The organism is Superficieibacter sp. (assembly GCF_032071645.1).
In the GTDB taxonomy this organism is placed as follows: Bacteria; Pseudomonadota; Gammaproteobacteria; order Enterobacterales; family Enterobacteriaceae; genus Superficieibacter.
Genome location: NZ_DAMAPU010000011.1, coordinates 57,065 through 98,173, shown reverse-complemented (window position 1 = coordinate 98,173; position 41,109 = coordinate 57,065). Strand labels below are relative to the sequence as shown.

39 protein-coding genes (1 of these 39 running past the window's edge) are annotated in these 41,109 nt (G+C 54.2%); 28 read left to right on the top strand and 11 right to left on the bottom strand.

Annotated elements, in window-relative coordinates:
- Window positions 1–192: 192 nt before the first annotated feature.
- Together RT197_RS17315 and mdtD are read left to right on the top strand one after the other, a co-directional pair.
- On the top strand, window positions 193–909 hold the full coding sequence (locus RT197_RS17315; protein ID WP_312952385.1) for a FadR/GntR family transcriptional regulator: 717 nt from the start codon (window positions 193–195) through the stop codon (window positions 907–909).
- Window positions 906–2,297 (top strand): multidrug transporter subunit MdtD, encoded by a 1,392-nt coding sequence (mdtD, locus tag RT197_RS17310; protein ID WP_312952384.1) that lies wholly within the window; start codon window positions 906–908, stop codon window positions 2,295–2,297. Before RT197_RS17315 ends, mdtD begins: the two co-directional genes overlap by 4 nt.
- On the opposite strand, the gene rbsR is transcribed toward mdtD, so the two are convergent.
- The 7 genes from rbsR to kup all read right to left on the bottom strand — a co-directional run bounded on the left by rbsR (window position 2,294) and on the right by kup (window position 10,165).
- Window positions 2,294–3,292 carry a ribose operon transcriptional repressor RbsR gene (gene rbsR / locus RT197_RS17305; RefSeq protein WP_312952383.1) on the bottom strand — a complete coding sequence of 333 codons (999 nt, stop codon included), beginning with the start codon at window positions 3,290–3,292 and terminating at the stop codon, window positions 2,294–2,296. The two genes, mdtD and rbsR, sit on opposite strands and share 4 nt — an antisense overlap.
- A 3-nt stretch (window positions 3,293–3,295) precedes the next feature.
- Window positions 3,296–4,225 carry a ribokinase gene (gene rbsK / locus RT197_RS17300; protein ID WP_312952382.1) on the bottom strand — a complete coding sequence of 310 codons (930 nt, stop codon included), beginning with the start codon at window positions 4,223–4,225 and terminating at the stop codon, window positions 3,296–3,298.
- Between the two features lie 74 nt (window positions 4,226–4,299).
- Entirely contained in the window at window positions 4,300–5,190 is an 891-nt protein-coding gene (rbsB, locus tag RT197_RS17295) for a ribose ABC transporter substrate-binding protein RbsB (RefSeq protein WP_312952381.1), read from the bottom strand.
- Window positions 5,191–5,216: 26 nt separating this feature from the next.
- A complete protein-coding gene (rbsC, locus tag RT197_RS17290) occupies window positions 5,217–6,182 on the bottom strand; it encodes a ribose ABC transporter permease (RefSeq protein ID WP_312952380.1) in 966 nt (321 codons plus the stop codon).
- Between the two features lie 4 nt (window positions 6,183–6,186).
- Window positions 6,187–7,692: a ribose ABC transporter ATP-binding protein RbsA gene (gene rbsA, locus RT197_RS17285; protein ID WP_312952379.1), complete on the bottom strand. Its 1,506-nt coding sequence runs from the start codon at window positions 7,690–7,692 to the stop codon at window positions 6,187–6,189.
- Between the two features lie 7 nt (window positions 7,693–7,699).
- Window positions 7,700–8,119 (bottom strand): D-ribose pyranase, encoded by a 420-nt coding sequence (gene rbsD, locus RT197_RS17280; protein WP_312952378.1) that lies wholly within the window; start codon window positions 8,117–8,119, stop codon window positions 7,700–7,702.
- 177 nt (window positions 8,120–8,296) lie between these two features.
- On the bottom strand, window positions 8,297–10,165 hold the full coding sequence (kup, locus tag RT197_RS17275; protein WP_312952377.1) for a low affinity potassium transporter Kup: 1,869 nt from the start codon (window positions 10,163–10,165) through the stop codon (window positions 8,297–8,299).
- 219 nt (window positions 10,166–10,384) lie between these two features.
- Between kup and ravA the strand changes: the two genes are divergently transcribed.
- Window positions 10,385–11,881: an ATPase RavA gene (gene ravA / locus RT197_RS17270; RefSeq protein ID WP_312952376.1), complete on the top strand. Its 1,497-nt coding sequence runs from the start codon at window positions 10,385–10,387 to the stop codon at window positions 11,879–11,881.
- The gene (viaA, locus tag RT197_RS17265; protein ID WP_312952375.1) at window positions 11,875–13,326 is read left to right on the top strand and encodes an ATPase RavA stimulator ViaA; all 1,452 of its coding nucleotides are present in this window, start codon (window positions 11,875–11,877) and stop codon (window positions 13,324–13,326) included. The genes ravA and viaA overlap by 7 nt, the downstream gene beginning before the upstream one ends.
- Before the next feature lies 1 nt (window position 13,327).
- Here the strand turns inward: viaA and asnA are convergent, their stop codons facing one another.
- Window positions 13,328–14,320, bottom strand: coding sequence for an aspartate--ammonia ligase (gene asnA / locus RT197_RS17260; protein WP_312952374.1), 993 nt, complete (start codon window positions 14,318–14,320; stop codon window positions 13,328–13,330).
- 150 nt (window positions 14,321–14,470) lie between these two features.
- On the opposite strand from asnA, the gene asnC reads away from it, so the two are divergent.
- From asnC to phoU, 21 genes are all read left to right on the top strand, one after another.
- Window positions 14,471–14,929, top strand: a complete 459-nt coding sequence (gene asnC / locus RT197_RS17255) for a transcriptional regulator AsnC (protein ID WP_194207698.1) — start codon at window positions 14,471–14,473, stop codon at window positions 14,927–14,929.
- An 88-nt stretch (window positions 14,930–15,017) separates the two neighbouring features.
- The gene (gene mioC / locus RT197_RS17250) at window positions 15,018–15,467 is read left to right on the top strand and encodes an FMN-binding protein MioC (RefSeq protein ID WP_312952373.1); all 450 of its coding nucleotides are present in this window, start codon (window positions 15,018–15,020) and stop codon (window positions 15,465–15,467) included.
- 373 nt (window positions 15,468–15,840) lie between these two features.
- Entirely contained in the window at window positions 15,841–17,730 is a 1,890-nt protein-coding gene (gene mnmG, locus RT197_RS17245) for a tRNA uridine-5-carboxymethylaminomethyl(34) synthesis enzyme MnmG (RefSeq protein ID WP_312952372.1), read from the top strand.
- A 61-nt stretch (window positions 17,731–17,791) separates the two neighbouring features.
- Entirely contained in the window at window positions 17,792–18,415 is a 624-nt protein-coding gene (gene rsmG / locus RT197_RS17240; RefSeq protein WP_312952371.1) for a 16S rRNA (guanine(527)-N(7))-methyltransferase RsmG, read from the top strand.
- Window positions 18,416–19,030: 615 nt separating this feature from the next.
- Entirely contained in the window at window positions 19,031–19,411 is a 381-nt protein-coding gene (gene atpI, locus RT197_RS17235) for a F0F1 ATP synthase subunit I (protein ID WP_312952370.1), read from the top strand.
- 8 nt (window positions 19,412–19,419) lie between these two features.
- Window positions 19,420–20,238: a F0F1 ATP synthase subunit A gene (atpB, locus tag RT197_RS17230; RefSeq protein ID WP_312952369.1), complete on the top strand. Its 819-nt coding sequence runs from the start codon at window positions 19,420–19,422 to the stop codon at window positions 20,236–20,238.
- A gap of 47 nt (window positions 20,239–20,285) precedes the next feature.
- On the top strand, window positions 20,286–20,525 hold the full coding sequence (atpE, locus tag RT197_RS17225; RefSeq protein WP_049839447.1) for a F0F1 ATP synthase subunit C: 240 nt from the start codon (window positions 20,286–20,288) through the stop codon (window positions 20,523–20,525).
- Between the two features lie 58 nt (window positions 20,526–20,583).
- Window positions 20,584–21,054, top strand: a complete 471-nt coding sequence (gene atpF / locus RT197_RS17220) for a F0F1 ATP synthase subunit B (RefSeq protein ID WP_312952368.1) — start codon at window positions 20,584–20,586, stop codon at window positions 21,052–21,054.
- Between the two features lie 14 nt (window positions 21,055–21,068).
- Window positions 21,069–21,602, top strand: a complete 534-nt coding sequence (atpH, locus tag RT197_RS17215) for a F0F1 ATP synthase subunit delta (RefSeq protein WP_312952367.1) — start codon at window positions 21,069–21,071, stop codon at window positions 21,600–21,602.
- A 12-nt stretch (window positions 21,603–21,614) separates the two neighbouring features.
- Window positions 21,615–23,156: a F0F1 ATP synthase subunit alpha gene (gene atpA, locus RT197_RS17210; RefSeq protein WP_312952366.1), complete on the top strand. Its 1,542-nt coding sequence runs from the start codon at window positions 21,615–21,617 to the stop codon at window positions 23,154–23,156.
- A gap of 50 nt (window positions 23,157–23,206) precedes the next feature.
- On the top strand, window positions 23,207–24,070 hold the full coding sequence (gene atpG / locus RT197_RS17205; protein WP_312952365.1) for a F0F1 ATP synthase subunit gamma: 864 nt from the start codon (window positions 23,207–23,209) through the stop codon (window positions 24,068–24,070).
- Between the two features lie 26 nt (window positions 24,071–24,096).
- Window positions 24,097–25,479 (top strand): F0F1 ATP synthase subunit beta, encoded by a 1,383-nt coding sequence (gene atpD, locus RT197_RS17200; RefSeq protein WP_312952364.1) that lies wholly within the window; start codon window positions 24,097–24,099, stop codon window positions 25,477–25,479.
- A 20-nt stretch (window positions 25,480–25,499) separates the two neighbouring features.
- Entirely contained in the window at window positions 25,500–25,919 is a 420-nt protein-coding gene (locus tag RT197_RS17195; RefSeq protein ID WP_312952363.1) for a F0F1 ATP synthase subunit epsilon, read from the top strand.
- Between the two features lie 296 nt (window positions 25,920–26,215).
- The gene (locus RT197_RS17190; protein ID WP_312952362.1) at window positions 26,216–26,914 is read left to right on the top strand and encodes a Bax inhibitor-1 family protein; all 699 of its coding nucleotides are present in this window, start codon (window positions 26,216–26,218) and stop codon (window positions 26,912–26,914) included.
- 270 nt (window positions 26,915–27,184) lie between these two features.
- Window positions 27,185–28,555 (top strand): bifunctional UDP-N-acetylglucosamine diphosphorylase/glucosamine-1-phosphate N-acetyltransferase GlmU, encoded by a 1,371-nt coding sequence (glmU, locus tag RT197_RS17185; protein WP_312952361.1) that lies wholly within the window; start codon window positions 27,185–27,187, stop codon window positions 28,553–28,555.
- A gap of 176 nt (window positions 28,556–28,731) precedes the next feature.
- On the top strand, window positions 28,732–30,561 hold the full coding sequence (gene glmS / locus RT197_RS17180; RefSeq protein ID WP_312952360.1) for a glutamine--fructose-6-phosphate transaminase (isomerizing): 1,830 nt from the start codon (window positions 28,732–28,734) through the stop codon (window positions 30,559–30,561).
- A gap of 307 nt (window positions 30,562–30,868) precedes the next feature.
- The gene (pstS, locus tag RT197_RS17175) at window positions 30,869–31,909 is read left to right on the top strand and encodes a phosphate ABC transporter substrate-binding protein PstS (RefSeq protein WP_312952359.1); all 1,041 of its coding nucleotides are present in this window, start codon (window positions 30,869–30,871) and stop codon (window positions 31,907–31,909) included.
- Window positions 31,910–32,063: 154 nt separating this feature from the next.
- Window positions 32,064–33,023 (top strand): phosphate ABC transporter permease PstC, encoded by a 960-nt coding sequence (gene pstC, locus RT197_RS17170; RefSeq protein ID WP_312952358.1) that lies wholly within the window; start codon window positions 32,064–32,066, stop codon window positions 33,021–33,023.
- The gene (gene pstA, locus RT197_RS17165; RefSeq protein WP_312952357.1) at window positions 33,023–33,913 is read left to right on the top strand and encodes a phosphate ABC transporter permease PstA; all 891 of its coding nucleotides are present in this window, start codon (window positions 33,023–33,025) and stop codon (window positions 33,911–33,913) included. The genes pstC and pstA overlap by 1 nt, the downstream gene beginning before the upstream one ends.
- A 71-nt stretch (window positions 33,914–33,984) precedes the next feature.
- Window positions 33,985–34,758 carry a phosphate ABC transporter ATP-binding protein PstB gene (pstB, locus tag RT197_RS17160; protein ID WP_312952356.1) on the top strand — a complete coding sequence of 258 codons (774 nt, stop codon included), beginning with the start codon at window positions 33,985–33,987 and terminating at the stop codon, window positions 34,756–34,758.
- 14 nt (window positions 34,759–34,772) lie between these two features.
- The gene (phoU, locus tag RT197_RS17155; RefSeq protein ID WP_312952355.1) at window positions 34,773–35,498 is read left to right on the top strand and encodes a phosphate signaling complex protein PhoU; all 726 of its coding nucleotides are present in this window, start codon (window positions 34,773–34,775) and stop codon (window positions 35,496–35,498) included.
- Between the two features lie 100 nt (window positions 35,499–35,598).
- On the opposite strand, the gene RT197_RS17150 is transcribed toward phoU, so the two are convergent.
- Both RT197_RS17150 and cbrC read right to left on the bottom strand, forming a co-directional pair.
- The gene (locus RT197_RS17150; RefSeq protein WP_312952354.1) at window positions 35,599–36,516 is read right to left on the bottom strand and encodes an ADP-ribosylglycohydrolase family protein; all 918 of its coding nucleotides are present in this window, start codon (window positions 36,514–36,516) and stop codon (window positions 35,599–35,601) included.
- Between the two features lie 29 nt (window positions 36,517–36,545).
- Entirely contained in the window at window positions 36,546–37,127 is a 582-nt protein-coding gene (gene cbrC, locus RT197_RS17145; RefSeq protein ID WP_312952353.1) for a PF03691 family colicin E2 tolerance protein CbrC, read from the bottom strand.
- Window positions 37,128–37,274: 147 nt separating this feature from the next.
- Here cbrC and RT197_RS17140 point away from each other — a divergent pair, with 147 nt between their 5' ends.
- Window positions 37,275–38,441, top strand: a complete 1,167-nt coding sequence (locus RT197_RS17140) for an esterase (protein ID WP_312952352.1) — start codon at window positions 37,275–37,277, stop codon at window positions 38,439–38,441.
- A gap of 29 nt (window positions 38,442–38,470) precedes the next feature.
- On the opposite strand, the gene RT197_RS17135 is transcribed toward RT197_RS17140, so the two are convergent.
- Entirely contained in the window at window positions 38,471–39,649 is a 1,179-nt protein-coding gene (locus RT197_RS17135) for an aminotransferase class I/II-fold pyridoxal phosphate-dependent enzyme (RefSeq protein WP_312952351.1), read from the bottom strand.
- Window positions 39,650–39,891: 242 nt separating this feature from the next.
- Here RT197_RS17135 and RT197_RS17130 point away from each other — a divergent pair, with 242 nt between their 5' ends.
- Both RT197_RS17130 and RT197_RS17125 read left to right on the top strand, forming a co-directional pair.
- On the top strand, window positions 39,892–40,704 hold the full coding sequence (locus tag RT197_RS17130) for a MetQ/NlpA family ABC transporter substrate-binding protein (RefSeq protein WP_312952350.1): 813 nt from the start codon (window positions 39,892–39,894) through the stop codon (window positions 40,702–40,704).
- 8 nt (window positions 40,705–40,712) lie between these two features.
- Window positions 40,713–41,109, top strand: partial view of an ATP-binding cassette domain-containing protein gene (locus RT197_RS17125; protein ID WP_312952387.1) — the 5' end (the start) only. 617 nt of this gene lie beyond the right edge of the window; 397 of the gene's 1,014 nt are visible here — the first part of the coding sequence; its start codon is at window positions 40,713–40,715; its stop codon lies beyond the right edge, outside the window.

The window sequence follows — 41,109 nt, the reverse complement described above, 5'->3', positions numbered from 1 at the left end:
GTCAGTGGAGGCGCATTATAGGGAGTTATTCCGGCGTGACAAGCATAAATTTAAATTAATTTACTGAACGGGTCTTTTTTCACCAATCCGCTGCCTAATGCGCCAGATAATACTTCAAATGCTGTTTTTACCACCGTATTTGCCCACAAATGGCATACTGAAAAGCAGAGTGAATATTAAGGAACAGCTTTAATGAAGCTAAGCCCGCAGCAGTTGGCTGCTCAGAAGAACCTTTCATATGTGCTGGCGGAGAAGCTGGCGCAGAAAATTTTCAGGGGTGAATATGCCCCTGAAAGTATTTTGCCTGGCGAGATAGAGCTGGGCGAGCAGTACGGTGTGAGCCGGACAGCGGTCAGGGAAGCGGTGAAGACTTTAACTGCAAAAGGGATGGTATTACCCCGCCCCCGCATTGGCACCCGCATCATGCCGCAGAGCGACTGGAACTTCCTGGATAAGGAATTGCTTTCCTGGTGGATGACAGCCGAGAACTTTCAGGACGTAGTGCAGCATTTCCTCGTTATGCGTAGCAGCCTTGAACCTCAGGCTTGCCTGCTGGCGGCAACACTGGGTAGCGCGGAGCAAAAAGCGCAGCTTAATACGCTTATGGAGGAGATGGTCCATCTGAAGCAGCATTTTCAGCGTTCGCGCTGGATTGAAGTGGATATGGCCTGGCACGAACACATCTATAAGATGAGTAACAATCCCTTCCTGACCTCTTTCGCTACCTTGTTCCAGTCGGTCTACCATATTTACTTCACCTCTATTACCCAAAACGAAGTGATTAAGCTGGATTTACACCAGGCCATTGTTGACGCGATCCAGGACAGCGACGGCGATCGGGCGCAGGCGTCTTGCCGGGCATTACTGAGCGCCCCAACCAGCCAGCAAAGAACACAGGAGACAGAATGACCAGCAAAAAAGGGATTAGTATGGCCGGTTTGCCGTGGATCGCGGCAATGGCTTTTTTCATGCAGGCGCTGGACGCAACAATACTTAATACCGCTCTTCCGGCCATCGCACTAAGTCTCGACCGCTCTCCTCTCGCCATGCAATCCGCCATTATCAGTTATACCCTGACGGTCGCCATGCTGATCCCGGTCAGTGGCTGGCTGGCAGATCGCTTCGGTACTCGTCGGGTGTTTATGACCGCCGTCACCCTGTTTACGCTTGGTTCCCTGGCCTGCGCGCTCTCCAGTTCGTTAACGGCGCTGGTCATTTTTCGCGTCATTCAGGGTATCGGCGGCGCGATGATGATGCCGGTCGCACGTCTGGCATTGCTTCGTGCTTATCCGCGCAGTGAACTTCTGCCAGTGCTGAACTTCGTCACCATGCCCGGTCTGGTCGGGCCGATTCTGGGGCCGCTGCTCGGCGGCGTGCTGGTCACCTGGGCAAGCTGGCATTGGATTTTCCTGATTAATATTCCGATTGGTGTTGCCGGTCTGCTGTACGCCCAGAAATATATGCCGAATTTTACTACGCCCCGGCGCAGCTTCGACATGAGCGGATTTCTGCTTTTTGGGCTGGGACTGGTGCTTTTCTCCAGCGGCATGGAACTGTTTGGTGAGAAGATCGTGGCGTCGTGGATTGCGCTGCTGATCATTGCCGTCAGCATCATTTTGTTGCTGAGCTATATTCGGCATGCCCGCCGCCATCCGAATCCCCTTATCGCTCTGCCGATGTTTAAAACGCGGACGTTCTCGGTCGGCATCGCCGGTAATCTGGCGACGCGGCTTGGCACCGGCTGCGTGCCGTTCCTGATGCCGCTGATGTTGCAGGTTGGCTTCGGCTATCCCGCCTTAATTGCAGGCTGCATGATGGCTCCTACCGCTCTCGGCTCCATCCTCGCGAAATCGATGGTGACGCAGGTGTTACGCAGGCTCGGCTACCGCCGCACGCTGGTCGGCATTACCGTATTTATCGGGCTAATGATTGCCCAGTTCTCGCTGCAATCCCCGGCGTATCCGATTTGGCTGATGCTGCTGCCCCTCTTTATATTAGGGATGGCGATGTCGACCCAGTTCACGGCGATGAATACCATTACGCTTGCCGATCTGACGGATGAAAATGCCAGCAGTGGAAACAGTATGCTGGCCGTAACGCAGCAACTTTCAATAAGCCTGGGCGTGGCGATCAGCGCCGCTGTGCTGCGCTTTTATGAAGGTTTTGACAGCGCCAATACCGTGGAACAGTTCCACTATACATTTATTACGATGGGGGCGATTACGCTGGTTTCGGCGGCGGTATTTATGCTGCTGCGCCCCAGAGACGGGCGCAACTTAATAAAAGAACGCCATTAGGTTCGGGTAGAGCCGCGCACCACCAGCTCCGGGGTGAGCTGAACGCGCTGCTGTTTCTGGTCGGGCTGCGCCATGCGGTGGATCAGTACATCGATTGCCAGTTCGCCCAGCTCATCTTTCGGCTGATGAACGGTGGTCAGCGGCGGCGTCATATAGCGCGCCAGTTCGATGTCATCATAGCCGACGATGGCCATATCTTCCGGGATGCGTTTTCCGGCCTGATAAAGCGCCTGATACGCGCCCACTGCCATCGCGTCGTTTCCGGCGAATACCGCATCGGGCGGTGCCGGGTGAGCCAGCAACTGTTTCATAGCGGCAAAACCGCCGCCGAATTCAAAGTCGCCGGTAATTTCATACCCGGCAGGGATCTCCAGACCGGCACGATGCATCGCCGCTCTGTATCCTTCAAGGCGCAAACGGGCGGGGGTTTTATCCAGCGGCCCGGTAAGGCAGCCAATACGCGTATAGCCCTGGTCGATCAAATGCTGGGTCGCTAAATCCCCGCCCAGCAGCGAGTTATCCTGAATCAGGTCGCTGTCGCCATCAAAGGGTGCCCAGTCCATCATAACGGTAGGAACGGAAGGATAACGCTGAACGATTTCCGGCGAGGGCTGGTGCGTTTCGGTACACAGCAACAGCAGGCCATCCACCCGTTTCTGCATCAGCGTTTCCAGATTCTGATTCATGCGCTGCTCATTGCCTTCGGTATTACATAACACCAGGCTATACCCGCGTTCGAAACAGCTGCGCTCAACGCCGCGCACCAGTTCGGAATAAAAAGGGTTGGTACTGGCGGTGATGAGCATACCGATAGTGCGGGTCTGATTCAGTTTGAGACTGCGCGCCAGCGCGGAGGGGGCATAGTTCAGCGTTTTAATAGCCGCATCCACTTTGTCAGTGATGGCCTCGCTGACAAAGCGATCTTTATTGATGACGTGAGAAACCGTTGAGGTGGAAACGCCCGCAAGGCGGGCAACATCCTTCATGGTAGCCAATCTTCACTCCTGCTGACGTAAAAACAGGTCAATCTCTTCGCGCCACGGCACCGAGGGCTGCGCGCCTTTTCGGGTGACCGCTATCGCCGCCGCCGCATGAGCAAAACGAATGGCGTCCGCCAGCGGTTTTTCTTCCAGCAGCGCAGTGATTAACGCGCCGTTAAAGGTATCGCCTGCGGCGATGGTATCCACGGCCTGAACTTTAAAGCCCGGCACGCGCTGGCCTTTTCCGTTAGTGCTGGCCCATACGCCACGGCTGCCTAAAGTAATAATAACCGTTTTAATGCCTTTCGCGTGCAGCGCCTGCGCCGCACTAGCCGCGTCAGCGTCGCTTTCAACTTTAATTCCCGTCAGCTTTTCGGCTTCGGTTTCATTGGGCGTGATGATATCCACCAGCGCCAGCAGTTCGTCCGACAACGCCCGCGCAGGTGCCGGGTTGAGGACTACGGTCGTCTGGTGCTGATGAGCAATTTTTGCTGCCGCCAGCACGCTTTCAAGCGGTGATTCGAGCTGCATCAACAGTGCCGATGCCTGGGCAATACGTTCCTGCTGCGCCGCCACCAGCGCCGGAGAGAGCGCTGCGTTAGCCCCCGCATGAATACCGATGACATTCTCGCCTTCGCCGTTAACGAAAATCAGCGCCACGCCCGTGGATTCGCCATTAATAGTACTGATCGGCTCCACGTGGATATTATCGCTAACCAACTGCGTGCGGATGCGCTCGCCAGTGTCATCATCGCCGGTACAGGCAATAAACGCGATATTCGCTCCGCTGCGCCCGGCGGCTACCGCCTGATTAGCGCCTTTGCCGCCAAACGCGATTTGATAATGGTTGCCGGTAACGGTTTCGCCAGGCGTGGGGAAGGCGTCGAGATTGAGAATGTGATCGGCATTGATACTGCCGAGAACGACGAGAGTGCCTGCGGTTTTCATGTTCAGCTTGTCCTTAAAGTGCGCCACCGCTGGCGGTGGCGCGTGCCCTGCTTTTCTTTTTGGTTTAAAAGCGATTACTGCTTGATGACCAGTTTCAGGTCAACCGGGTATTTCGCCTGCACTTTTTCGCCTTTCAGCACTTTGTCAGCCGTTTCTACACCCTTCGCGCCAATCTGCTCCGGTAACTGGGCAATAGTTGCCGCCAGTTTGCCATCGTTTACCGCTTTTTCGCCATCCGGCGTGCCGTCAAATCCAACGACCATCACATCAGATTTACCCGCAGTTTGCAGCGCACGCAGTGCGCCCAGCGCCATTTCGTCGTTCTGAGCAAAGACGGCCTGCACGTCAGGATGCGCGGTCAGCAGGTTCTGCATGACGTTCAGGCCTTTAGTGCGGTCGAAATCAGCAGGCTGGCTGGCGAGAACGTTAAATTTATGAGCAGCAACCGCCTGCTGGAAACCTTCACCACGCTCGCGGGCGGCAGACGTCCCGGCGATGCCCTGTAATTCAATCACTTTGGCGCTTTCGCCCGCTTTCTTAGCGATATAGTCACCGGCGATTTTCCCGCCCAGCACGTTATCAGACGCGATATGACTGACCACTTCGCCCGATGCCGCCACACGGTCAAGGGTGATTACCGGGATTTTCGCCTTGTTAGCCATTTTGACTGCGTTGCCCACCGCATCGGAATCGGTCGGGTTGATCAGCAGAATTTTGGTGCCGCGCACCGTTAAATCCTGAACGTTCGCCAGCTCTTTCGCCGGGTTATTCTGTGAATCCAGAACCACCAGGTTATACCCCAGTTTATCCGCTTCTTTTTGCGCACCGTCTTTCAGAGAGACGAAGAACGGGTTATTAAGCGTGGAAACCACCAGCGCAATAGTGTCTTTTGCCATTGCGTTCGCGCTGACCGTTGCACTCAGTGCGACAGCCGAAACCAGAGTAGCCAGTTTTTTCATGTTCATATTTAAGATGTCCTGTAGTGTCGTTATTACTGCTTTTTGTTGTCTACCAGCACCGCCAGCAAAATCACCACCGCTTTAACGATCATCTGGTAATAGGAGGAAACACCTAACAAATTCAAGCCATTATTCAGGAAGCCAAGGATTAATGCACCAATCAGCGTCCCCATTATGCGACCCTTACCCCCTGCCAGGCTGGTACCGCCCAGCACCACCGCTGCAATAGCGTCCAGCTCGTAGCCAGTGCCTGCGGTTGGTTGCGCGGAAGAAAGGCGCGCCACTTCAATAATACCCGCCAGCGAAGCCAGCAGGCCACTTAGCGAATAGACAATAATTTTGATTTTATTAACGCTGATCCCGGACAGCCGCGTCGCCGCTTCGTTACCGCCCAGCGCATAGATATAGCGCCCCAGACGGGTGTGATGCAGCATGTACCATGCGGCGAGGAACACAACCCCCATGATCCACACCGGCGTCGGAATGCCCAGCGGACGGCCAATCCCGAACCAGCCAAAGACATCGGCATTCTCGGTAAAGCCCGTATTGACCGGGCTGCCGTTGGTGTAAACCATCGTCACCCCGCGCAGCAGCAGCATCATCACCAGCGTAGCGATGAACGCCTGCACGCGGCCTTTTGCCACAATCACGCCCGTTACCGCGCCGATTGCCGCACCCAAAGCCAGTGCTGCCGCCACGGCGACCAGCGCGTTGACTTCAATCCCGACAATGGATGCCGCCACCGCACCGGTCAGCGCCAGCAGAGAACCGACGGACAGGTCGATCCCGGAGGTCAAAATCACCAGCGTCATCCCCACCGCCATAATGGCGTTTACGGAAGTTTGCTGAAGAATGTTGAACAGGTTATTAACGGTAAAAAAGTTCGGACTCATGGTAGAGACAATCGCGATCAGCACCAGCAGGGCAATCAGCGATTTTTGCTCCAGCAGCCACGCTTTGGTGAAATAACGGCGACCAGCAACAGCCTGGGTAGTCATTGTTTTACTCCTGATTCACGCGATTAAGCTTGCCCACAGCGGCAGCCATTAACACTTCCTGGGTGGCCTGCTCGCGAGTGAACTCACCGCCGGTATGCCCTTCATGCATCACAATGATGCGATCGCTCATCCCCAGCACTTCCGGCATCTCGGAGGAGACCAGAATGATGCTCAGACCGTCGGCCTTGAACTGGTTAATAAGCTGATAAATCTCTTTCTTCGCTCCCACGTCCACGCCGCGCGTTGGCTCATCGAGGATCAGCACTTTCGGGCGGGTCATCAGGCCGCGCGCAATCGCCACCTTCTGCTGATTACCGCCAGAAAGCAGGCCGATGGCCTGTTCCATCGACGGCGTTTTGACGTTAAACAGGCGGATAAAATCACCCACCGCCTGCTGTTCATCTTTATGTTTCAGGGTGCCGCCCGCGTGGCTAAAGTAGCGCAGCGCCGTCAGCGACATATTCTCTTTCACCGACATGCCGAGCACTAATCCGTCGCGTTTGCGATCCTCGGAAATGTATACGATGCCGTTCGCCAGCCCGTCCTGCGGGGTGCGGGTCACGACCTCGCGTCCGTCCAGCGTAACCTGACCATCGGTGCGCGGCAGCGCGCCGTACAGCACCTTCATCAGTTCGGTACGCCCCGCGCCCATCAGTCCGGCAACGCCCAGGATTTCGCCTCTGCGCAGGGTAAACGACACTCCGTTTACGCCCGGACCGCACAGGTTATCGACCTTCAGGCGCACGTCGCCCGGCGTTTTATCAAGGCGCGGATACTGATCTTCCAGCTTGCGCCCGACCATCATTTCAATCAGCGTATCTTCACTCAGAGTGGTAACTTCCCGCTCGGCAATAAACTGCCCGTCGCGGAATACCGTTACGTCGTCGCAAATCTCGAAAATCTCTTTCATGCGATGAGAGATATAAACGATGCCGCGTCCCTGCGCTTTCAGTTCGCGGATGACGCGGAACAGGGAGTCGGTTTCGGTATCGGTCAGCGCGTCGGTCGGCTCATCCATAATGATGACTTTCGACTCGAAGCTCAGCACTTTGGCAATTTCCACCATTTGCTGATCGCCAATCGACAGATCGCCCACCAGACGGTCGCTTTTAAAGCGCAGATTGAGTTTCGCCAGCAGCTTATCCGCTTCGGCGTACATGGTTTTCCAGTCGATTTTGCCGAAGCGGTTGACGAATTCGCGGCCCAGGAAAATATTCTCGGCAATGGTTAGCTGCGGGATCAGATTCAACTCCTGATGAATAATCCCGATACCTGCTTCCTGTGACGATTTCGGCCCGGTAAAAGCCGTTTCCTGCCCCAGCCACAGCAGCGAACCTGCATCGCGGGTGTAGATCCCGGTCAGCACTTTCATCATCGTCGATTTGCCCGCGCCGTTTTCGCCGACCAGCGCCATCACGCGACCGGCGTACACGTTCAGCGCCGCGCCGGAGAGGGCTTTCACGCCGGGAAACGCTTTATCGATGCCTTTGAGTTGCAGTAATGCGTCCATGAGGGCCTCAGAAGGTGACGCCAGCACAGAGAATGATATTCGCATACGGGGAACACTCCCCGCTGCGAATGACCGCCTGACTGTCTGCGGTTTGTTTTTTAAAGTGCTCATGCGACGTGTAATGCACGTCAATGGTGTTTCCCTGGTGTTGTTGCAGTTGCCCGATATGGCTGAGCAACGTTTCGTGGAGCTGCGGATTATGTTCTTTAATCTCTGTCGCGAGGATCACCGCTTCAACCTGCATTTCACTGGTGACCACCTCCAGTACCTGCATAAACCCCGGAACGCCCTGGGTTAATGCCATATCAATGCGCGTGGTGCTGGCCGGAACAGGCAAGCCTGCATCACAGACCACCAGCGTATCGGTATGTCCCAGCCGGGAGATGACCGCGGAAATTGCAGAATTGAGAACCGTGCCTTTCTTCATTTTTATGCTCCACTAGCGAAACGTTTCGCTGATAAGGAGTTTAGCGCGGGAGATGAGCAGAAAACCATCATGACGTTGCAGAAATGTGATCGGCGTCGAAACGTTTCGCTACGTGAAATGTGAAGGAATTTTTCGCGTACCGGGCAGCGCTTAGTCTGCGCCGCCCGGCCTGATATTTTAGATCTCGACCTGGGTTCCCAGTTCAATCACCCGGTTTGGCGGGATCTCAAACTGATCCGGCGCGCGCAGGGCGTTACGCTGAAGCAGCAGGTACAGCTTGCCGCGCAGCCGCAGGTAAAGCGGACGCTTACCGATAATCAGCGACTCGTGCGACATAAAGAATGACGTTTCCATCATTCGGCAGCTTAAGCCTTCCAGACCACAGCGGTGGAACACCTCTTCCACGTTCGGCGTTTCACGCCAGCCGTAGCTTGCCACCACCCGCCAGAAGGTCGGCGAAAGCTGCTCGATCTGTACGCGACGCACATTATGGACATACGGCGCATCTTCCGTGCGCAGGGTCAACAGGATCACCCGCTCATGCAGCACTTTGTTATGTTTAAGATTATGCATCAGCGCAAAGGGGATGACGTTCAGCGCGCGGGACATATATACCGCCGTCCCCGGCACGCGAACCGGCGGCGATTTCTCCAGCGAGGCGATCATCGCCTCCAGAGAATTGCCGTGCTCGTGCATCCGACGCAGCAGGCGGAAGCGCTCGCTTTTCCAGGTGGTCATGATGGTGAACATGACCAGACCGAGGCTTAACGGTAGCCAGCCGCCGGAAACCAGCTTATCCAGATTCGCCGAGAACAGCGGGATATCAATGCACAGGAAGGCAATCAGGATGAACGCCACCAGGAACTTATTCCAGTGCCAGTTTTTACGCGCTACGGTGGTGGAAAGGAACGTGGTCAGTACCATTGTGCCGGTCACCGCAATACCGTACGCCGCCGCCAGATTACTGGAGTGTTCGAAACTGACAATCACAATCACTACCGAGGCGTAAAGCAGCCAGTTAATGAACGGGATGTAGATCTGCCCGGACTCCATTTCTGAAGTATGGATAATGCGCATCGGCGACAAATACCCCAGCCGCACAGCCTGACGGGTCAGGGAAAAGACCCCGGAAATCACCGCCTGTGACGCAATTACCGTCGCCAGCGCCGCGACAATCAACAACGGGATCAGCGCCCAGTCGGGGGCCAGCAAGAAGAACGGGTTTTTAATCGCTTCCGGGTGACGCAGCAGCAGCGCGCCCTGGCCGAAATAGTTCAGCACCAGCGAAGGCAGAACCACCGAGAACCAGGCCAGCCGAATGGGTAACTTCCCAAAGTGTCCCATATCCGCATATAGCGCTTCCACGCCGGTAATCGACAGTACGACCGCGCCAAGCGCCACGAAAGAGATCGTTTTGTATTCGACGAAGAAATGCACCGCCCACATCGGGTTGAGCGCGTGCAGCACATCCGGGTTAGCGATGATACTGCGCAGTCCCAGCACCGCCAGGATCAGGAACCAGATGAGCATTATCGGCGCAAAGAGTTTGCCGACCATCCCGGTGCCGTGCTTCTGAATAACAAACAGCAAGGTCAGCACGATAATCGACAGCGGCACCACCCAGCTATCGAGCTGCGGGGCGACAATCTCCAGACCTTCAATCGCCGACATCACCGATATTGCTGGCGTGATGACCACCTCACCGTAGAAAAAACTGCCGCCAATCAGCCCCATAATCACCAGGATCGAGGTGGTCCTGGCCGAGGTATTGCGCCCCGCCAGCGACATCAGCGTCAGTATTCCCCCTTCACCGGCATTATCAGCGCGCATGACGAAGGTCAGATACTTAATTGAAACCACACAAATCAGAAGCCAGAAAATCAGCGACAGAAAGCCAAACACGGCGTCTCGTTCCACGCCAAAACCGAACTGGCCAGACAGACATTCACGAAGCGTATAAAGCGGGCTGGTACCAATATCACCGTAGACAACCCCAATGGCTGCAAGCGTAATCGCAGACAATGATTGCTTTTTATCAGTGCTCATAGACAGATCTTTCGTTGGAATAAGGAGTGTGTGCTTAATCCCTTAGCCCACAAAAAGCGCACAGTATGCATGATAAATGGCAAAATCGTACCCCTAAGTGAAGTCAGATTAACCTGGCTCAAAGAAAATGAGTCAGATCTTCAGTCTATTACCGGCCTGCTGTTAAAACGCTATACTCGCTTTTTACCGCCTGAAAATGGCAGAAGGACGTAATTTATTATGGCTCAAGCACATCTATTAGCAGAAAGAATTTCCCGTCTGAGCAGCGCGCTGGAAAAAGGACTCTTCGAGCGCAGCCACGCCATCCGGCTGTGCCTGCTGGCAGCGTTAAGCGGCGAAAGCGTCTTTCTGCTGGGGCCGCCGGGGATTGCCAAAAGCCTGATTGCGCGGCGCTTAAAATACGCTTTTCAGCACGCGCGGGCATTTGAATATCTGATGACCCGTTTCTCCACGCCGGAAGAAGTGTTTGGTCCGCTCTCGATTCAGGCGCTAAAAGATGAAGGCCGCTATGAACGTCTTACCGCAGGCTATCTGCCGGAAGCGGAAATCGTCTTCCTTGATGAAATCTGGAAAGCAGGCCCGGCGATCCTCAACACCCTGCTGACCGCCATCAACGAGCGTCAGTTCCGTAACGGCGCACACGAAGAAAAAATTCCGATGCGTCTGCTGGTGGCGGCGTCTAATGAACTCCCGGAAGCGGACAGCAGCCTCGAAGCGCTTTATGACCGTATGCTCATCCGCCTGTGGCTGGACAAAGTCCAGGATAAAGGTAACTTTCGCTCGATGCTGACCAGCCAGCAGAATGAAAACGATAACCCGGTGGCCGCCAGTCTCCAGGTGACGGATGAAGAATTCACGCAATGGCAAACGGATATCGGCAAAGTAACACTCCCGGACAGCGTATTTGAGTTGATTTTTATGCTGCGCCAGCAGCTTGATAACCTGCCCGCCGCGCCGTATGTTTCCGACCGACGCTGGAAAAAAGCGATCCGCCTGTTGCAGGCCAGCGCGTTTTTCAGCGGTCGCGACGCCATCGCGCCCATTGATACAATCCTACTGAAAGACTGTCTCTGGTATGACGCGGAGAGTAAAAATCTGCTTCAGCAGCAGCTCGAAATATTGATGACCGGGCACGCCTGGCAACAGCAGCCGCTACTGAACCGACTGGGTGCCATCACCCAGCGGCGTGTTCAGATCCAGCAGCAGCAAAGCGATAAAACTGCGCTGAAAGTGCAGCGTCAGGGCGGTATGTTCAGCCGTAAACCGCATTACGAACTGCCACCGGAAATGACCGATCCGGTGATCACCCTTCTGCTCCAGCAACCGCTGAAGCTGCATGATATGGACGTGGTCCACCTGACCTTTGAACGCCCGGCGCTGGTCAACTGGCTGGAAAAGGGCGGTGAAATTCGCGCCAAACTCAACGGCATCGGCTTTGCGCAAGTGGTGAATCTCGATGTCGATCCCGGCCAGTATCTGATGGTGCGCGACGTCAGCCTTCAGGGAACGCGCCTGGCGCTGCCCGGCCTTTCATCAGAAAACATGCCGGATGAAATCAAGCAGCAGCTCGAGGCTCTGGATGACGAGTGGCACCAGCAGCACGCCCGCTTTAGCGAGCAGCAAAAATGCCTGTTTATCTCCGCCGACTGGCTGGGGCGTATTGAAGCCAGCCTGCAGGACGTGGGCGAGCAAATCAAACAGGCGAAACAATGCTGAATCTGGATACGCTGAATGCCCTGCTGGCGATTAGCGAAGACGGATTAATCGAAGAAGTGGTACTTGCACTGATGGCCTCGCCGGTGCTGGCTCTCTTCTTCGAAAAGTTTCCACGTCTGAAAAATGCCGTTACCGACGACATCCCGCGCTGGCGGGAATCGTTAAAAAGCCGCCTCAAAGAAACCCGCGTTTCGCCGGAACTCAGCGAAGAGGTGATGTGCTATCAGCAAAGCCAGCTTCTTTCTACCTCCCGCTTTATCGTGCAACTGCCACAAATTCTGGCGCTGCTGGATAAGGTCAAATCACCGTGGGCGGAACAGGCCAAAAAGCTGGTGGATGCAAATCCTTCATTTACCCCGGCGCTGCACACCCTGTTTTTGCAGCGCTGGCGGCTAAGCCTGATTGTTCAGGTCACGACGCTGAATCAGCAACTGCTGGAAGAAGAGCATGACAAACTGCTCAATGAAGTACAGGAGCGGATGACTTTCAGCGGTCAGCTTGAGCCGGTGCTGGTAGAAAACGACAACGCCGCCGGACGACTTTGGGACATGAGCAGCGGCAAACTTCAGCGCGGCGATTACCAGCTCATCGTTAAATACGGTGATTTTCTCAGCCAGCAGCCGGAGCTTATGCAACTGGCAGAGCAACTGGGCCGCTCGCGCGAGGCAAAATCGGTGCCGAAAAAAGACGCGCCGATGGAAACCTTCCGCACGCTGGTGCGCGAGCCGTCAACCGTCCCGGAGCAGGTCGATGGCATTATGCAGAGTGATGACATCCTGCGTCTGCTGCCGCCGGAACTGGCGACACTGGGCATTTCCGAACTGGAGTATGAGTTTTACCGGCGGCTGGTGGAAAAACAACTTCTGACCTACCGCCTGCACGGGGAAGCCTGGCGGGAGAAAGTTACCGAACGCCCGGTAACGCATCAGGATTTTGATGAACAGCCGCGCGGCCCCTTTATCGTCTGCGTGGATACGTCCGGCTCAATGGGCGGCTTCAATGAACAATGCGCGAAGGCTTTTTGCCTGGCGCTTATGCGCATTGCCCTCGCCGATAACCGCCGCTGCTTTATCATGCTGTTCTCCAGCGAAGTGGTGCGCTACGAGCTTTCCGGCGCGTCGGGTATTGAGCAGGCGATCCGCTTTTTAAGCCAGCGCTTTCGCGGCGGCACCGATCTGGCGAGCTGTTTTCGCGCGATTGTTGAGCGGATGCAGGATCATGAATGGTCAGATGCTGACGCGGTGGTGATCTCGGATTTTATCGCCCAGCGGCTGCCGGACGAGGTGGTAAAGAAGGTGAGTGAACTCCAGCGAGTACATCAGCACCGGTTTCATGCGGTGGCGATGTCCTCTCACGGCAAACCCGGTATCATGCGCATTTTCGATCATATCTGGCGCTTTGATACCGGGATGCGCAGCCGCCTGCTGCGACGCTGGCGGCGTTAAATTACAGCAGCGCGGCAACGCTCTCGCGCACCTGCGCGGGCCACACGCCGCACTGCACCTGGCCGATATGCGGAAGCTGGAGCAGCAGCATCGTCAGACGCGACTGACCGATCCCCCCGCCGATAGTCTGCGGCATTTCACCGCGCAGCAGCGCCTGATGCCACTCCAGCTGCAGACGATCTTCGTCGCCGGTCAGCGCCAGCTGGCGTTTCAGGGCTTCAGCATCCACGCGGATGCCCATAGAAGACAGCTCAAGCGCATCTTCCAGCGTCGGGTTCCACACCAGAATATCGCCGTTCAGCCCGGCAAAACCTTCAGCGGAGGCGGAGCTCCAGTCATCATAATCCGGCGCGCGCACATCGTGACGTTTGCCGTCGGAAAGCGTCCCGCCGATACCGATCAGGAACACCGCACCCAGCTCTTTAGCGATGGCCCGCTCGCGGCCTTTGGCATCAAGATCGGGATAGCGGGTCAGCAGATCCTGACTGTGAACGAAGTGGATCTGTTCCGGCAGGAACGGTGCCAGACCAAACTCCTCACTCACGGCCGCTTCGGTTGCCTTAATACCCGCCCAGATTGCCTCTACGGTAGAATGCAGCGTTGCGATATGACGTTCGCCGTCGCCCATCACCCGCTCCCAGTCCCACTGGTCAACATACACAGAATGAATGGCGGTCAGGCGGTCTTCATCCGGGCGCAGGGCTTTCATATGCGTGTACAGCCCTTCACCCGCGCTGAAGTCGTGTTGCCCCAGGGTTTGACGTTTCCATTTCGCCAGTGAATGCACCACTTCAAAAGTGGCGTCCGGCAGCGTTTTCACTTTTACCTGCACCGCTTTTTCGCAACCGGACAAGTTATCCTGCGTCCCGTCTCCTACACGGCTTAAGATCGGAGCCTGAACTTCAATCAGGCCCAGTTTCTCTTCCAGCTGGCGGGAAAAGTGGGATTTAACGAAACTGATCTGGCGTTGTTTTGCGATATAAGCGGTTTTCATTTTATAACTCCTGCGTCCTGTTGATTATGATTAAGCAACAAAACGAGGGCGAAATTCAATAATCCACAAACAAAAAGCCCAACTCACTTTTGATTCATCAAAATAAAACGCTAAAATAGAGTGAATCTCTATTCTTCATAAGAAAAAGCTATGGAAAATTATCAGATCGACAATCTGGATCGCGGCATCCTTGAGGCGCTAATGGTCAATGCCCGCACCGCTTATGCGGAACTGGCAAAACAATTCGGCGTCAGTCCCGGTACCATTCACGTTCGCGTAGAGAAAATGAAGCAGGCGGGCATTATCACCGGCGCGCGAATTGATATCAGCCCGAAGCAATTGGGCTACGACGTTTGCTGCTTTATAGGCATCATTTTAAAAAGTGCCAAAGATTACCCGTCGGCGCTGGCGAAGCTCGAAAGTCTTGATGAAGTGACCGAAGCGTACTACACCACCGGGCATTACAGCATCTTTATTAAGGTCATGTGCCGGTCGATCGATGCGCTTCAGCAGGTACTTATCAACAAGATCCAAACAATTGATGAAATTCAGTCCACCGAGACACTGATCTCCCTGCAGAACCCGATTATGCGCACCATTCGCCCATAACGATCAATTTTAATCCCCCACTTATCCACGGGTAGATCCCAGCCTGTACACCGCGTACAATAGCCCCTCTTTAACAGGACGGGCTATCATGGCAGACATCACTCTTATCAGCGGCAGCACCCTTGGCGGTGCCGAATACGTTGCGGAACACCTGGCTGAAAAGCTGGAAGATGCCGGTTTTTCAACCGAAACCCTGCATGGTCCGCTGCTGGACGATCTCACTGCAAGCGGGATCTGGCTGGTGATCTCCTCCACGCATGGCGCAGGCGATCTCCCGGACAACATTCAGCCGTTGCTGGACGATCTTAAAGAGCAACAGCCTGACCTTTCTGCCGTTCAGTTTGGGGCAATGGGTATTGGCAGTCGGGAATATGACACTTTCTGCGGCGCGATCGAAAAACTGGAAGCCGAACTGAAGATCTGCGGAGCAAAACAGATCGGCGAAACGCTGAAGATCAACGTGCTGGAACATGACATTCCGGAGGATCCGGCAGAAGAATGGCTGGGATCGTGGATTAATTTACTCAAAAACGCTTAAAGATCGCGCGATCGAATGTGGATAACTATGCTTAAAAGCACTGCTTAACCGGTAGTTATCCCAAGTATAACCGTTGTTCAGTTTTTGAGTTGTGTATAACCCGCCTTTTTGATCCCAGCTTATACTGGATGGGATCACCGATCATTCACAAGTAATGATCCTCACTAACGCTATGATCTTTAATGGCGGATCCGACTTATCCACAAGAGATGGCGATCCTAATAAGAGATCATAATAAAACAGATCTCTATTTAAAGATCTTCTTTATTAAATACTCAGGATCCTGGTGCTTTCTCGATCGACTAAAGTTGAGTAGAATCCACGGCCCGGGCTTCAATCCTTTTCAACACCGCTTTACGCGAGGCAAATCACCATGTTTTATCAGGATCCTTTTGACGTCATCATCATTGGCGGGGGTCATGCAGGCACTGAGGCCGCGATGGCCGCAGCGCGTATGGGTCAACAGACTCTGCTTTTGACACACAATATCGACACGCTGGGGCAGATGAGCTGCAACCCGGCGATTGGCGGCATTGGGAAAGGACACCTGGTAAAAGAAGTCGATGCGCTTGGCGGTCTGATGGCGACTGCGATCGACCACGCAGGCATTCAGTTTAGGATACTAAACGCCAGCAAAGGGCCGGCCGTTCGAGCCACCCGTGCACAGGCGGATCGCGTGCTCTATCGCCAGGCGGTACGCACTGCGCTGGAGAATCAGCCAAACCTGATGATCTTCCAGCAGGCGGTTGAGGATCTTATCGTCGAAAACGATCGTGTGGTCGGTGCCGTGACCCAGATGGGGTTGAAATTCCGCGCCAAAGCGGTAGTGCTGACCGTCGGCACATTCCTGGACGGCAAGATCCACATCGGACTGGATAACTACAGCGGCGGCCGTGCAGGCGATCCGCCGTCAATCTCCCTCTCACGTCGTCTGCGGGAACTGCCGCTGCGCGTTAATCGCCTGAAAACCGGGACTCCGCCGCGTATTGATGCGCGGACTATCGACTTCAGCGTACTGGCACAGCAGCATGGCGATACCCCGCTGCCCGTATTCTCGTTCATGGGACGTCAGGAGCAGCATCCGCGTCAGGTGCCGTGCTATGTCACCTACACCAACGAAAAAACCCATGATGTGATCCGCAATAACCTCGATCGCAGCCCGATGTATGCCGGGGTGATCGAAGGGATCGGCCCACGCTACTGCCCATCGATCGAAGATAAAGTCATGCGCTTTGCCGATCGTAACCAGCATCAGATCTTCCTCGAACCGGAAGGACTGACGTCCAACGAAATTTACCCGAACGGCATCTCGACCAGCCTGCCGTTCGATGTACAGATGCAAATCGTCCGCTCAATGCAGGGGATGGAAAATGCGAAGATCGTCCGCCCTGGCTACGCCATTGAGTATGACTTCTTCGATCCGCGCGACCTGAAACCGACCCTGGAGAGCAAATTTATCCATGGCCTGTTCTTTGCCGGGCAGATCAACGGCACCACCGGCTATGAAGAAGCGGCGGCTCAGGGGCTGCTGGCAGGTCTCAACGCTGCCCGTTTCTCGGCGGAGAAAGAGGGCTGGGCACCGCGTCGCGATCAGGCTTATCTCGGCGTGCTGGTTGACGATCTCTGCACCCTCGGCACCAAAGAGCCGTACCGCATGTTTACTTCGCGGGCGGAATACCGCCTGATGCTGCGTGAAGACAACGCCGATCTGCGTCTGACCGAAGCGGGCCGTGAACTGGGCCTGGTGGACGATGCACGCTGGGCGCGTTTCAACGAGAAGCTGGAAAACATTGAGCGCGAACGCCAGCGCCTGAAAGCGACCTGGGTTTCCCCGTCTGCGGAATCGGCGGATGAAGTGAATACGCAGTTAAGCGCGCCGCTCTCCCGCGAAGCCAGTGGAGAAGATCTGCTGCGCCGCCCGGAAATGACCTATCAGCAACTGACGTCGCTCACCCCGTTTGCTCCGGCACTTGCTGATGTCCAGGCCGCTGAACAGGTTGAGATCCAGGTGAAGTACGAAGGTTATATCGCCCGTCAGCAGGATGAGATCGACAAGCAGCAGCGTAACGAAAGCACTCTGCTGCCAGCGACACTGGATTACCGTCAGGTTTCCGGGCTGTCCAACGAGGTCATCGCCAAGCTGAACGATCACAAACCGGTTTCTATCGGTCAGGCGTCGCGTATCTCCGGCGTGACTCCGGCGGCGATTTCCATCCTGCTGGTCTGGCTGAAAAAACAGGGTATGCTGCGCCGCAGCGCGTAATTTATTGTTGCCCGGTCAGGCGTCAAGCCGCCGGGCAAATCATCTTTAACAGGTAATCACCGTGTTCAACAAACTTTCTCGTCTGCTGGACGACGCCAGCATTTCGCTTACCGATCACCAGATAAACCAGCTGGTTGCGTATGTCGACATGCTGAATAAATGGAATAAAGCGTATAACCTGACCTCGGTGCGCGACCCGAACGAGATGCTGGTGCGCCATATCCTCGACAGCATCGTGGTTGCCCCGCACTTGCAGGGTGAACGTTTTATTGATGTCGGCACCGGCCCTGGTTTACCCGGCATTCCGCTGTCCATCGTGCTCCCCGATGCGCAGTTCACGCTGCTCGACAGCCTGGGCAAACGGGTCCGGTTTCTGCGTCAGGTACAGCACGAGCTGAAACTGGAAAATATTCATCCCGTACAGAGTAGGGTAGAGGCGTTTCCCGCCGAGCCGCCTTTTGATGGCGTGATCAGCCGGGCCTTTGCTTCCCTGACCGATATGGTGGAATGGTGCCATCATCTTCCGGGCGAAGCAGGACGCTTTTATGCGCTGAAAGGTCAGTTGCCTGATGAAGAAATCGCCGCGCTGCCCGTTGAATTTTCAGTAGAATCGACTCTTAAACTTCGGGTTCCACAACTCGACGGCGAGCGACATCTGGTAATTATTCGCCCTGACAAAGTTTAATTTTTATCAAAAAAAGTAGAGAAAAATGCTTTTTGACGATGTTAAAAAATTGGGTGATAAATGCTCATGCGCTGGATGGCTTTTAACTATCCATTAACTGGATATTTTCGTAATGTTAACGCCGCTCTTTTTGTTAACCACAAAAATAGTCAACATGGAAAATATCAGTCTGCTAAAAGTCTGCCGCTTTGATAACATTCATGTGTTAAATATTTATTATAAATGTCAATGAAGTGTTTTTATGAAGTATGCGGATGTTTAGCAAAAAATAGGCATGATTAACGTTAATTATCAAAAAGATAAAAACAAGGCGGATGTGAACAGCGATAACAGGCTGAAATTGAAAATGTTTAATCTGTGATCTGGTGCACGCTTTATCATCAGGCTTTTCGCGCAATCCGAACTTTTGCCCGATTGTTCACAGTTTGATGAAAACTTTAAAAATAGCGCTCCAGAAAATTATTTAAACATTTATTCACCTTTTCGCTACTTATTGTTTGAAATCACGAGGCCGCACCGTATAATTTGACCGCTTTTTGATGCTTGACTATGTGGCGCAAACGACGTTTTATACGACTCGCGGCATACCTCTTAGGGAGCAGGAGTAAAAACGTGATGTCTGTGTCGCTCTTGAGTAGAAACGTTGCTCGTAAGCTTCTGTTCATTCAGTTTCTGGCAGTAATGGCAAGTGGATTGCTGTTTAGCCTCAAAGACCCCTTCTGGGGCATTTCCGCAGTAGGCGGAGGTATGGCAGTCTTACTGCCTAACTGTGTGTTTATGATTTTTGCCTGGCGTCATCAGGCGCATACACCAGCTAAAGGCCGGGTGGCCTGGAGTTTCGCACTTGGCGAAGGCTTTAAGGTGTTAGCGACTTTTGCTTTGCTTGTGGTGACGCTGGCGGTTTTTAAAGCGGTTTTCTTGCCGCTCATAGTCACGTGGATTTTGGCGCTGGTTGTTCAGATCGTCGCGCCAGCTGTAATTAACAACAAAGGGTAAGAGGCATCATGTCTGCAGGAGAAATCTCAACACCGCAGGAGTACATCAGTCACCACCTGAATAACCTTCAGCTGGACCTGCGTACTTTCTCGCTGGTGGATCCGCATAACCCCCCGGCCACTTTCTGGACGCTCAACATCGACTCCATGTTCTTCTCGGTGCTGTTGGGGCTGTTGTTCCTGGTGATGTTCCGCAGCGTAGCGAAACGCGCCACCAGCGGCGTTCCCGGCAAATTCCAGACCGCAATCGAACTGGTTATCGGCTTTGTGAATGGTAGCGTGAAAGACATGTACCATGGCAAAAGCAAGCTGATTGCGCCGCTGGCCCTGACGATTTTCGTCTGGGTATTCCTGATGAACTTCATGGACCTGCTGCCTATCGACCTGTTGCCATACATTGGTGAGCATGTCTTCGGTCTGCCAGCTCTGCGCGTGGTGCCGTCCGCTGACGTGAACATCACCCTGTCGATGGCGCTGGGCGTATTTATCCTCATTCTGTTCTACAGCATCAAAATGAAAGGCATTGGCGGCTTCACCAAAGAGTTGACGCTACAGCCGTTCAATCACTGGGCATTTATTCCTGTCAACTTAATCCTTGAAGGGGTAAGCCTGCTGTCCAAACCGGTTTCTCTTGGTCTGCGACTGTTCGGTAACATGTATGCCGGTGAGTTGATTTTCATTCTGATTGCAGGCCTGCTGCCGTGGTGGTCACAGTGGATCCTGAATGTGCCATGGGCCATTTTCCACATCCTGATTATTACGCTGCAAGCCTTTATCTTCATGGTTCTGACGATTGTCTATCTGTCGATGGCGTCCGAAGAGCATTAATTTTACCAACACTAAATGTTTTAAACTGAAACAAACTGGAGATTGTCATGGAAAACCTGAATGTTGATCTGCTGTACATGGCTGCCGCTGTGATGATGGGTCTGGCGGCAATCGGTGCTGCGATCGGTATCGGCATCCTCGGGGGCAAATTCCTGGAAGGCGCAGCGCGTCAGCCGGATCTGATTCCTTTGCTGCGTACTCAGTTCTTTATCGTTATGGGTCTGGTGGATGCTATCCCGATGATCGCTGTTGGTCTGGGTTTGTACGTGATGTTTGCTGTCGCGTAGTAAGCGTTGCTTATAAGAAGCAATATCAGAACGTTAACTAGATAAGAGGCATTGTGCTGTGAATCTTAACGCAACAATCCTCGGCCAGGCCATCGCGTTTGTCCTGTTCGTTCTGTTCTGCATGAAGTTCGTATGGCCGCCGTTAATGGCTGCCATCGAAAAGCGTCAAAAAGAGATTGCTGACGGCCTTGCTTCTGCTGAACGAGCACATAAGGACCTTGACCTTGCAAAGGCCAGCGCGACCGACCAGCTGAAAAAGGCGAAGGCGGAAGCTCAGGTAATCATTGAGCAGGCGAACAAACGCCGCTCTCAGATCCTGGACGAAGCGAAAACTGAAGCAGAGCAGGAACGGGCTAAAATCGTAGCGCAGGCTCAGGCAGAAATCGATGCGGAGCGCAAACGCGCTCGCGAAGAACTGCGTAAGCAAGTGGCTATCCTGGCTGTTGCCGGGGCCGAGAAGATCATCGAACGTTCCGTGGATGAAGCTGCTAACAGCGACATCGTGGATAAACTTGTCGCTGAACTGTAAGGAGGGAGGGGCTGATGTCTGAATTTATTACGGTAGCTCGCCCCTACGCCAAAGCAGCTTTTGACTTTGCCGTTGAACACCAGAACGTTGATCGCTGGCAGAACATGCTGGCGTTTGCCGTCGAGGTAACTAAGAACGAACAAATGGCAGAGCTTCTCTCTGGCGCATTAGCGCCGGAAACGCTCGCTGAGTCGTTTATCGCAGTCTGCGGTGAGCAACTGGACGAAAACGGTCAGAACCTGATTCGGGTAATGGCTGAAAACAATCGTCTGAACGCGCTCCCGGATGTTCTTGAGCAGTTTATTCACCTGCGTGCAGCCAGTGAGGCTATCGCAGAGGTAGACGTCACTTCTGCAACCGCATTAAGTGACGAACAGCTTACGAAAATCAGCGCTGCGATGGAAAAACGTCTGTCACGCAAAGTGAAGCTGAATTGCAAAATCGATAAGTCTGTAATGGCAGGCGTAATCATCCGTGCGGGTGATATGGTCATTGATGGCAGCGTACGCGGCCGTCTTGAACGCCTTGCAGACGTCTTGCAGTCTTAAGGGGACTGGAGCATGCAACTGAATTCCACCGAAATCAGCGAACTGATCAAGCAGCGCATTGCTCAGTTCAATGTGGTGAGCGAAGCTCACAACGAAGGTACTATTGTTTCTGTAAGTGACGGTGTTATCCGCATCCACGGCCTTGCCGATTGTATGCAGGGTGAAATGATCTCCCTGCCGGGTAACCGTTACGCTATCGCCCTGAACCTCGAACGCGACTCTGTCGGTGCGGTGGTAATGGGTCCGTACGCTGACCTTGCCGAAGGCATGAAGGTGAAATGTACGGGTCGTATCCTGGAAGTTCCGGTTGGCCGTGGCCTGCTGGGCCGTGTGCTGAACACGCTGGGTGCGCCAATCGATGGTAAAGGTCCGGTTGATAACGACGGCTTCTCTGCCGTTGAAGCTATCGCACCGGGCGTAATCGACCGTCAGTCCGTAGACCAGCCGGTACAGACCGGTTATAAATCCGTTGACGCCATGATCCCAATCGGTCGTGGTCAGCGTGAACTGGTTATCGGCGACCGTCAGACCGGTAAAACCGCACTGGCTATTGATGCCATCATCAACCAGCGCGATTCCGGCATCAAATGTATCTATGTCGCTATCGGCCAGAAAGCGTCCACCATCTCTAACGTGGTGCGTAAACTGGAAGAGCACGGCGCGCTGGCTAACACCATCGTTGTTGTGGCAACCGCGTCTGAATCCGCTGCACTGCAATACCTGGCGCCGTATGCCGGTTGCGCAATGGGCGAATACTTCCGCGACCGTGGCGAAGATGCACTGATCATTTACGATGACCTGTCTAAACAGGCTGTCGCATATCGTCAGATCTCCCTGCTGCTCCGTCGTCCGCCAGGACGTGAAGCTTTCCCGGGCGATGTATTCTACCTCCACTCCCGTCTGCTGGAGCGTGCTGCGCGTGTTAACGCCGAATACGTTGAAAACTTTACCAAAGGTGAAGTTAAAGGGAAAACTGGCTCGCTGACCGCGCTGCCGATTATCGAAACGCAGGCTGGTGACGTTTCCGCGTTCGTTCCGACTAACGTAATTTCGATTACCGATGGTCAGATCTTCCTGGAATCCAACCTGTTTAACGCCGGTATTCGTCCTGCGGTTAACCCGGGTATTTCCGTCTCCCGTGTAGGTGGTGCAGCGCAGACCAAGATCATGAAAAAACTGTCCGGTGGTATTCGTACCGCACTGGCACAGTATCGTGAACTGGCGGCGTTCTCCCAGTTTGCATCTGACCTCGACGATGCTACGCGTAAACAGCTCGATCACGGTCAGAAAGTAACTGAACTGCTGAAACAGAAACAGTATGCGCCGATGTCCGTTGCGCAGCAGTCTCTGGTGCTGTTCGCGGCAGAACGTGGTTATCTGGCTGATGTCGAACTGGCGAAAATCGGTAGCTTTGAAGCCGCTCTGCTGGCTTACGTCGACCGTGATCACGCTCCGCTGATGCAAGAGATCAACCAGTCCGGTGGCTATAACGACGAAATCGAAGGCAAGCTGAAAGGCATCCTCGATTCCTTCAAAGCAACCCAATCCTGGTAACGTCTGGCGGCCTGTCTTAGGGCAGGCCGTAAGGCATTGAGGAGAAGCTCATGGCCGGCGCAAAAGAGATACGTAGTAAGATCGCAAGCGTCCAGAACACGCAGAAGATCACTAAAGCGATGGAAATGGTCGCCGCTTCCAAAATGCGTAAATCGCAGGAGCGCATGGCGGCCAGCCGTCCTTATGCAGAGACCATGCGCAAAGTGATTGGTCACCTTGCAAACGGTAATCTGGAATATAAGCACCCGTACCTGGAAGAACGCGACGTTAAGCGCGTGGGCTACTTGGTGGTGTCTACAGACCGTGGTCTGTGTGGTGGCTTGAACATCAACCTGTTCAAAAAATTGCTGGCGGATATGAAAGCATGGTCCGATAAAGGCGTTCAGTGCGATATCGCAATGATCGGCTCTAAGGGCGTGTCATTCTTCACTTCTGTCGGCGGCAACATTGTCGCGCAGGTCACTGGCATGGGAGATAACCCTTCCCTGTCCGAACTGATCGGCCCGGTAAAAGTGATGTTGCAGGCCTACGATGAAGGCCGTCTGGACAAGCTTTATATTGTTAACAACAAGTTTATCAACACCATGTCTCAGGTTCCGACCATCACTCAGCTGCTGCCGCTGCCCGCGTCAGAAGATGATGAGCTGAAGCGTAAATCCTGGGATTACCTGTATGAACCCGATCCGAAAGCGCTGCTGGATACCCTTCTGCGCCGCTACGTAGAATCTCAGGTTTATCAGGGTGTGGTAGAAAACCTGGCCAGCGAGCAGGCCGCGCGTATGGTGGCGATGAAAGCCGCTACCGATAATGGCGGCAGCCTGATTAAAGAGCTGCAGTTGGTATACAACAAAGCTCGTCAGGCCAGCATTACTCAGGAACTCACCGAAATCGTCGGTGGCGCGTCTGCGGTATAACCAGGTTAATACGTAGAGGATTCAAGATGGCAACTGGAAAAATTGTCCAGGTAATCGGCGCTGTAGTTGACGTCGAGTTCCCTCAGGATGCGGTACCAAAAGTGTACGACGCTCTTGAGGTACAGAATGGTAATGAGCGCCTGGTGCTGGAAGTTCAGCAGCAGCTTGGCGGCGGTATTGTACGTACTATCGCGATGGGTTCTTCTGACGGCCTGCGTCGCAGCCTGGACGTCACCAACCTCGAACACCCGATTGAAGTCCCGGTAGGTAAAGCTACCCTGGGCCGCATCATGAACGTACTGGGCGAACCGGTAGACATGAAAGGCGACATCGGCGAAGAAGAGCGTTGGGCTATCCACCGCGCAGCACCTTCCTATGAAGAGCTGTCAAACTCGCAGGAACTGCTGGAAACCGGTATCAAAGTTATCGACCTGATGTGTCCGTTCGCGAAGGGCGGTAAAGTCGGTCTGTTCGGTGGTGCGGGCGTAGGTAAAACCGTAAACATGATGGAGCTGATCCGTAACATCGCGATCGAGCACTCCGGTTACTCTGTGTTTGCGGGCGTGGGTGAACGTACTCGTGAGGGTAACGACTTCTACCACGAAATGACCGACTCCAACGTTATCGACAAAGTATCGCTGGTGTATGGCCAGATGAACGAGCCGCCGGGAAACCGTCTGCGCGTAGCGCTGACCGGCCTGACCATGGCGGAGAAATTCCGTGACGAAGGTCGTGACGTTCTGCTGTTCGTTGATAACATCTACCGTTACACCCTCGCCGGTACGGAAGTATCCGCACTGCTGGGCCGTATGCCTTCTGCGGTAGGTTACCAGCCGACGCTGGCGGAAGAGATGGGCGTTCTGCAGGAACGTATCACCTCCACCAAAACCGGTTCTATCACTTCCGTACAGGCAGTATACGTACCTGCGGATGACCTGACTGACCCGTCACCAGCCACCACCTTTGCGCACCTTGATGCAACCGTGGTACTGAGCCGTCAGATCGCGTCTCTGGGTATCTACCCGGCCGTTGACCCGCTGGATTCCACCAGCCGTCAGCTGGACCCGCTGGTGGTTGGTCAGGAACACTACGACACCGCGCGTGGCGTTCAGTCTATCCTGCAACGTTATCAGGAACTGAAAGACATCATCGCCATCCTGGGCATGGATGAACTGTCTGAAGAAGACAAACTGGTGGTAGCTCGCGCACGTAAGATCCAGCGCTTCCTGTCCCAGCCGTTCTTCGTGGCAGAAGTATTTACCGGTTCTCCGGGCAAATACGTCTCCCTGAAAGACACCATCCGTGGCTTTAAAGGCATCATGGAAGGCGAATACGATCACCTGCCGGAGCAGGCGTTCTACATGGTCGGTTCCATCGACGAAGCCGTGGAAAAAGCCAAAAAACTTTAACGCCTTAATCGGAGGGTGATATGGCAATGACTTACCACCTGGACGTCGTCAGCGCAGAGTTACAAATGTTCTCTGGTCTGGTCGAGAAAATCCAGGTAACGGGTAGCGAAGGTGAACTGGGTATTTTCCCCGGTCACGCCCCGCTGCTCACCGCCATTAAGCCTGGTATGATCCGCATCGTAAAACAGCACGGTCATGAAGAGTTTATCTACCTGTCCGGCGGCATTCTTGAAGTGCAGCCTGGCAGCGTGACCGTACTGGCTGATACCGCGATTCGCGGCCAGGATCTCGACGAAGCGCGAGCACTGGAAGCGAAACGGAAGGCTGAAGAGCATATTAAAAGCTCTCATGGTGACGTGGATTACGCTCAGGCATCTGCGGAACTGGCCAAAGCGATCGCAAAACTGCGCGTTATCGAATTGACCAGAAAAGCGATGTAACACCGGCTTGAAAAGCATAAGCCAGTCTGGTTTTTCCAGGCTGGCTTTTTTTATGGTTCGCGCTGGATATATATGGATTTTAAATCAATGAGTTAAAAATATTTTTCCCACCGCCGCATCTGTTTGTCATGTTTTCAACACGATGTTATTTTACCCCTCGTTACTATTTCACACCCAAAATAATTCAAGCTACAGGAAGGCGAGTTGGCACTTACAGCAGCAAGTGACCAGGATAACCAAGCCCATGCAGCCTGAAGTATGACGGGTACACTCGTCATTTTATGAAGGATCATAACATGTCATTCAAACCCTTTTTCGCTGGCCCACAACCGGCGCTGGGCACCGATCGCGCCACCTTTATTCGCCGTGTTTATTTGCATCTTGCCGCTGCGGTGATGGGCTTTATCGTCCTTAGCTGCATACTGATGTTAAGCGGTATCGGCGACGTCATGCTCGGCATTCTCATGTCTGGCGGCAATATGGGCTGGCTGGTGGTGCTTGGCGCATTTATGCTGATCAGCGTGCTGGCGACCCGTCTGGCCGATAACGCCGACTCTAACCAGACCCAGTTAACAGGGCTTGGCATTTACGTACTGGCTGAAGCGCTGATTTTCGCGCCGATGCTGACGCTGGCAGCGTATATCGACCCGGCAATCATTGGCGCAGCCGCGATCACCACCTTGTTGCTGGTGGGTGGCCTGACGTTTACCGCCTTCACGACCAAAAAAGATTTTTCGTTTATGGGCTCGTTCTTAACGATGGCGGGCTTTATTGCGCTTGGTGCGATCATTGCCAGCGTGCTGTGTGGCTTCTCGCTCGGCGTCTGGTTCAGTGCGGCGATGGTATTACTGTGTGCAGGTTTCATCCTGTATGACACTTCAAAAATTATCCACCATTATCCGACCAATCGCCCGGCTGGCGCGGCGCTGCATCTGTTTGCTTCCATCGCCACCATGTTCTGGTATGTGCTGCGTATTTTTATGTCGCGCAATTAACTGTCATAAAACCAAAAAACCAGCGCCATCACGCTGGTTTTTTTATGCTTTCTTTGTGTGTAAAAAGAACAACAAAAACAATCGGTTTAACTGAAGAATCACTCTGAATGATAAAATTCATGCGGTAAATTACCGTCCGGTCACCGATAATCATCCCACAACCTGTTCTCGCTGCGCACTTTATCCGCGCTTCATTTTATTGCGCAAAATATGTAGAGTTTTCAACGGGAAAGTTATTTACTTCATACTTACATTACAGTCAGGACGCGTATGGCAAACAATGCGATGAGCGTAGTGATCCTTGCAGCAGGCAAAGGCACGCGCATGTATTCCGATCTTCCTAAGGTATTACACACCCTGGCAGGCAAGCCGATGGTGCAGCATGTCATTGATGCCGCTAATCATTCCGGCGCCGATCGGGTTCATCTGGTCTATGGTCACGGTGGCGATCTGCTGAAGCAAACGCTGCGTGATGACAATCTGAACTGGGTGCTACAGGCAGAACAGCTGGGTACGGGCCATGCGATGCAGCAGGCCGCGCCGTTTTTTGCCGACGACGAAGATATTCTGATGCTGTATGGCGACGTACCGCTGATCTCGACAGAAACCCTACAGCAACTGCGTGATGCAAAACCGCAGGGTGGAATTGGGCTGCTGACCGTTAAGCTGGACGATCCGACGGGCTATGGCCGCATCACCCGCGACAACGGCAACGTGACCGGTATCGTTGAACATAAAGATGCCAGCGACGAGCAGCGCCAAATCCAGGAAATCAATACCGGTATCCTGATTGCCAACGGCGCGGACTTAAAACGTTGGCTGGCAAAGCTGACCAACAACAACGCGCAGGGCGAATACTACATCACCGATATCATCGCGCTGGCATATCAGGAGGGCTGCGAGATTGCCGCCGTCCATCCGCAGAGACTGAGCGAAGTGGAAGGCGTCAACAACCGCCTGCAACTCTCCCGTCTGGAGCGCGTTTATCAAACCGAGCAGGCCGAAAAACTGCTGCTGGCAGGCGTTATGCTGCGTGATCCGGCGCGTTTTGATCTCCGTGGCACCCTGTCGCACGGGCGTGATGTGGAAATTGATACTAACGTTATCATTGAAGGCAACGTCACGCTGGGTCACCGCGTAAAAATTGGCGTGGGCTGCGTGATCAAAAATGCGGTGATTGGCGACGACTGCGAAATCAGCCCGTACAGCGTGGTGGAAGATGCCCATCTGGAAGCGGCCTGTACTATCGGTCCGTTTGCCCGCCTGCGTCCTGGTGCGGAACTGCTGGAAGGCGCGCACGTTGGCAACTTTGTCGAAATGAAAAAAGCGCGTCTGGGTAAAGGCTCAAAAGCCGGTCATCTGACTTACCTGGGCGATGCGGAAATTGGCGACAATGTAAATATCGGCGCGGGGACCATCACCTGTAACTACGATGGGGCGAACAAATTTAAAACGATCATCGGCGACGATGTCTTTGTCGGCTCTGACAGCCAACTGGTTGCGCCGGTCAGGGTGGGGAACGGGGCGACCATCGCCGCCGGAACGACCGTCACCCGTGACATCGCTGATGATGAACTGGTCTTAAGCCGCGTGCCGCAGGTCCATAAACAGGGCTGGCAGCGCCCGGTAAAGAAAAAGTAATTTTTATGCCGGAGCAATCCGGCAACCAGGGTTGAGGGGATAAACATATATCCCCCGCCCGCAAGCAGTACCTATAAAAATAACCCCACTCTCTACAAGGCTCGGGGCGCCCGGAAAACGGGTATACAGGTTGACCGACAACGCATGGCGTAAAGCCAAAATCGGAATCAAAAACTATGTGTGGAATTGTTGGCGCTATCGCGCAACGTGATGTAGCGGAAATCCTTCTCGAAGGTTTGCGTCGTCTGGAATACCGTGGCTATGACTCTGCGGGTCTGGCAGTGGTTGATGCACAAGGTCATATGACCCGCCTGCGCTGCCTCGGTAAAGTGCAAATGCTGTCACAGGCAGCGGAAGAACATCCGCTGCACGGCGGAACCGGTATTGCTCACACCCGCTGGGCAACGCACGGTGAACCTTCAGAAACGAATGCGCATCCGCATGTTTCTGAACACATTGTGGTGGTGCATAACGGCATCATCGAAAACCACGAACCGCTGCGTGAAACGCTGAAAGCGCGCGGCTATACCTTCGTTTCTGAAACCGACACCGAAGTGATCGCTCACTTAGTTCACTGGGAGCTGGAACAGGGCGGTACGCTTCGCGAAGCGGTGCTGCGCGCGATCCCGCAACTGCGTGGCGCATACGGCACGGTGATCATGGATACTCGTCATCCTGACACGCTGCTGGCGGCCCGTTCCGGTAGCCCGCTGGTGATTGGTCTGGGTATGGGCGAAAACTTTATCGCCTCTGACCAGCTTGCCCTGCTGCCGGTGACGCGCCGCTTTATCTTCCTCGAAGAGGGCGATATTGCCGAAGTGACTCGCCGCTCCGTCGCTATTTTTGATAAATCCGGCGCGGAAGTGAAACGCCCGGACATCGAATCTAATCTGCAATATGACGCGGGCGATAAAGGCATTTATCGCCACTATATGCAGAAAGAGATCTACGAGCAGCCGAACGCTATCAAAAATACCCTCACCGGACGCATCAGCCACGGCGAAGTGGATTTAAGCGAGCTGGGGCCGAACGCTAACGATCTGTTGGCGCAGGTTGAGCACATTCAGATCATCGCCTGTGGCACCTCGTATAACTCCGGGATGGTTTCCCGCTACTGGTTTGAATCGTTGGCCGGTATTCCGTGCGATGTCGAAATCGCTTCAGAATTCCGCTACCGCAAATCCGCCGTGCGTCGTAACAGCCTGATGATCACCCTGTCACAGTCCGGCGAAACGGCGGACACTCTGGCGGGCTTACGCCTCTCCAAAGAGCTGGGTTATCTTGGCTCGCTGGCGATTTGTAACGTGCCTGGCTCTTCGCTGGTGCGCGAATCCGATCTGGCGATGATGACCAACGCGGGTACGGAAATCGGCGTGGCATCGACCAAAGCCTTCACCACCCAGTTAACCGTGCTGTTGATGCTGGTGGCGAAACTGGCGCGTCTGAAAGGTCTGGATGCCTCCGTTGAGCACGACATCGTGCACGGCCTGCAGGCGCTGCCAAGTCGCATCGAACAGATGCTGTCGCAGGACAAACGCATTGAAGCGCTGGCGGAAGATTTCTCCGACAAGCATCACGCGCTGTTCCTCGGACGTGGCGATCAGTATCCCATTGCGCTGGAAGGCGCACTGAAGCTGAAAGAAATCTCCTACATTCACGCGGAAGCCTACGCCGCAGGCGAGCTGAAACACGGCCCGCTGGCGCTGATTGACGCCGACATGCCGGTGATTGTGGTCGCGCCGAACAACGAACTGCTGGAAAAACTGAAATCCAACATCGAAGAAGTTCGCGCGCGCGGCGGTCAGCTGTACGTCTTCGCCGATCGGGATGCCGGATTCAGCAGCAGCGACAATATGCACATCATTGAAATGCCGCACGTAGAAGACGTCATCGCGCCGATCTTCTACACCGTGCCGTTGCAGTTACTGGCCTACCACGTCGCGCTGATCAAAGGCACCGACGTCGATCAGCCGCGTAACCTGGCGAAATCGGTGACGGTGGAATAAGTTTAATTATGCCCCACGTAATGTGGGGCATTTACCCGCGCTGTGCTACATTTTTAATCGATCTCTTCCTGACGGTAACCGTCATTTTCCGGCTGATTCTGCCGTCATAAAAATAAATTTTCATCGCAATCTTTTGGTAACAAAAACATTTAAGTGAATGATTTTAAATGTTTTTAATTAATCATTTTTTCCCTGGATTTGTTTGTCATAAAACTGTCATATTTCGTACATTTAACTGTCACCTGTTTGTCCTATTTTGCTCATCGTAGCCACTTAACAATGATTTACGAATCTTGCAGGAGACATTATGAACGTTATGCGTACCACTGTCGCAACGGTTGTCGCCGCGACCTTATCCATGAGCGCTTTCTCTGCTCTGGCAGCAGCAAGCCTTACCGGTGCTGGCGCAACTTTTCCTGCGCCGGTGTATGCCAAATGGGCAGATACCTACCAGAAAGAGACCGGTAGCAAAGTCAACTACCAGGGTATCGGCTCCTCCGGTGGCGTAAAACAGATTATTGCGAATACTGTCGATTTCGGTGCTTCTGACGCGCCGCTGTCCGACGAAAAACTTCAGCAGGAAGGCCTGTTCCAGTTCCCGACCGTCATCGGCGGCGTGGTGCTGGCGGTTAATATTCCGGGGCTGAAATCCGGCGAGCTGGTGCTGGACGGTAAAACCCTCGGCGACATCTATCTCGGCAAAATCAAGAAATGGGATGATGCCGCCATCACCAAACTGAACCCTGGCCTGAAACTGCCTTCGCAGAACATCGCCGTGGTGCGCCGCGCGGACGGCTCCGGTACGTCCTTCGTCTTCACCAGCTACCTGGCGAAAGTGAACGAAGAGTGGAAATCCAAAATTGGCTCTGGTTCCACCGTTAACTGGCCGACCGGTCTCGGCGGTAAAGGTAACGACGGGATCGCGGCGTTCGTGCAGCGTCTGCCTGGCTCTATCGGCTACGTAGAATATGCTTACGCCAAGCAGAACAACCTGGCCTACACCAAACTGGTTTCCGCTGACGGCAAACCGGTCAGCCCGACCGAAGAAAGCTTCGCTAACGCCGCTAAAGGCGTGGACTGGAGCAAATCCTTCGCCCAGGACCTGACCAACCAGAAAGGCGACGACGCGTGGCCGATTACCTCCACCACCTTCATTCTGATCCACAAAGAGCAGAAGAAACCGGAGCAGGGCGCGGAAGTACTGAAGTTCTTCGACTGGGCCTTCAAAGACGGCGCGAAACAGGCTAATGACCTGGATTACGCCAGCCTGCCGGACAACGTGGTTGAGCAGGTTCGTGCGGCATGGAAAACCAACGTCAAAGACAGCAGCGGTAAAGCGTTGTACTAATATACCCGTCATACTTCAAGCTGCAGGACAAAATGGCTACGCCGCCTGCCTGCAACTCGAATTATTTAGGGTATAGAACATATTGACGAAAATGGCGGGTGGCGATAATGCTACCTGTCAATTTCGTAAAACGTCTTTAACTGAAGAGTGATTTATGGCTGCAACCAAGCCTGTTTTTAACCCACCGGGTAAAAAGGGTGACATGATCTTCAGCGCGCTGGTAAAACTGGCTGCGCTGATTGTGCTATTGATGCTGGGCGGCATCATTGTCTCCCTGATCATCTCCTCCTGGCCGAGTATCCAAAAGTTTGGCTTCTCGTTCCTGTGGACCAAAGAGTGGGATGCACCTAACGATATTTACGGGGCGCTGGTACCCATCTACGGTACGCTGGCGACCTCCATTATTGCCCTGCTGATTGCCGTTCCCGTTAGCTTCGGCATTGCGCTGTTCCTGACCGAGCTGGCCCCCGGCTGGCTGCGTCGCCCGCTCGGTATCGCCATTGAGCTGCTGGCGGCAATCCCCAGCATCGTTTATGGCATGTGGGGGCTGTTTATCTTTGCCCCGCTGTTCGCCACATATTTTCAGGAGCCGGTCGGCAACGTCCTTTCCAACATCCCGTTTGTTGGCGCGCTGTTCTCTGGCCCGGCGTTTGGCATCGGTATTCTCGCGGCGGGCGTGATCCTCGCCATCATGATTATTCCCTACATCGCGGCAGTCATGCGTGATGTCTTCGAACAAACCCCGGTAATGATGAAAGAGTCGGCCTACGGCATCGGCTGCACCACCTGGGAGGTGATCTGGCGCATTGTTCTTCCGTTCACCAAAAATGGGGTGATTGGCGGCATTATGCTGGGGCTGGGTCGCGCGCTGGGCGAGACGATGGCCGTCACCTTTATCATCGGGAACACCTACCAGCTCGACAGCGTTTCTCTCTACATGCCTGGCAACAGCATCACCTCCGCGCTGGCGAATGAGTTTGCCGAAGCAGAATCCGGCCTGCACGTTGCGGCGCTGATGGAACTGGGACTGATCCTGTTTGTGATCACCTTTATCGTGCTGGCAATCTCTAAATTCATGGTGATGCGACTGGCGAAAAACGAGGGGACTCGCTGATGGCAACGCTTGAAATGCAAACCCCGGCTGCGCTGGCGGAATCACGCCGCAAAATGCAGGCGCGTCGGCGGTTGAAAAACCGCATCGCCCTGACGCTCTCAATGGCGACGATGGCCTTCGGTCTGTTCTGGCTGATCTGGATTTTAATGTCCACCCTGACGCGCGGCTTTGACGGCATGTCGCTGGCCCTGTTTACCGAAATGACGCCGCCACCGAATACAGCAGGTGGCGGTCTGGCGAACGCGCTGGCGGGCAGCGGCCTGTTAATTCTGTGGGCGACGGTCTTCGGCACGCCGCTCGGCATCATGGCCGGGATTTATCTGGCGGAGTACGGGCGTAAATCCTGGCTGGCAGAGGTCATCCGCTTTATTAACGATATTCTGCTTTCCGCGCCCTCTATCGTGGTCGGTCTGTTTGTGTATACCGTCGTGGTGGCGCAGATGCAGCATTTTTCCGGCTGGGCAGGCGTTATCGCGCTGGCGCTGTTACAGGTGCCGATTGTTATCCGCACCACCGAAAACATGCTTAAGCTGGTGCCGGATAGCCTGCGTGAAGCGGCCTACGCGCTCGGCACGCCGAAGTGGAAGATGATCTCTGCCATTACGCTTAAAGCCTCGGTTTCCGGCATCATGACCGGCATCCTGCTGGCGATTGCGCGTATTGCGGGGGAAACCGCGCCGCTGCTGTTTACCGCGCTCTCCAACCAGTTCTGGAGCACCGATATGATGCAGCCTATCGCCAACCTGCCGGTGACGATTTTCAAATTTGCGATGAGTCCGTTTGCCGAATGGCAGCAACTGGCCTGGGCTGGCGTACTGATTATCACCCTGTGCGTACTGCTGCTGAACATTCTGGCGCGCGTGATTTTCGCGAAGCAGAAACACGGTTAATTTTTACGGCGTGGCAACGCGCGACGCCGAATAATAGCCTACCAGGATAGGCTTTAAGGAACGAGATAAAGATGAGTATGGTAAACACGGCTCCGGGTAAAATTCAGGTTCGCGATTTGAACTTCTACTACGGTAAATTCCATGCCCTGAAAAACATCAACCTGGACATTGCGAAAAACCAGGTGACGGCGTTCATCGGGCCGTCCGGCTGCGGCAAATCGACGCTGCTGCGCACATTCAACAAAATGTTTGAGCTGTACCCGGAACAGCGGGCGGAAGGTGAAATTCTGCTGGATGGTGAGAACATCCTCAACCACGCCCAGGATATCGCTCTGCTGCGCGCCAAAGTCGGCATGGTCTTTCAGAAGCCGACGCCGTTCCCGATGTCGATTTACGACAACATCGCCTTTGGCGTGCGCCTGTTTGAGAAACTCTCCCGCGCCGATATGGACGAACGCGTGCAGTGGGCGTTAACCAAAGCCGCGCTGTGGAATGAAACCAAAGATAAACTGCATCAGAGCGGCTACTCGCTCTCCGGCGGCCAACAGCAGCGCCTGTGCATCGCGCGCGGTATTGCCATTCGCCCGGAAGTGCTGCTGCTTGACGAGCCGTGTTCAGCGCTGGACCCGATCTCCACCGGACGCATTGAAGAGCTGATCACCGAACTGAAGCAGGATTACACCGTGGTGATCGTCACCCACAATATGCAGCAGGCAGCGCGCTGTTCCGATCACACCGCGTTTATGTACCTGGGCGAACTGATCGAGTTCAGCGACACGGACGCCCTGTTCACCCGCCCTGCGAAGAAACAAACAGAAGACTATATCACCGGTCGCTACGGTTGATTCAGGAGTGCGTTATGGACAGTCTCAATCTTAATAAACATATTTCCGGCCAGTTCAACGCTGAACTGGAGCACATCCGCACCGAAGTGATGACGATGGGCGGCCTGGTGGAACAGCAGCTTTCGGATGCGATCACCGCGATGCACAATCAGGACAGCGAGCTGGCGAAGCGTGTGGTTGAAGGTGACAAGCAGGTCAACATGATGGAAGTTGCCATCGACGAAGCCTGCGTGCGCATCATCGCCAAACGCCAGCCAACGGCGAGCGACCTGCGCCTGGTGATGGCGATCATCAAAACCATCGCTGAACTGGAGCGTATTGGTGACGTGGCGGATAAAATCTGCCGCACCGCGCTGGAGAAATTCTCTTCCCAGCACCAGCCGCTGCTGGTCAGTCTTGAGTCGCTGGGCCGCCACACCGTGCAAATGCTGCATGATGTGCTGGATGCCTTTGCGCGGATGGATCTCGACGAAGCGGTGCGTATTTACCGCGAAGACAAAAAAGTGGATCAGGAATACGAAGGCATCGTGCGCCAGCTGATGACCTACATGATGGAAGATCCGCGTACCATCCCCAGCGTGCTGACCGCGCTATTCTGCGCGCGCTCTATTGAACGTATCGGCGACCGCTGTCAGAACATCTGCGAGTTTATTTTCTACTTCGTGAAGGGACAGGATTTCCGTCACATTGGCGGGGATGAGCTGGATAAACTGCTGGCAGGCAGAGATCCGAAAGAGTGATCAATCGTTCGCCGGGCGCTCGCCCGGCGAACGTCTTGCCCGCATCACAAGCGGGTGACGTCGCCGCCCAATTTCGTGCAACTGCGGGTGATCCTTAACATCATCGCTGAACCGCTGAATTAGCCCCGGAAAAAAGCTGCTGCGCCAGCGCGTCAATATCGTCGTACTGCCACAGTTTTTCCCGCCACGCCGATGGAATGCCGTCCACGCCGTAAAACGCGCCCGCCAGTTGACCGACGATGGCGGCGGTAGTATCCGCGTCGTCGCCGAGATTGGCTGCCAGCAGAATAGTCTGTTCGAAATCTTCACCGTGATAAAAGCACCACAGCGCCGCTTCCAGGCTTTGCACGCAGTAACCGGTGCCGTGAATGGCGGAGCGCGGCTTCTGGCGGTAGCTGCCTCTGGCGATCTCCAGCAGCGCAGGCTGGGCGGGCAATTCGTCGATATCGGTCAAAATGGCGGCTTTATCTTTCCCGCTGAGCGCGTTCAATAAATATTGCGCGAACAGACGGCAACTGGCGACGGCCTCCGGGGCCGCGTGGGTGGTGCGCGACGAGGCTTCTGCGTAGTGAATCGCCTGCGCGCGGTCAGGCCAGTAGTACAGCACCGCCGGGGCGAGGCGCATCAGAGAGCCGTTACCCGCGGTATCCGGCGCTTGCGATCCGGCCCAGGGATCGCCGTCGAGCGCAAACTTACCCAGCGCTCGCGCGACGGTGCCGCCAATATCGAAACATTCCCCCGTCGAGCTGAAATAGCCCCAGCGCCACCAGTTCAGGTAGCGGTTCATCTGGTCTTTCGCATCGAACCCCTGACAAGTAACCAGACTTTGCGCGAGGCACAGCGCCATGGACGTATCGTCCGTCCACTGGCCGACTTTAAGATTAAAAGGGCCGCCACCCTGCATGGTGGTCAGCGGCGTAAAGCTATCTTTAGGGCGGAACTCTACGGTGGTGCCAACCGCGTCGCCGCTGGCCAGTCCCAGCAAACAGCCCTGAAAACGCGCCAGTAAATCCGGCATAACGGTCACTCCTTAAATATGAATCCCGATCAGGATAAATCTGCCCATAATCGCAGTTTGCCGCATTTCAGGCAGCGAAACAGATAACCCTGACAATCCCCGCCGTCGCGCAGGTATTTCGCCAGATCCTGCGGATGCAAACCGAAGTTGGCGCAGTCTTCTTCCAGGCTGGCGAAGTCGTCGAGTTTATCTTTAATTTCATCCCAGCCCACATAGCCGATGAAAGCGCAGAAATCGTCGCAGTGGGTCAGCCAGTGGCTGCCCTGCCAGCTACTAAAACCGGGCGTGCGTTCCGTCAGTTCTTTCAGTCTTTCAGCGGGATAAGGATTTTTAACGTCTAAAAATTCGCCTTCATCGTCCCACTCAATCTTGACGCCTTCAATATCGGATTCATCCTGAAAGCTGCCCGCAAATTTTTCCGCCGCCGAACCGTCGGCAATACACCATGGGCAAAGATGTCCGGGTTTGTTTTGCGCGTAGAATGAATTCGCGTAATAAATGTCCGTTGGCTGCTCGCAGCAGCCGCAGGTGACGGTTTTATCCTGAGTAAACGCGCCGGTTTCCAGCGGCTGGGGGTGATATCTGAAGGCGGGTAGCGGCTTATGGCTCATAAAAACATCCTGTTAGTTAACGCGATCGTTAAGACACGTTAAAGCAACCCGTTGAGGATAACCAGCCCGCTTTTCGTGATATATCACAAAAAGAAATAATCGCATTTGTTATTATTCTCACGATAACCATTCTGCAAGGATACGCGTATGAAAACCCTTCCTCTTACCCTCGCCGTTACGCTGGCGCTCAGTTCTTTCACCCTTCAGGCGCAGGCCGATCTGCCCGGACCCGGCGAGAACGCGCCGGTAAATCAATACATTACCAGGGTTAATCCCGATAAAACCGTCACCTTCCGGCTATGGGCACCGAATGCGAAAAAGGTGAACGTCGTGACGGGCGCAACCGATGAAAGCCACGCCCGCCATGAGATGCAAAAAGACGAGCGCGGCGTCTGGACGTGGAAATCGTCAGCGATGACGCCCAATATGTATGAGTATTTTTATGAGGTAGACGGATTACGCATCGCCGATCCCGGCCGCGCGAACGTCAAACCGCAGCGCCAGGTCAACACCAGCCTGCTTCTGGTGCGGGGCAGCATCCTGGATGCGCGTAACGTGCCGCATGGGGATGTGAATATACTCACCTACCATTCAAATGAACTGAATACCGAGCGTCATATTTATGTCTGGACGCCGCCTGGCTACAGCCCGGCGGAGGATCCTTTACCGGTACTGTATTACTACCACGGTTTTGGTGACACCACGCTTTCCGCCATCAGCCAGGGCCGCGTGCCACAAATTATGGATAACCTGTTAGCGGAAGGAAAAATCAAACGGATGCTGGTGGTGGTGGCTGAAACCGAAACCGATACGCCGCAAACGACGCCAGAAAACTACCGTTACGGTGACATCCGCTCGCAGTTTTACCACCCTAACGCCACCCTCGCCGACCGGGAACTTATCCACGATATCATTCCGCTAATCAGCCAGCGTTACAACGTGCGTAAAGACGGCGCGGGCAGAGCGATTGCCGGACTTTCACAGGGCGGCTATCAGGCGGAACTTTCAGCGCTGAAGCACCCGGAAAGCTTTGGCTGGCTGGGGCTGTTTAGCGCCGTCACCACCGTCACCGTGCCCGATCAAACCGTGGCCCAGCGGCTGAACGATCCGCAGTCGGTGAATCAGCAACTGCGGAACTTCACGCTGGTGATTGGTGAAAAAGACGAAGTGACGGGCAAAGACATTAAAGGACTGAAAGCGATGCTGGATGAAAAAGGCATCAACTATCACTATAAAGTCTACCCGGATTTGGGGCATGAAATGGACGTCTGGCGTCCGGCCTATGCGAATTTTGTGCAGACGCTTTTTAAATAACCTGCCCGCGCTCATGCCGCGCTGAAGGTCTAAACGAACAGCTTCAGCGCGGCGAGGCGCTTCAGCGCTTCCGTCAGTTTGTCATCTTCAGCCGTCAGGCTGACACGAACATATCCTTCTCCTCCCGCACCGAAACCGTGACCGGGCGCGACCAGTACCTGCGCCTGCGTCAGCAGATATTCGGTGAACCGCTGGGCGCTATAGCCCGCGGGCACGGGCAGCCACAGGAAAAAGGTGCCCTGATGATCCTCCACCGGCCAGTGCATTTTGTGCAGCGCGTCCAGCACCCGACGGCGGCGGCGATGATAAACCGCCACCAGCGCCGTTACCTCTTCAGCAGGAAGCTCCAGTGCAGTAATGGCCGCATCCTGCACCGCGCCAAACACCGTGCTGAAACTGTGGGTGTGCAGTTTTTTAAACGCGGCGATGACAGAAGCATTGCCTGCTGCAAAACCAAAGCGCCAGCCCGCCATCAAAAAGGTCTTCGACAGCGTATAAATCTCAACGCCCCACGCTTTGCCTTCCGGCCTCGACAGCAAACTTAACGGTTTTTCTTCCGCATGGCTGCCAATGGCGGCATAGGCAAAATCGTGAACCAGCGGAATATGCCAGCGCTGCGCAAAGGCCAGCGCTTCATCAAAGAGCTGCGGCGTGGCAATCGCGCCGGTCGGATTATGCGGATAATTTAGCATCAGCAGCCCCGCCGCCTGCGCTACCTCGTCCGGCACGCGGGAAAAGTCCGGGAGAAACTGGCGCGCGGCGTCAAGAGGAATGCCGTAAAAGCGGGCCTGCGCCTGGGTGGCAGCGGAACGGTAAATGGGATAACAGGGATCGGTAGAAATCAGAAACTGACCGGGATTAAGCAGCGCTCTTGGCAGCCCGCCGACGGCAATATGCGCGCCCTGAAATACGGCGATCTCACTCTCTGGATCAAGCGCAACGCCATACTGCCGCTGATAAAAATCGGCGATCGCCTGACGCAGCGCGGGCTTTCCCCAGAACGAGGGATAATCATGGTTTACCGTTTGTGCCGCTGCGGCCTGTAACGTCGCCACTACCGCAGGCGGCGTCGGCTGGCGCGGACTGCCGGAAGAGAGATCGATAAGCGGGCGCTGTGAAGTATCGATTTGCGCCGCCATTTTTTCCAGCGCGCTGAACAGATTCTCTTCTAACTGATTAACGAGCTGTGACGCAGAAAAATCAGGCATAATTTTCCTGAGAATAAAAGAGAGAAAAAGTGACTATCGCATAACGACTCCAGGCGGGAAATAAATTAACGCAGAATGCATTGTATTAAATTCACTATACATAGATGTAATATGCAATAACACAATTCGGATATTCTTAGTACAAAAAAGACATAGGCATTCGCGCCCGATATCTTCTCATGCCTTGCTCACCTGTGATTTAATCAAATATATCCTGTGAAATTGTTGGAGAGTTGATTTTAATGCGCAACCCATTGCTACGCGGAGTTATTTTAGCAGTTTTAGCTTCAGCAACCTTTTTTTCAGCGGCCCACGCCGAGGATAAACTCATTCGGGTAGGGTTTAATCCTGGCCCTTATAAAGAACAATTTCAGCAGGGTGTGGCACCTTATCTCGAAAAGAAAGGGTACAAAGTTGAATATAAAGATTTCAGCGACGGCATTCAGGTCAACGACGCGGTGAGTCGCGGCGATATTGAAGCTAACATCATGCAGCATCCCGTCTATCTGAAATCGGTCAACGAACGGCTGGGCATTGATAACGTCGGCATTGTTCAGGTGCCGACGCCGCCGATGGGATTGTACGGCGGTAAGCTTAAAACGCTGGATACGCCAAAGCCCGGCACGGTCATTTCCGTTCCTAACCAGGCTCCCAATGAGTATCGCGCCGCGCTGGTGCTGCAAAGTCTCGGCTGGCTGAAAATCCGTGCCGATAGCGACCCGGCAACGTTCTCACAAAAATTCATCAGCGAGAACCCGTATAAAATCGTGCTCAAAGAGATGGATAACGCCCAGCAGGTGCGCGCCCTGCCGGATGTGGATTACGGCCTGATTCAGGGGAATTTCGCTGTCTCCAGCGGGATGAAACTCAACTCAGCCCTGAAGCTGGAGCAGCCCACCAGCCAGTTTATCAATGTGGTCACCGTGGCCGGTAAAAATAAAAACGCCGCATTTGCCAAAGATATTATTGCCGGATACCACTCAGATGAATTCAAAAATTACATTCGCACGCATCAGCAATATGAAGGCTATTTACAGCCAGATTATCTCAAATGAGCCAGGGTATTATCGAGTTTCGCCAGGTCGCTAAAACCTTTTCGCGCAAGGGGGAGCATTTACGTGCCCTGGATAATATTAACCTCACTATTCAGAAGGGTGAAATATTTGGTGTGATTGGCGCAAGCGGGGCGGGAAAAAGCACCCTGCTGCGCTTAATCAATCATCTTGAAACGCCGAGCGAAGGCGATGTGCTGGTGAACGGCGTTTCACTGCAAGGCGTGCGTAAGAAACAGCTTAATGCGGTAAAGAAAGATATCGGTATGATCTTTCAGCACTTCAATTTGCTTAATTCCCGCACGGTATTTCACAACGTGGCGATCCCGCTGATTTTACAGGGACGGGATAAATCCTTTATTCGCGAGCGGGTTAACGAACTGCTGGCCTTCGTTAACCTTAGCGATA

Coding starts and splice junctions, on each gene's coding strand:
- ravA (WP_312952376.1), top strand. CDS start 10,385: ATGGCTCAAGCACATCTATTAGCAGAAAGAATTTCCCGTCTGAGCAGC.
- glmU (WP_312952361.1), top strand. CDS start 27,185: ATGGCAAACAATGCGATGAGCGTAGTGATCCTTGCAGCAGGCAAAGGC.
- atpE (WP_049839447.1), top strand. CDS start 20,286: ATGGAAAACCTGAATGTTGATCTGCTGTACATGGCTGCCGCTGTGATG.
- pstB (WP_312952356.1), top strand. CDS start 33,985: ATGAGTATGGTAAACACGGCTCCGGGTAAAATTCAGGTTCGCGATTTG.
- atpA (WP_312952366.1), top strand. CDS start 21,615: ATGCAACTGAATTCCACCGAAATCAGCGAACTGATCAAGCAGCGCATT.
- RT197_RS17195 (WP_312952363.1), top strand. CDS start 25,500: ATGGCAATGACTTACCACCTGGACGTCGTCAGCGCAGAGTTACAAATG.
- atpB (WP_312952369.1), top strand. CDS start 19,420: ATGTCTGCAGGAGAAATCTCAACACCGCAGGAGTACATCAGTCACCAC.
- atpH (WP_312952367.1), top strand. CDS start 21,069: ATGTCTGAATTTATTACGGTAGCTCGCCCCTACGCCAAAGCAGCTTTT.
- RT197_RS17135 (WP_312952351.1), bottom strand. CDS start 39,649: ATGCCTGATTTTTCTGCGTCACAGCTCGTTAATCAGTTAGAAGAGAAT.
- pstC (WP_312952358.1), top strand. CDS start 32,064: ATGGCTGCAACCAAGCCTGTTTTTAACCCACCGGGTAAAAAGGGTGAC.
- atpI (WP_312952370.1), top strand. CDS start 19,031: ATGTCTGTGTCGCTCTTGAGTAGAAACGTTGCTCGTAAGCTTCTGTTC.
- asnC (WP_194207698.1), top strand. CDS start 14,471: ATGGAAAATTATCAGATCGACAATCTGGATCGCGGCATCCTTGAGGCG.
- atpD (WP_312952364.1), top strand. CDS start 24,097: ATGGCAACTGGAAAAATTGTCCAGGTAATCGGCGCTGTAGTTGACGTC.
- rbsB (WP_312952381.1), bottom strand. CDS start 5,190: ATGAACATGAAAAAACTGGCTACTCTGGTTTCGGCTGTCGCACTGAGT.
- RT197_RS17315 (WP_312952385.1), top strand. CDS start 193: ATGAAGCTAAGCCCGCAGCAGTTGGCTGCTCAGAAGAACCTTTCATAT.
- mnmG (WP_312952372.1), top strand. CDS start 15,841: ATGTTTTATCAGGATCCTTTTGACGTCATCATCATTGGCGGGGGTCAT.
- glmS (WP_312952360.1), top strand. CDS start 28,732: ATGTGTGGAATTGTTGGCGCTATCGCGCAACGTGATGTAGCGGAAATC.
- viaA (WP_312952375.1), top strand. CDS start 11,875: ATGCTGAATCTGGATACGCTGAATGCCCTGCTGGCGATTAGCGAAGAC.
- RT197_RS17190 (WP_312952362.1), top strand. CDS start 26,216: ATGTCATTCAAACCCTTTTTCGCTGGCCCACAACCGGCGCTGGGCACC.
- RT197_RS17150 (WP_312952354.1), bottom strand. CDS start 36,516: ATGCCGGATTTACTGGCGCGTTTTCAGGGCTGTTTGCTGGGACTGGCC.
- pstS (WP_312952359.1), top strand. CDS start 30,869: ATGAACGTTATGCGTACCACTGTCGCAACGGTTGTCGCCGCGACCTTA.
- rbsK (WP_312952382.1), bottom strand. CDS start 4,225: ATGAAAACCGCAGGCACTCTCGTCGTTCTCGGCAGTATCAATGCCGAT.
- asnA (WP_312952374.1), bottom strand. CDS start 14,320: ATGAAAACCGCTTATATCGCAAAACAACGCCAGATCAGTTTCGTTAAA.
- cbrC (WP_312952353.1), bottom strand. CDS start 37,127: ATGAGCCATAAGCCGCTACCCGCCTTCAGATATCACCCCCAGCCGCTG.
- rbsC (WP_312952380.1), bottom strand. CDS start 6,182: ATGACTACCCAGGCTGTTGCTGGTCGCCGTTATTTCACCAAAGCGTGG.
- rbsA (WP_312952379.1), bottom strand. CDS start 7,692: ATGGACGCATTACTGCAACTCAAAGGCATCGATAAAGCGTTTCCCGGC.
- phoU (WP_312952355.1), top strand. CDS start 34,773: ATGGACAGTCTCAATCTTAATAAACATATTTCCGGCCAGTTCAACGCT.
- RT197_RS17140 (WP_312952352.1), top strand. CDS start 37,275: ATGAAAACCCTTCCTCTTACCCTCGCCGTTACGCTGGCGCTCAGTTCT.
- pstA (WP_312952357.1), top strand. CDS start 33,023: ATGGCAACGCTTGAAATGCAAACCCCGGCTGCGCTGGCGGAATCACGC.
- kup (WP_312952377.1), bottom strand. CDS start 10,165: ATGAGCACTGATAAAAAGCAATCATTGTCTGCGATTACGCTTGCAGCC.
- RT197_RS17130 (WP_312952350.1), top strand. CDS start 39,892: ATGCGCAACCCATTGCTACGCGGAGTTATTTTAGCAGTTTTAGCTTCA.
- rbsD (WP_312952378.1), bottom strand. CDS start 8,119: ATGAAGAAAGGCACGGTTCTCAATTCTGCAATTTCCGCGGTCATCTCC.
- mioC (WP_312952373.1), top strand. CDS start 15,018: ATGGCAGACATCACTCTTATCAGCGGCAGCACCCTTGGCGGTGCCGAA.
- atpG (WP_312952365.1), top strand. CDS start 23,207: ATGGCCGGCGCAAAAGAGATACGTAGTAAGATCGCAAGCGTCCAGAAC.
- mdtD (WP_312952384.1), top strand. CDS start 906: ATGACCAGCAAAAAAGGGATTAGTATGGCCGGTTTGCCGTGGATCGCG.